The sequence below is a fragment of the Aromatoleum evansii genome (assembly GCF_045689615.1).
GTDB lineage: Bacteria > Pseudomonadota > Gammaproteobacteria > Burkholderiales > Rhodocyclaceae > Aromatoleum > Aromatoleum evansii.
The window spans coordinates 5,224,102-5,281,772 of the sequence record NZ_CP141259.1 but is presented as its reverse complement, the minus strand read 5'-3'; the positions used below and the strand labels follow the sequence as shown (position 1 = coordinate 5,281,772).

48 protein-coding genes and 2 pseudogenes (1 of these 50 running past the window's edge) are annotated in these 57,671 nt (G+C 62.8%); 26 read left to right on the top strand and 24 right to left on the bottom strand.

Going from position 1 to position 57,671, the window contains the following annotated elements; all coding sequences use genetic code 11:
- The first annotated feature begins 185 nt into the window (after nt 1-185).
- Nucleotides 186-1,088: a hypothetical protein gene (locus U5817_RS24710; protein WP_407279188.1), complete on the top strand. Its 903-nt coding sequence runs from the start codon at nt 186-188 to the stop codon at nt 1,086-1,088.
- A gap of 395 nt (nt 1,089-1,483) precedes the next feature.
- Here U5817_RS24710 and U5817_RS24705 read toward each other — a convergent pair whose 3' ends face one another.
- From U5817_RS24705 to U5817_RS24675, 7 genes and pseudogenes are all read right to left on the bottom strand, one after another.
- Entirely contained in the window at nt 1,484-2,128 is a 645-nt protein-coding gene (locus U5817_RS24705) for a serine protease (RefSeq protein ID WP_407279187.1), read from the bottom strand.
- 296 nt (nt 2,129-2,424) lie between these two features.
- Nucleotides 2,425-3,525: pseudogene (locus U5817_RS24700) on the bottom strand (IS1182 family transposase); the annotation flags it as partial.
- A gap of 39 nt (nt 3,526-3,564) precedes the next feature.
- Complete coding sequence (gene istB / locus U5817_RS24695; RefSeq protein WP_407281129.1) at nt 3,565-4,344, bottom strand: IS21-like element helper ATPase IstB; 780 nt, start codon at nt 4,342-4,344, stop codon at nt 3,565-3,567.
- A gap of 50 nt (nt 4,345-4,394) precedes the next feature.
- Nucleotides 4,395-5,813, bottom strand: coding sequence for an IS21 family transposase (gene istA / locus U5817_RS24690; protein ID WP_407279186.1), 1,419 nt, complete (start codon nt 5,811-5,813; stop codon nt 4,395-4,397).
- A 73-nt stretch (nt 5,814-5,886) separates the two neighbouring features.
- Nucleotides 5,887-6,243, bottom strand: a pseudogene (locus tag U5817_RS24685) (transposase); the annotation flags it as partial.
- Between the two features lie 170 nt (nt 6,244-6,413).
- On the bottom strand, nt 6,414-7,058 hold the full coding sequence (locus tag U5817_RS24680) for an HNH endonuclease (protein WP_407279185.1): 645 nt from the start codon (nt 7,056-7,058) through the stop codon (nt 6,414-6,416).
- On the bottom strand, nt 7,055-8,293 hold the full coding sequence (locus U5817_RS24675; protein ID WP_407279184.1) for an AAA family ATPase: 1,239 nt from the start codon (nt 8,291-8,293) through the stop codon (nt 7,055-7,057). The genes U5817_RS24680 and U5817_RS24675 overlap by 4 nt, the downstream gene beginning before the upstream one ends.
- Nucleotides 8,294-9,137: 844 nt before the next feature.
- On the opposite strand from U5817_RS24675, the gene U5817_RS24670 reads away from it, so the two are divergent.
- Entirely contained in the window at nt 9,138-9,602 is a 465-nt protein-coding gene (locus U5817_RS24670) for a helix-turn-helix transcriptional regulator (protein ID WP_407279183.1), read from the top strand.
- A 546-nt stretch (nt 9,603-10,148) separates the two neighbouring features.
- On the opposite strand, the gene U5817_RS24665 is transcribed toward U5817_RS24670, so the two are convergent.
- From U5817_RS24665 to U5817_RS24655, 3 genes are all read right to left on the bottom strand, one after another.
- A complete protein-coding gene (locus U5817_RS24665; RefSeq protein WP_407279182.1) occupies nt 10,149-10,541 on the bottom strand; it encodes an antitoxin Xre/MbcA/ParS toxin-binding domain-containing protein in 393 nt (130 codons plus the stop codon).
- A gap of 102 nt (nt 10,542-10,643) precedes the next feature.
- A complete protein-coding gene (locus U5817_RS24660; protein ID WP_407279181.1) occupies nt 10,644-10,823 on the bottom strand; it encodes a hypothetical protein in 180 nt (59 codons plus the stop codon).
- Between the two features lie 155 nt (nt 10,824-10,978).
- Nucleotides 10,979-11,227 (bottom strand): helix-turn-helix domain-containing protein, encoded by a 249-nt coding sequence (locus U5817_RS24655; RefSeq protein ID WP_407279180.1) that lies wholly within the window; start codon nt 11,225-11,227, stop codon nt 10,979-10,981.
- 106 nt (nt 11,228-11,333) lie between these two features.
- Between U5817_RS24655 and U5817_RS24650 the strand changes: the two genes are divergently transcribed.
- Complete coding sequence (locus U5817_RS24650) at nt 11,334-12,515, top strand: hypothetical protein (protein WP_407279179.1); 1,182 nt, start codon at nt 11,334-11,336, stop codon at nt 12,513-12,515.
- Between the two features lie 298 nt (nt 12,516-12,813).
- Here U5817_RS24650 and istB (U5817_RS24645) read toward each other — a convergent pair whose 3' ends face one another.
- From istB (U5817_RS24645) to U5817_RS24635, 3 genes are all read right to left on the bottom strand, one after another.
- Entirely contained in the window at nt 12,814-13,617 is an 804-nt protein-coding gene (gene istB, locus U5817_RS24645; protein ID WP_407279178.1) for an IS21-like element helper ATPase IstB, read from the bottom strand.
- On the bottom strand, nt 13,610-15,100 hold the full coding sequence (istA, locus tag U5817_RS24640) for an IS21 family transposase (protein WP_407279177.1): 1,491 nt from the start codon (nt 15,098-15,100) through the stop codon (nt 13,610-13,612). Before istA (U5817_RS24640) ends, istB (U5817_RS24645) begins: the two co-directional genes overlap by 8 nt.
- A gap of 84 nt (nt 15,101-15,184) precedes the next feature.
- Nucleotides 15,185-15,877 (bottom strand): hypothetical protein, encoded by a 693-nt coding sequence (locus U5817_RS24635; protein WP_407279176.1) that lies wholly within the window; start codon nt 15,875-15,877, stop codon nt 15,185-15,187.
- A 537-nt stretch (nt 15,878-16,414) separates the two neighbouring features.
- Here U5817_RS24635 and U5817_RS24630 point away from each other — a divergent pair.
- From U5817_RS24630 to U5817_RS24610, 5 genes are read left to right on the top strand one after another with little or no spacing between them, the layout of a single operon-like run.
- A complete protein-coding gene (locus U5817_RS24630; RefSeq protein WP_407279175.1) occupies nt 16,415-17,209 on the top strand; it encodes a hypothetical protein in 795 nt (264 codons plus the stop codon).
- Nucleotides 17,206-19,677 carry an N-6 DNA methylase gene (locus U5817_RS24625; RefSeq protein ID WP_407279174.1) on the top strand — a complete coding sequence of 824 codons (2,472 nt, stop codon included), beginning with the start codon at nt 17,206-17,208 and terminating at the stop codon, nt 19,675-19,677. Before U5817_RS24630 ends, U5817_RS24625 begins: the two co-directional genes overlap by 4 nt.
- Nucleotides 19,677-20,939, top strand: coding sequence for a restriction endonuclease subunit S (locus tag U5817_RS24620; protein ID WP_407279173.1), 1,263 nt, complete (start codon nt 19,677-19,679; stop codon nt 20,937-20,939). The genes U5817_RS24625 and U5817_RS24620 overlap by 1 nt, the downstream gene beginning before the upstream one ends.
- A gap of 8 nt (nt 20,940-20,947) precedes the next feature.
- Nucleotides 20,948-23,899: a type I restriction endonuclease subunit R gene (locus tag U5817_RS24615; protein WP_407279172.1), complete on the top strand. Its 2,952-nt coding sequence runs from the start codon at nt 20,948-20,950 to the stop codon at nt 23,897-23,899.
- Between the two features lie 11 nt (nt 23,900-23,910).
- Nucleotides 23,911-25,239 (top strand): ATP-binding protein, encoded by a 1,329-nt coding sequence (locus U5817_RS24610; RefSeq protein WP_407279171.1) that lies wholly within the window; start codon nt 23,911-23,913, stop codon nt 25,237-25,239.
- Nucleotides 25,240-25,371: 132 nt separating this feature from the next.
- Here the strand turns inward: U5817_RS24610 and U5817_RS24605 are convergent, their stop codons facing one another.
- The gene (locus tag U5817_RS24605) at nt 25,372-27,009 is read right to left on the bottom strand and encodes an ABC-F family ATPase (protein WP_407279170.1); all 1,638 of its coding nucleotides are present in this window, start codon (nt 27,007-27,009) and stop codon (nt 25,372-25,374) included.
- 287 nt (nt 27,010-27,296) lie between these two features.
- Here U5817_RS24605 and U5817_RS24600 point away from each other — a divergent pair, with 287 nt between their 5' ends.
- Nucleotides 27,297-28,973: a diguanylate cyclase domain-containing protein gene (locus tag U5817_RS24600; protein WP_407279169.1), complete on the top strand. Its 1,677-nt coding sequence runs from the start codon at nt 27,297-27,299 to the stop codon at nt 28,971-28,973.
- A gap of 34 nt (nt 28,974-29,007) precedes the next feature.
- Here the strand turns inward: U5817_RS24600 and yegQ are convergent, their stop codons facing one another.
- From yegQ to U5817_RS24555, 9 genes are all read right to left on the bottom strand, one after another.
- On the bottom strand, nt 29,008-30,378 hold the full coding sequence (yegQ, locus tag U5817_RS24595) for a tRNA 5-hydroxyuridine modification protein YegQ (RefSeq protein WP_169125315.1): 1,371 nt from the start codon (nt 30,376-30,378) through the stop codon (nt 29,008-29,010).
- Nucleotides 30,379-30,510: 132 nt separating this feature from the next.
- Nucleotides 30,511-31,080, bottom strand: a complete 570-nt coding sequence (locus tag U5817_RS24590; RefSeq protein WP_169125314.1) for a phasin family protein — start codon at nt 31,078-31,080, stop codon at nt 30,511-30,513.
- A gap of 163 nt (nt 31,081-31,243) precedes the next feature.
- A complete protein-coding gene (locus U5817_RS24585; protein WP_407279168.1) occupies nt 31,244-31,912 on the bottom strand; it encodes an esterase/lipase family protein in 669 nt (222 codons plus the stop codon).
- A gap of 73 nt (nt 31,913-31,985) precedes the next feature.
- Entirely contained in the window at nt 31,986-32,567 is a 582-nt protein-coding gene (locus tag U5817_RS24580; protein ID WP_407279167.1) for a hemerythrin domain-containing protein, read from the bottom strand.
- Nucleotides 32,568-32,743: 176 nt separating this feature from the next.
- Entirely contained in the window at nt 32,744-33,952 is a 1,209-nt protein-coding gene (gene pcaF / locus U5817_RS24575) for a 3-oxoadipyl-CoA thiolase (RefSeq protein ID WP_407279166.1), read from the bottom strand.
- Between the two features lie 164 nt (nt 33,953-34,116).
- Nucleotides 34,117-35,361, bottom strand: a complete 1,245-nt coding sequence (boxA, locus tag U5817_RS24570; RefSeq protein ID WP_169125310.1) for a benzoyl-CoA 2,3-epoxidase subunit BoxA — start codon at nt 35,359-35,361, stop codon at nt 34,117-34,119.
- Between the two features lie 161 nt (nt 35,362-35,522).
- Nucleotides 35,523-36,944: a benzoyl-CoA 2,3-epoxidase subunit BoxB gene (gene boxB / locus U5817_RS24565; RefSeq protein WP_169125309.1), complete on the bottom strand. Its 1,422-nt coding sequence runs from the start codon at nt 36,942-36,944 to the stop codon at nt 35,523-35,525.
- A 158-nt stretch (nt 36,945-37,102) separates the two neighbouring features.
- Nucleotides 37,103-38,770 carry a 2,3-epoxybenzoyl-CoA dihydrolase gene (gene boxC / locus U5817_RS24560; protein ID WP_169125308.1) on the bottom strand — a complete coding sequence of 556 codons (1,668 nt, stop codon included), beginning with the start codon at nt 38,768-38,770 and terminating at the stop codon, nt 37,103-37,105.
- A 31-nt stretch (nt 38,771-38,801) separates the two neighbouring features.
- A complete protein-coding gene (locus U5817_RS24555) occupies nt 38,802-39,704 on the bottom strand; it encodes a helix-turn-helix transcriptional regulator (RefSeq protein ID WP_169125307.1) in 903 nt (300 codons plus the stop codon).
- Nucleotides 39,705-40,030: 326 nt separating this feature from the next.
- Here U5817_RS24555 and U5817_RS24550 point away from each other — a divergent pair, with 326 nt between their 5' ends.
- The 16 genes from U5817_RS24550 to bzdQ all read left to right on the top strand — a co-directional run bounded on the left by U5817_RS24550 (nt 40,031) and on the right by bzdQ (nt 56,444).
- Nucleotides 40,031-41,608 (top strand): 3,4-dehydroadipyl-CoA semialdehyde dehydrogenase, encoded by a 1,578-nt coding sequence (locus tag U5817_RS24550; protein ID WP_407279165.1) that lies wholly within the window; start codon nt 40,031-40,033, stop codon nt 41,606-41,608.
- Between the two features lie 66 nt (nt 41,609-41,674).
- The gene (locus U5817_RS24545; RefSeq protein ID WP_169125305.1) at nt 41,675-42,142 is read left to right on the top strand and encodes a DUF4863 family protein; all 468 of its coding nucleotides are present in this window, start codon (nt 41,675-41,677) and stop codon (nt 42,140-42,142) included.
- Between the two features lie 217 nt (nt 42,143-42,359).
- Nucleotides 42,360-43,949, top strand: coding sequence for a benzoate-CoA ligase family protein (locus tag U5817_RS24540; RefSeq protein ID WP_407279164.1), 1,590 nt, complete (start codon nt 42,360-42,362; stop codon nt 43,947-43,949).
- Between the two features lie 172 nt (nt 43,950-44,121).
- Nucleotides 44,122-45,273 carry an ABC transporter substrate-binding protein gene (locus tag U5817_RS24535; RefSeq protein WP_246262106.1) on the top strand — a complete coding sequence of 384 codons (1,152 nt, stop codon included), beginning with the start codon at nt 44,122-44,124 and terminating at the stop codon, nt 45,271-45,273.
- Between the two features lie 311 nt (nt 45,274-45,584).
- Nucleotides 45,585-46,451: a branched-chain amino acid ABC transporter permease gene (locus tag U5817_RS24530; RefSeq protein WP_407279163.1), complete on the top strand. Its 867-nt coding sequence runs from the start codon at nt 45,585-45,587 to the stop codon at nt 46,449-46,451.
- Nucleotides 46,452-46,457: 6 nt separating this feature from the next.
- Entirely contained in the window at nt 46,458-47,426 is a 969-nt protein-coding gene (locus U5817_RS24525) for a branched-chain amino acid ABC transporter permease (protein WP_407279162.1), read from the top strand.
- A complete protein-coding gene (locus U5817_RS24520; protein ID WP_407279161.1) occupies nt 47,419-48,177 on the top strand; it encodes an ABC transporter ATP-binding protein in 759 nt (252 codons plus the stop codon). The genes U5817_RS24525 and U5817_RS24520 overlap by 8 nt, the downstream gene beginning before the upstream one ends.
- Nucleotides 48,178-48,256: 79 nt before the next feature.
- Nucleotides 48,257-48,961 carry an ABC transporter ATP-binding protein gene (locus tag U5817_RS24515; protein ID WP_169125352.1) on the top strand — a complete coding sequence of 235 codons (705 nt, stop codon included), beginning with the start codon at nt 48,257-48,259 and terminating at the stop codon, nt 48,959-48,961.
- Nucleotides 48,962-49,732 carry an alpha/beta fold hydrolase gene (locus tag U5817_RS24510; RefSeq protein WP_407279160.1) on the top strand — a complete coding sequence of 257 codons (771 nt, stop codon included), beginning with the start codon at nt 48,962-48,964 and terminating at the stop codon, nt 49,730-49,732.
- A 6-nt stretch (nt 49,733-49,738) separates the two neighbouring features.
- Nucleotides 49,739-50,161 (top strand): benzoyl-CoA thioesterase, encoded by a 423-nt coding sequence (locus tag U5817_RS24505; protein WP_407279159.1) that lies wholly within the window; start codon nt 49,739-49,741, stop codon nt 50,159-50,161.
- Nucleotides 50,162-50,289: 128 nt separating this feature from the next.
- Nucleotides 50,290-51,093 carry an enoyl-CoA hydratase/isomerase family protein gene (locus U5817_RS24500; protein WP_407279158.1) on the top strand — a complete coding sequence of 268 codons (804 nt, stop codon included), beginning with the start codon at nt 50,290-50,292 and terminating at the stop codon, nt 51,091-51,093.
- 165 nt (nt 51,094-51,258) lie between these two features.
- Entirely contained in the window at nt 51,259-51,432 is a 174-nt protein-coding gene (locus U5817_RS24495; RefSeq protein WP_407279157.1) for a rubredoxin, read from the top strand.
- Between the two features lie 516 nt (nt 51,433-51,948).
- On the top strand, nt 51,949-53,088 hold the full coding sequence (gene bzdN / locus U5817_RS24490) for a benzoyl-CoA reductase, bzd-type, subunit N (protein ID WP_407279156.1): 1,140 nt from the start codon (nt 51,949-51,951) through the stop codon (nt 53,086-53,088).
- 165 nt (nt 53,089-53,253) lie between these two features.
- The gene (gene bzdO / locus U5817_RS24485; protein WP_407279155.1) at nt 53,254-54,564 is read left to right on the top strand and encodes a benzoyl-CoA reductase, bzd-type, subunit O; all 1,311 of its coding nucleotides are present in this window, start codon (nt 53,254-53,256) and stop codon (nt 54,562-54,564) included.
- 133 nt (nt 54,565-54,697) lie between these two features.
- Entirely contained in the window at nt 54,698-55,501 is an 804-nt protein-coding gene (locus U5817_RS24480) for an acyl-CoA dehydratase activase (protein ID WP_169125293.1), read from the top strand.
- A gap of 31 nt (nt 55,502-55,532) precedes the next feature.
- Entirely contained in the window at nt 55,533-56,444 is a 912-nt protein-coding gene (gene bzdQ / locus U5817_RS24475) for a benzoyl-CoA reductase, bzd-type, subunit Q (RefSeq protein WP_169125292.1), read from the top strand.
- A 37-nt stretch (nt 56,445-56,481) separates the two neighbouring features.
- Here the strand turns inward: bzdQ and U5817_RS24470 are convergent, their stop codons facing one another.
- Complete coding sequence (locus tag U5817_RS24470; protein ID WP_211166900.1) at nt 56,482-57,441, bottom strand: LysR substrate-binding domain-containing protein; 960 nt, start codon at nt 57,439-57,441, stop codon at nt 56,482-56,484.
- 105 nt (nt 57,442-57,546) lie between these two features.
- Between U5817_RS24470 and U5817_RS24465 the strand changes: the two genes are divergently transcribed.
- Nucleotides 57,547-57,671, top strand: the start of a protein-coding gene (locus U5817_RS24465) for a D-serine ammonia-lyase (RefSeq protein ID WP_407279154.1). It continues 1,189 nt past the right edge of the window; the window shows 125 of its 1,314 coding nt (coding positions 1-125); it begins with the start codon at nt 57,547-57,549; its stop codon lies beyond the right edge, outside the window.

Here is a 57,671-nt window from a genome sequence, read left to right as displayed (position 1 = left end):
CACCCCTCCCGATCGAATGCTAAATGACTACCTTCTTCGCTAGGTCGATGCCGACAGTGGTAACGTTAATTTCGACTCCTCCTCACCGTGATTGAGACTGCTGCAAGCCCAATCTGGCACAACGATGCCCCAGGTGCAGGGGGAATCCATTTCATTCGTTAGATACCGCTCAGGAGGATCCCGTTATGACACTAACACCCGGCGTCAATGCTCCGTTAATTCGCGGGGGAACTCCTGTTTGTAGTTATCAATGCGGCGCCTATCGCGCAATGCTTTTCAAGAATCCAGAAAGCTTCGGGGAGATTAAATACCCTCACGTACTTGTGGTATTTGGGGCAATAGATGACGGTCCGCCAATTATGTTCGTGACCGCCGAGCAAAACTTGATGGCAAATGAGCTGACCGCATCATTGCCAGAACATCTTAGGCCGAAAGTAAGCGAAAATCCAAATTCGAAGGTCTTTTTGGGGGTCTTTGACGAGACGGGACATCAAAATTTCGGGCATTCTGATGAGTGCGCCATCCTCGAGAAATTTGAGACCAAGGCACTTTCAATAATGAAAGAGCGCCTAGGATTAACGGCATCCATCGAAATACTAAATGACACACGAAGAGGAGACAGATTCACAAATAGAACGACATCGAGTGCATCCACTGATGCCAGCATTTCGTGGGGCTCCACAATTGGGGCAGCGCTGGTAAGCGTGGTCTTGTTCTTCGCACTTCTCTATATTGTGGCGCCGATTGCCGAATCGCTTCTCAATCTCCACGGCCGTTTGTTCGTTCCTGAGCGCTACGGAGGCGGCAGCGAAGTCGCTAACCCCGGCATCCTCACGCTCGCTTTTCGTGCCATTCTGGCATCAGCCCTCTCCGGTCTTGGCGCACTTATGGCCGCTGAAAAGTTCTTTTCTGCTGCGCACATGCGGACGGTCGCAGCGATCTTCTCCGTTGTCGTCATCGCCTGGGCCGGATCGTTCGCCTATGTGGGTTTGGCATCCGGCGCCGTACTAATGCCGCTCGTCATGGTCGGTCTTGGCGCAATACCGCCTCTTGTTGTTGCGTATTGGGTGTGGCGAGAAAGCCTATGAGTTCTAACGAGCGCTTCCAACTGACCGTCAAAAAGCTGCACTTTTTCCCGTCGGCTGAAGCTTTACGTTGAGCGTCAGCTTTCGTGCGGCGCGATCGTCCGCTCAGGGTCGGCTGCAGTCGATGCCGCAGGGCAGCTTCCGGGAAGCGGAACTTCAGCGGCCGGTTTCCGGCGGCGAACTACGAAAGTTGCTCGTCGCAACCCGACCCAAAGCGGAAGTAGTGAGTTCGAAAAAACGGACGTTCGGGCGCGAGAGGCGCGCCGACGCTGCGCCGCTTCCGTGCGCAGGATCAGGCGACTGCCGAGATAGGTTGGCTAAGATTACCTCTTGTGCTCTCGCGGAGGCAATGTCCGGAAACGCGAAACGCTCTTGAGGTTTGCTTTTTAGATATATTCTCAACCAGCGGTCAAATATGGTTGTATGAAGGATGCCGGAATAGAAAGGCATTGATTCTGGTATCTGAAAACACCCCAATTAAGTCCTACGAGCTCGCCTTTCACATTCACTACCGGACCGCCGGACGATCCCGGAGCACAAAACGCAGCCAAAAGAATGGACTTGCCAGCGTCGGTATCGACGAGCCCCTTGATTGTCCCTTGGCCCACGACAGGCAAACCCGCTGGATAACCAAAAATCCACACATTCTGACCTTCCTGAATATCAGCACTGAGCCGAACGGGGGTCCCAGCGAAGCCGCCAACAAGAACGCATGCGTCATTCTTGCCAAGATTGTAGTGCTTGGTCACGTAGAACTGCTGGCCAGTTTTGCGATGGACTACCCGAGGCCAACCTGGGTGGCTTTTCAAAACATGGCAGTTGGTAAGAATCTTGTCTTGAGCGACAAGAACCCCGGTTCCAAATCCTATCTGTTTGCTCTTTGGGTAGGGAACCTCAACTCTATAAATTGCTGACTCTACGGTGTATGGATTGGAATCGGCCGCCGCCACAGATGCGCTGAACGCCAGAAAGGTTGTTAGGATTTTTTTCATGATGTGAATGTAGTCGCGAACAGTAGGAGAGTTCAACCGCAGCGTAGTCATGCAGATTGCGGCGCTTCGAAAGCGTGGAGGAACATGCGGATGACCGCGTCAGGGAAAGATTCTCCCCGACAGCTTCTAGCGGGAGCGCCTCGCTTGCCTGACTTGAGAGGCGCCCCTTTCCATCTACGACGGTCTTGAACCGACCGAGGCTGTGTGGAAACGCAATCGCAATAAACGCTGGCAGGTAGAGTTCGGTCGATTGAGATGGGCGCGCGGTTTTGCGGCCGAATGGGCGTGATCAGAGCTTACAGGACGTCCAGCAAGGCAATTTAGGCAGGGAATTGGGCAGTTTTACATCAAGCTGCGGCGCACCGCAGAGCATTCATTGCGCCTTTGGGGCCGTATAGGCTGATGATCCGGCGTAGGTTGTACGCCAGCACGTGCAAACTCATCTCCGTCTGCACACGTGGTCGGGTTTTCGTGAGGAAGTGCGTGGCCCCCATCCAGAACTTCAACGTCCCGAACACATGCTCAACCGTGCTGCGCCGCTGTCGCATCTTGCCGGGGCTGGCATCCAGGCGACGCTGCATGGACTCCAATACGGCCTCATGCTCCCAGCGCCGAACTCGGCGCTCCTTTTCTGCGGTCGTGCACCGCGCTTTGATGGGGCATTGCATGCAGGCACTCAGGTTGTAATAGGTGTGGATGACCAACCCCTGCTCGACAGACTGATGATGACGTGGCAATAGCTGACCGCTGGGGCAGCGGTACACATCCTTATCGGGTTGATAGACGAAGTCGCGCTTGTCGAACAGGCCACGCGCCTTGTTGTCGCTCGTCATCGTCATGGGCACGAAGGGCGTAATGCCTGACTGCTCGCAGGCCAGAATTTCCGGCCCCTTGTAGTAGCCACGATCAGCAAGCACCTCCAGGGTTTCTTCATCTACCGCCACCTTGGCCTGCATGGCCATCGAGGCGAGTTGCGTACGATCATGACCGAGATTCACTACATCGTGCGCGACAATCAGGTGATGCTCGGTATCGACGGCGACCTGCACGTTGTAACCGACCATCCCGGTGCCACGACCACTGGTCGCCATGGAGCGGGCGTCCGGATCGGTCAGCGAGACTTGCTCATCGGGTGCTTGGCGCAGGCGCTCGCCCATCTCCTGCAGGTAACGCATCTGCTTTCTGAGCCGGACGAGCTTCTCTTTCAGGTTCTTCGTCTTGGCTTCCGTCTCCCCAGGCTGAGTGCGATCGGCGGTATCCAAGGCGTGCAAGTAGCGCTCGATGCTTTCCTCGATCTGCTTGATGCGCTGCTCCAGTTTGTGCGGCGTGAAGTTCTTATCCCGGTTGTTCACGGCCTTGAACTTGCTGCCATCGATGGCCACCACGGCATGGTTGAACAGGTCCAGCTCGCGGCACAACGCGATGAACTGCTTGCAGGCGTTGCGAATGCCTGTCAAGGGCAACCGAATTTTCCCCAGGGCGGTAATTCAAATTTCCCCACCCGGTTGGGATTGTTCGTCGAATGACCGGACGAGGCCGGCCTTGAGCTTCTCCTTCAGGCGATAGGAATTGCCTCGGATGTTGAGCGTCACGGCGTGATGCAGGAGGCGGTCGAGGATCGCGGTGGCGATCACCCGATCGCCGAACACTTCGCCCCAGGCGCCGAAGCTCTGGTTGCTGGTGAGGATCATTGGGCCGCGTTCATAGCGGCGGCTGATGAGCTGGAAGAAGAGGTTCGCGCCGACGCGATCGATCGGCAGGTAGCCGATCTCGTCGATGATGAGCAGCCGCGGCGTGGTAAAGAGCTTGAGCTTCTCGTCGAGCCGGCCTTCGGCGAGGGCCTTGGTCAGGGTGGCGATGAGTTGTGCGGCCGATGTGAAGAGCACCCGGTAGCCGGCCTCGATCGCCTTGATGCCAAGCGAGACGGCGAGGTGGGTCTTGCCCACCCCGGGCGGGCCCAACACGATCACGTTGTCGCCGTGCTCGATGTAGTGGCAGCTCGCCAGTGTCAGCACCTGCCGCTTGTCGATCGACGGCTGGTAAGTGAAGTCGAAGGTTTCCAAGGGCTTCACGAAGGGGAAGCGCGCCATCGCGGTCCGCATCGAGATGTTCTTGGCGGTCTTGGCGGCGACCTCCTCGCCGAGCACCTGTTCGAGGAAGTCCGCATACGGCAGCTCCTCGGTGGCAGCCTGTTGCAGCAAGGCTTCCAGGCGTTCGGCGCTCTTCTGCAGCCGCAACTTGTGCAGGTGTTCGCCGAGGCGCTCCAGTTGAGCCGGTGTCACCATCGCGCCTGCGGCCGAAGGGGGTGTGGTCTTGCTCATCGTGCCACCTCCTGCACCCCGCGGCCGAGGACGCCGGCCTCGAGCAGGTGCTCGTAGATCGCCAGATCCCGCACCTCTACCGCGAGCGCATCGGCGGCGCGGCCCAAAGGGGCCGCAGGCGTACTTGCTGATGGGGGGCCGGCATGGCGTTGGCGCGCATTGCGCATCGCCGCCCCCGGCCCATGCTGCGGACAGACCGACAGCTGCGCCCGGCCGGCGAGCACCGGGTGCTCGGCGACCAGCCGGCCACGATGACGGATCAACCAGTTGCCACCGGCGCGCACGACCTCGACAGTCTGACCGATCAAGCCGAACGGCACTGAGTAGCGGTTGCCGTCGATCGACACCAGCCAATCGTCGGCGACCACCCGTGAGCGCACCATCGCTTGCAGGAAGCTCGCCTGGCCCGCCGTCGGCACGAGCGCGGATGCCTCGTCAGCAAAGCGCTCGATCGGCCGCTGGTGAGTCGTGCCGTGGATACGCCGATCGGCGACCTCCGCCTGCCAGCACGCCAGCTGCTGGTTGAAATCGTCCAGATCGGCGAAGGTCCGTCCGGGGACGAAGTTGCGCTTGACGTACTTCACCCCGGACTCGACCTTACCCTTGGTCTGCGCCCGATACGGTTGGCACAGCCGTGGGATGAAGCCCCAGTGGTCAGCGAACGCGGCGAAGGTCGCATTGAGGCGAGGACGCCGCTCGCCATCGCCGTCATGTTCGGTGCCGAGCACGACCGTACGCATGCGGTCGTAGAGCAGGCACTCGCAGCGCCCGCCGAAATGGGCGAAGGCGTGTTCGTGCGCGGCGAGCAGATCGCACATGCGCTCGTGCACGAAGCCTTCAGCATAGGCGCGCCGGCTGTAGCCGAGGGTCATCACGAAGACGTGCACCTTCGTGCGCTGATCAGCGAATCCGACGGTGATCTGGCCCCAGTCGACCTGCGCCTGTTCGCCGGGGGCCGTTTCAAAGCGGCACTGCGTCAGCGCGGCGAGGCTGGCCTGTGCCCGCAAGGGGCGCACGGCGAGCTTGACCGTTTCGTAGCTGCCGGCAAAGCCTCGCTCGCCACGCAGCTCCTGGTAGAGGATGCGCGCCGAGTACCGCACCTGCGGCGCCCGCTCGGCGAGCCACGCCCGATGGGCATCGAGCACCGTCGCCGCGCTCTTCTCACGCAGGTACGGGCGCCAGGCGTCCTGTCGCAGACAGCCCCGCACCGTCTTCCGATCGAGATCGAACTCGCCGGCGATGGCCGACACGCTCGCCCCCTCCCTCCGCCGCACATGAATCGCGTTCCATTGTTCGCGTCCGATCACGTCGCCCTCCGTGCCCGGTTTCAACCCGGACACGGTAACGCCGATGCGGTCCAGGGCCCGCGGGCCCTGGACCGCATCCACACCAGACATCACTGCTTCCCTTTCCATCTCGCTCTCCTTCAGGTCGATGGGTGGGGAAAATTCGATTACCGCAGGTGGGGATTATTGGATTACCGCTGACACGAATGCCAGTGCCGTTGTCGCGACGGAAATCGGCAATGGTCTTGAAGTCGGGCGCCAAGTGCCCCGTGAGCCACATGACTTCAACGTTGCGCTGAGCCTCCCGCTCAAGGCGGCGGCTGGACTGAATCCGATTCAGATAGCCGTAGATGTACAGTTTGAGCAGCAAGCCCGGGTGGTAGCCCGGCCGTCCCGTGACGGCAGGCTGCGCAGACGCGAACCCCAGACCCTGCAAATCCAGTTCATCGACAAACAGGTCGATCACCCGCACCGGATTGTCTTCACCAATGAAGTCATCCAGTGATTCGGGCATCAACACCATCTGTGCCCGACTCTTTCCTTCGATGTATCGCTTCATCGCCTACCTCAATCCATGCTTTATGCATAGACTGAGGCCCGGCGGGATGGTTCACGGTGTTTTCACACGCCCTCGACCCAAAGCCGACCTTCGCTCTGAGCGAAAGCAGACGCTTAACGCTCGGGTGTAACCGACCCACACCGAAGCGCCGCGAGGTTGCGCGCCCCGGTTCACGCTATCGTTATCCCCTTGCTTTTCAAGACGCTCAATATCATGGCCGAGTACTCTGATCTTACGGAGCTCATCTCTCTGATTTGCAAGAGTAGAAGCGATTTGAGCGTGTCGTTTCCCTCATTACTCCAGCGCTCTATGACGTTGGCGAGCGCGTCTAACTTCTCTATCTTACGAAAGATAAGCGGCGCTCGGGCCTCACCATTTAACTCCAATTTCCGAATCGAGATCTCCGCGCGAACGTTCCCCGCCTTCCAGTAGACGAGCGGCCCATGATGCTCAAGCCATTGCTCAACGTTGTCGGAGTACGGATCCAGAAACTCCTCGCCTTCCCTGTAGTAGTCGTTCTTTCTGCGATTACACTCTGTGCATGAAATCGTGAGATTATTCCAGTCGAAGTGCTTAGACACGTCCTTTGACGAAGGGATCTTGTGTTCAATATCGCCTGGCGTGTTGTGGCCAATCTTGCTCTCGCAGTAGACACATTTAAGTCCTGTTTCCTCTTTCAGTCTCTGCTTAATGTCTGGGTGCCTATACCGATACCGCTTCGCGTTACTATCCCTATCTGCAAGATATTCGCCCAGCCACGCTTCCTCGTTGTCCCTCAACACCTCAGGCTTCTCAAGCTTTTCCAGCGATCTCATTCATCGCCTCCCCGGCCGTCGCCTAGGAACCCAGAGAGCGAATCACTGACTCCCAGTCTCTGAAACTCCGAGAATATGGCTTTTATCTTTTCTTCGTTATCCGGATGATCTTGGTACTTCTTTAATACATTCTTTATTTCATGTTCTACCCACACAGGAATCGTTGTGGGTACGTCCAAGATCTCTCGCAGCACTCTGTCGGGAGTCGATGCTAGGTCTGCATGCTCCAAATGCTCCGAAATTACTTGTCGCTCTTCATTATGAATCAGTCCGAACACGTTGGCATTTTTGTTAGATGTAACAATGAAAGGACTGTGTGTGGCGATTATGAAGCGATATTTTGGAAATGCTCTCTCTAAATTCGGAAGAAGTGTGCGCTGCATACTAGGATGCAAATGATTCTCTGGCTCGTCAATTATTACCGTGCAGGCTTCCTTGTCAGCTCCGTACATATGAATCTGCCAAGCAATTCCGAACAGTGAACTGACGCCACCTGACATGGCATCAAGGGAGAAATCACCGGAATCAGTCACAAGTACAACATCCGGCATTCTTATTTCGATCTTCCTAAAGCCTATGCTTTTTGGAAGTAAAATAGAAAGAACTCCCTGAAAACCTTCAAATAGCTCCCTGTATTCTTGGTTTTCTTGAACGTAGTCATTTCCTGCGCCAAACAATGCTAACGATATCAATGACTGTTTTAGAATCAGACCTGGATTACGGACATTTGCAGACCCGTACGTTTGAAGCAATAGCTGTTGAAATTCTTGATAGTGCTGCTGATTGCTCTTAGGATTTGTTGGGATCTGATCAATTTGCTGATACGTGATAGCTGGCCGATGAGACGGGATGTGCATTCCCACAACCGCCTGCTTATTTTGGTGGCTAAGTTGATACTGAGGATTGTTTGATCGGCCTTCAGGAGTTAGCAGCTTTGATGTGATGCCGTTGGAGTACCTTAATTCCCCTACCTCAACCGATCCTGCGGGCTCGTTTTGTTCATCCAAAAATAGCCGCCTAATATCCGAGAAAAACTTCTTTTTTCTTTTTCCGCCCATGAATGGCGTAGACACAAAATTAACGTTCCAGCCAAAATGATGACTCAGCACATTCAAGATTGTTGTCTTTCCGCAGCCGTTGGCTCCAGTCAAAACGGTTGTTTGTCTTGATAAATCAAGGTCAATGGAGTGAAACTGTCTCCATTGCTCAAGTCTTAGGGTGACAAATTGGTGCATAAGGGGACTCGTCTATTATTGCTGGATTACGGAGCAGTAGGAGAAATTAGGAACAATTAACTCGGCGGGATCCGCTTATTGATGTAGGACGGAATACGTCTTTCCTTGGCCGAATTAAACCCATGTTACTCGGCCCACATCATGTCAGTCGTTGCCAAAAGATAGCCAAAATGTATGATGCAGTCAAAATATCCTCGTGCGAACCGTGGCGATTCAAGGCGTTGTATTGGAGCGACAGTCGATCAGTCGCGTGCACTGGGATTCTGACTATCCGAAGATTTTCTGAGGAGGAAGGGATTTGGGTTCAACCGAAGACTTGTCATGACGGAGAACAACCTGCGGGGCCGTCACCGCACACGATGATAGGCGGAATACATGAGGGTGCCTCGTCGAGAGAGGTAGAACCTTACGGGATTCGATCATCGACGACGAACGGTTCCGCAGAAGACCCGCGGAAATATGGTTTTGGCCATCGACCGACCGCTTCAGGGGCAGCTATCGGCACGGTCCGCTTCTGGCCGGACAGAGACCTCGCGAAGTCGCTGGCCAACGTCTGGAGAGCCCAGAAAGCTGCCCGTCGTCCGCAAAATGTGGCGTAGCGAGGCGAATGGCGGCTTACCGGTGTGCGGTCCAGCTCAACGTCCGCTTTCGCGTAAAGCCTCCATCGGCCGGTCTGGCCGAGGTGCTGTCGTCGCCCCGTTCGACTGCATCGTTCAGTCACCTGCCGTTGAACAGCTGATGGCTCGGAGGCATCAGGGCAACAGATTCATCGAGTATTTCTTTCCCTCAAGACCGCGTTAATTTGCATCACACGTTCGTTGGAGAATAATGGCAACGAGGCGACATGGCCGGTCGAGGGCAGTTCATGCAACCCATAAGATTTTTCGGCAACGCAGACGGATTCGGTACCTCATCAGGGACTGCTTCTGCGATCCTTGTTTCGAACGAGGTATCTGCCACAGGCAGTGCACCGCCGTTACGGCCAGGTTGGCGGGATGTTCGTGACCGGATACGGGAAATCGAAACCGATCCGGCGAGGCGGAAGCGTTTAATCGATGCCAGGAAGCGCATGGCGCACGTGTTGTCGGAGCGGGGCAGCCTGGCCTCCCTGCGGCTTGAGAGAGGGCTGTCACGACGGGGCTTAGCCGCACTGAGTGCCATTCCTGAAGCGACGCTATCGCGCCTCGAGGCTGGAACTGAGGATCCGCGGCTGTCGGTGTGCTGCCGGCTCGCTCAGGCCTTGGGTCAGTCTCTGGATCAGATCGCGGCGGCGATTGCGGCGAGCGGCCCCAAAAGATCGGGGGCATGATCAACGAACAGAGCGGGGTCCAAGGATGACGAACCACGCGGACGCCAACTGCTAAAGAACTAAGGCACCAACCGGAAGACATCCATGAAACCGAAGCCACTCGTTGCGGACTTGCCGTTTGAGGCGATCATTTGCATTGCCCGCGATGCAACGCAAAAGGCTCCCCGTGACGCGGTAGCAGCGGGACGCAGTGTGGCTGGTTGGAAGGATGGTCACATCGAGCTGTTTGGCCCCGGAGCGCGTCCGTTGTCCTCCCCGCGACCCGATCCGGAGGAGCCCTCCGAACGCTAAGCTATTGTATGGTCCGTTGTGCCAAACCGGCTGCTAGCGACGAACGGGCCTCGCGTGGGGTGTGTTGGAAGCTCGCCGACGTGATCAAGAAAAATCTGTAAACAAAGCACTACGTTAAGCGCCCGCCCAGAGCTCAAGCGTACGCGGCCGTGCAGGACCGGGCTGCGGCACAACGAACCACACAATAGCGGGGTCGCGCCGAGAGCCGGGCACTCAACCTCGGCGGGGGCCGATCCGCGATCATCCGTGACACACCTACGCGTAGGCGCCGGATTGCATTTGCGACAGCAGTCGTTCGAGCACCCGGAATCCCTCGAGCGTGTCGGTGAGGGCTGCAGGATGTCGACCGCCCAAGGCGGGACAGGGGCTGGCGAGCCAGTCGCCGATCCAACGGGGTGCGTCGAAGGCCTTGTCCTGACCAGTGGCCCTCACCATGTCATCCACGGCCTCAACCAATCGAAGAAAGGCCAGGATGCGTTCGCTTTGCTCGGTCGTGAGCCGGTTGCCCTTCATGACCGCGCCGACGGGGGAGTGGCGCCCGAGCTGCAGTAGTTCGATCAGCTCGGACACCGAGTGGCCCATCGCCTTGGCGACCTCGATGAGGACAAGGGATTCGATCCCAGCACGCAAGGCCTCGATCCTGTCCATCGGATCCATCCGGATCAGAGTCTGCAGGTCGGTCGCGTGTCGCTTCCGATTACTCTCCCGGTGCGACGCGTTGGTCGTAGACATAGGAGACTGTAGTCTGGGTTACGGCTCACGGAAGACCGGATACCTACCCTTGTCGTTGCGCCGTTTCGCCGCGGCCTCAAGTTGAGCGCGATCTTCGGCCGTAATTACTGGCACCCGTTTGCACGACAGCGCAAACACCCGCCCTTTCGGCGCGTCAGGGGCTTTCCGTTTGGCGATCTTGGCAATGCTGAGTTTCATTGAGCGGATCCCATTCAAAGTCTAGTCCCACGAAGATGGTAACAGGCTTCTCTGCAGGTGCCGATTCTCATGCGCCTCATTTGGGAGCTTGGGAGCGTAGCACTATCCGCGAGCATGGTGCCGACGAGTACGGGTCCGGCAATGCTCAAGTGGTATTAGCCGCGCTCTGTGCTGAACTTCAGTAGTTCCGACGGCGGACACTCAAGCGCTTCTGCCAATCGCACGATGTTCAACAGGGCAATGTTGCGTTGCCCGCGCTCGACCCCTCCCAAATAGCTCCGGGCCAGTCCGCTTTCGAGCGCAAGCTGTTCCTGTGACAGGCCTCGCGCCTTGCGTAGTGTCGCCACCCTCCGTCCAAACAGGACGCGGGGGTCGCGAGAAAGCGGGGCAACGGTCGAAGGCATCGGCCGATGCTAGAAAGTCGTGCACTATCGGGCCACGCTCTATGAGTGACAATGACGCATTGGTGGCCTATAGTTGCGTTCGCTTTTTCGTCTCCTGCTGCACGACATGAAGTTTGTGATTGACCCTCGGCTCTCCCATCTCGACGAGGCAGAGCTTGCTGCCCTTGCTGAGCGCTACTTCGTCGGCGAACGTGTGGGCGATTTGGTGCGGGAGTATCGGCTTCAGTGCACACCGAATCAGTTATATCGGCTGATTCCACCTAGGATTCTTCTTGATCACAACTGTGAGGCCTGCGGTGCCCCATTAATTCAGGTGCGACGCGCGGCTGGGGCTTTGAGTCTTGGATTGGATGCCACACGCTGTTCCGCGTGTCGTCACCGTGTGAACGGTTCTTGTCGATGCGATGCCTGCGAAGCGAAGAAGCGGCAGCGCGTACAAGCGGAAATCACACGGCAACGCGCGGAGGTCGAAGCGTATTGCAGAGGTCGGTGGGATTACCGCGAGGTCCAGCATAACCCCGAAGATCTTTCGGTCAATACCGCCGTGGCACTGCTTGCGCTGGTGCGAAGCGGTGGCTGGCTGTCCGATACGAGCGTGGGGCGCATCGACGCGTCAGGGATTCCGTTTGCGCCCGAGGGACCCTTGGGAGACAACCTTCTCGCGACGTTGGTGTCATCGGGGCTGGTTGCGCCTGCACTGGATTCGCCCATGGATGCATTTGAGACCACAAGTACTTCGATGCAGGTATTCACGGATAGGGTTCACTGGCGCATCTTGGCAGCGTCGCCCATGTTGCTGGTACGGCAACTTGAGCAGCTTTGCAAATTCGGAGAGTGGCCGGATGCTTGGGACAACGACATAGCAGAGTTGCAGTTGGCCCTTGCTGTTGCCGAGTGCCGTGAGTTTGCGGATTTTTGCCTGACGGAACGCGGATTGCCTGCGGTCGGACACCATGCTGCCGAAGTTTTGTTCAAGAACCTGCTCACCGACTTTGCCGTGTCGCAGTGCTTTCGAATCATCTGGTCGGGGGCGATGGCCAGCGTCGATTTCATCGCCCGCACAGGTTCCAGCCGTCGTCATGCAAGCAACTTCTTTGTAGGGGCTTGCCAGCGTTGGGCTGACAGAGCTCGAACCGATGGATGGATCATCAAACCCGGCTTTCGAAACGGACGGCGCCCGCGCTCACAACTTAGCCATGTCCTGAATGACGTATTCTTCGGAATCGGCGAACGGGGTTTCAACGAGCCCTTGCGCGCATTTTCGATGAATTTGCAACATCTAACCTAATCGGACAAATTCAGAATAGGCGCCCTCGGCTGAAGTTCGTCAAGTCGTGCCTGTGCATCGGCCAGCCGCTCGGTCAATTCAACGATCCGTAGACCGGCTGTCGGCGCGCATCCAATATTACCCAGCCGTGCGCGTTGAATTTTACCCAGGGACTTTAGCCACGCGTCATTGCGCGGACTGCTTTTCAGTGTAGCCCAACGGATCGGTTTTTCGGTTCCGCTGGTCGGTCTGTCGGAATGCGCAGAGGGAACCCGTGCAGGGCGTAGCCCGGAGCGGGTTCCCTCTGCGCGGCGACCGATCAGAAGGGTTCATCCTCCGTCACAGCGATCTTTCCCCGTTTGATCTGCTCGCGCGCCGCGATGCGCGACTTCGCATCGGCCGTGCTTTGGCGGAAGCGATAGGACTCGTTGCCGGTCTCGACGATGTGGCAGTGGTGCGTGATCCGGTCGAGCAGCGCCGTGGTCATCTTCGCGTCACCGAACACGGTCGCCCATTCGCCGAAGGTCAGGTTGGTCGTGATCATCACGCTGGTGTGCTCGTAGAGCTTCGAGAGCAGGTGGAAGAGCAATGCCCCGCCCGACTGGCTGAAGGGCAAATATCCGAGCTCGTCGAGAATCACCAAATCCATGCGCAGCAAGGAGAAGGCGAGTCGGCCCGCCTTGCCGGCGGCCTTCTCCTGTTCGAGCAGATTCACGAGATCGACGGTGGAATAGAAGCGCACCCGCTTGCCGTGACGAGTGATGCCGGAGACCCCGAGCGCCGTCGCCAGGTGCGACTTCCCGGTACCCGTTCCGCCGATGAACACGGCGTTGTGGGCGGCTTCGGTGAAGGACAGCGTGGCCAGTTCGTGGATCAGTTCGCGATCGACTTTGGACTGCTCGAAGTCGAAGCCGGCAAGATCCCGGTGCACCGGGAACTTCGCCGCGTGCAGCTGGTAGGCGATGGAGCGCACGTGCCGGTCGGCATCCTCGGCCTGCAGCAGATGTTCGAGAAGCCAGCGCGAACTCTGCGCGGCCGTCTCCCCTTGAGCAGTCAGGTCAGCCCACGCGTCGGCCATGCCGTACAGGCGCAGGCTCTTGAGTTCGGCGATCAGGTCACGCATGGCTCGCCTCCCCACACAGGCGGTCGTAGCGTTGCGGATCGGCTACCGGCGCCTCGCTCACGGTGAGCGCCGTCGCGACCTGCTCCGGTGGCGGTGTGGACTTGAGTCGGTTGAGTACGTTCTCGACGTGTTCGGGGCTCGGGCGCCCCGATTCGAGCACCACCTCGATGGCCATCAGCACCGTCTCCAAGCCGTGCGCAGGGACGGCGGCAAGCACTTTGGCCATGAGGCGGTCGCCGCCCTCGCGCTTGAGGAGCAAGGCGCGCAGCCGCTGCAGCGGCTCGGGCATGTCGGCGAAGGGGGCGCCGTTGCGCAGCGCCCCGGGCTTGCGCTCGATCAGCGGCAGGTAGTGCTGCCAGTCGTAGCGGGCCTCGTTGCGGCCGAAGCTGCGCACGTGGCTCGCTACCACCGCATCGTGGGCGACGAGGTCGATGCGCTCCGGGTAGACGCGGATGCCCACCACCTGCCCCACCAGTTCGCAGGGCGCCGAGTAGCGACAGCGATCGAAGCTCACGAGGCAGGTGCTCGACACCTTGCCGACGGTTTCCACGTAGCCGTCGAAGGGCACGATCATCGGCATCAGTTGCGGCCGTTCCTGTTCGAGCATCTCGGCCAGCGTGAGGTCGTAGTCGGGATGCTTGAGTTCCTGCCACAGACTGCGGCAGCGCCCCAGCAGCCACAGGTTCAGTTCCGTGAAGGAGCCGAAGCGCACCGCCGCCGCGTCCTGCCAGATGCGGCGCCGGCTGTCCTGCACGTTCTTCTCGACAACGCCCTTCTCCCATCCCGCAGCAACGTTGCAGAAGTCCGGGTCGAAGAGGTAGTGCGAGGCCATCGCCGCGAAGCGCGTATTGACCACGCGTGCCTTGCCCTTCTTCACGCGATCGACGGCGGTCTTCATATTGTCGTAGATGCCGCGCCGGGCAATTCCGCCCAGGGTCGCGAACGCCCGCGCATGCGCGTCGAAGAGCATCTCGTGGCTCTGCGTCGGGTAGGCCTGGACGACAAAGGCGCGGCTGTAGCACAGCTTCAGATGCGCGACGAGGATCTTGCGCCACACCCCGCCGATCACGAGGTGTTCCTCGCTCCAGTCGAACTGGTGGGCCTCGCCCGCTTCGAACTGCAGCGGCACGAAGGCCTTGGTGACCGCGGTGCCACCTTGCGCACGCCAGCGCCGGATGAATTCGGTGACGCGGCTATAGTCGCCGTCAAACCCCTGCGCCTGCAATTCGGTGAAAAGCTTGAGGGCGCTGCGCCGATCCCGCACCGGCCGTCGCCCATCGATCTCGAGCATCTTCACCAGTTGCGCCGCATACGGCGTGATCTTGGTGTCGCCGCCGCAGCGCCGATACTTCGGCTCCAGCCCCTCGGGCGCCTGCAGCCACTTGCGGATCGTCTTGCGCGTGAGCCCCGTGCGCCGCTCGATCTCCGACAGCGACTGCCCCTCGCGGTAGTACAACCGCCTTACCTTACCCAGCATGTTCATGGTCATCATCTCCTCGGTTCCCCGCTTCACAACGGAAGCGGCGGAGGTTAATGACCCTGGGTAATTTTCAGCGTGCACACCCCGCTAAAACTGGGTAGTTTTCATCGCGCGCCAACAAGACACATCTGGATCACGCGCAGCATCCTCCAGTGCTTTAACGCGTAGCGTCCTGATCGTGCCGATCCGCGCTCCAGTGAAGAAGCCGACCATCAGCATCAGGTGTAGCTCTTCGGAGCAATTCTCCTTGGCGAATTGCAGCAGCTCGGACATGTGCTGACGCGAGATCGGCAGCAGTCCGTCTTCCAGTCGTAGGCCGGGACGTGCACGATTTGGGATGGAGAGATCGGTCGTCAAACGATTCATCGTGCGCTCGAACCCAGCGGTATCGAAATAGCGCACGACCACTGCCTTGTCCTGCCACTTGGGCGCGTCCCTACTGATGAATTGGCGACCCGCCGCGTAACGGTAGAAGCGGATTACAGCGCGCATGCGGGCCGTGGTCGTCGAGGGACGTAAGTAGCCATGATCACGGGAATCGACCAACTCACCCCGGTAGCGCACCAGCACCCGCTCCGCCTTCGTTTGCGGAAAGTGCCGCCAGTCAATCTGCTCCCGCTCCAGCCAGTTTGCGTACTTGTGAAGATGCTCCATGAGGCGGGTTAGCGTCTCGATCTTCACCTCCCGATTGCGCGCCACTTCTAGCGAGAACAGATTGGCTTCGGGCCACGGCTGCCCGTCATCCCAAAAGATCTGGGGCAAGCGATCGACCGTGCGCACGGACGGCTCCTTTACCCACTCGATGGATCCAGAGGATATGACAGGCCGCTTCGGGCGGTATCGGATGTACTCAAGTCGCGCCATCAGTTCGAGTCCTCGTCATGTGCGCCGTGATTCTTACTCGGGTCGGCGGAGTTGTCAGGCGGTACCCCACGGCTACCACCAGTGGGATCTCCTTCTTGGCTTTGGCTGCCGGTCTCGCGCAACCGACTTAGCCAGCGTGCGATGTCTACAGCGAACGCAAATCGACCGCGGCGATGAGGAATGTGAATAGTCGGTACAGGCAGGCATCCGCGCTTCGCTGCCTGCCGAAACGCCTCGCTGCTCGCGTAGCCCAAGAGGCGCCGCAGATTGGCTCCCCCGACGAGATGCCCATACCGTGTGATGAGATCGGCCTCGAGTGCCAGTTCAACTCGATTCTTTGCAGTGTCAGTCACGGCCTGTTTGCCCTCGTCACGCATCGGCGGCGAGTATCGGGACAGCCACTGCTGGCGTCCATGTGGCACCATCTCTACTAATGTCGTGACACTAACTGCAATGGCATACAAAGACAGCGTAAGAAGAAAGCCTCCCCGCCACCCCGTCGAGTCGTTCCGGGTCAAGGCGTGGTTCAACGCCGTGGCGGTGCGTTCGGGAAAGACGGCTTATGCGTTGGAGCTGGAGTTCGCCCGGCCCGAAAGCATCGTGCGGTTCGAGGAGGGCACGGTGCAGCGCCCAAGCCTCTGGGATAAGTACGCGCGCGGCGAGGTTACCCCGGGAAGGGACAGGCTCACCCTGGACGACCAGAAGCCGAACCTGGTTGACCGGGTGGAAGACCGCTATCCCGGATCGGCATACTGGCTCAGGCACCCGTTCTGGGCTGCGCTTCAACTGGCGATGGCGCCGATGAAACACTCCACTCCGCTGGAGACGGTGAGCGGGTGGATGGGGAAGTTGCCTGGCGAGGCCGCGGCCGCGCTCTTCGCTGATGCTCCGCCGCAGGCAGGGACGCCGTTCCGGCGCCGTGCGGTCGATTTTCATTGCCTCGACCGACTATCCGATCTTGGGACCTTTGATGGCGCTGCAGCGCTGATGCTGCTGCTGCGCGAGGCGATGTTGTTTCAGGATGCGGAGCGCTACGAGAGGCTTCTCCAGGAAATGCACCATTATGATTCCTGGTTTGCTACGTGGCCGGAAACAGCGCCGTTCCATCGCGAGCTCCTCAACTATCTTGACGCTCGCTTCGGTCGGATGTTGCTCCCGGATGGGCGCGTAGGCTGGAAGCATCTCCGGCGTGACTGGACGCTCCACCAGGAGAACTGGTGGAAGATGCGTCCGCTGCCGCCTGAATGAAACCGCCCGAATGCTCATCCGAACCGGTAACTGGTAAGAAGGCACGACATTCATGCCCGTGGCGTCCGGGCTCCCATTTCATCACGGGCCGCTGCCCAGAGAAGATTTCAAGGCATATGGATCACTCAGTACACAACAAGATCGTCAGCTTCATCTGGTCAATCGCTGACGACTGCCTCAGGGATGTTTTCGTGCGCGGCAAGTACCGCGATGTCATCCTGCCGATGTTCGTCCTGCGCCGTCTGGACTGCCTGCTGGAGCCCAGCAAGGAAGCGGTGCTCGAAGAGGTCCGCTTCCAGCGTGAAGACGCGGAAATGGCCGACCTCGATCCGCATGGACTGCGTGAAGCATCGGGCTACGTGTTCTACAACACCTCCCGCTTCACCCTGAAGTCGCTGCTGGGCAACCCGTCGCAGCTGGAAGCCAACCTCAAGAACTACCTCGATGGCTTCTCGGACAACGTGAAGGAGATCGTCGAGAAGTTCGACCTGCGCAACCAAATTCGCAAGATGGCGCAGTCGGACGTGCTGCATGACGTGATCGAGAAGTTCGTTTCCGAGGAGATCAACCTCAGCCCCAACGACCGTAAGGGCCCGGATGGGCGCACCCAGCCGGGACTGTCCAACTTGGGCATGGGCTACGTCTTCGAGGAACTGATCCGCAAGTTCAACGAAGAAAACAACGAAGAGGCCGGTGAGCACTTCACGCCCCGCGAAGTAATCAAGCTCATGACCAATCTGGTCTTCATTCCGGTCAGGGATCAACTTCCCAACCCGCTGACCATCTACGACCCGGCCTGCGGTAGCGGCGGCATGCTCACCGAGTCGCAGGACTTCATCACCGACCCCGAAGGCGAGATCAAGGCCAAGGTGGGCGTGTTCCTCTACGGCAAGGAGGTGAACCCGGAGACCTACGCCATCTGTAAGTCCGACATGATGATCAAGGGCAACGACCCGGAAAACATCAAGTTCGGCTCCACGCTGGCGACCGACGATTTCTCGGGCACGCGCTTCGACTTCATGCTGACGAACCCGCCCTACGGCAAGAGCTGGAAGAGCGACCAGAAGAGCATCGTCGATGGCAAGGACGTGATCGATCATCGTTTCCAGGTCAATCTGTCCGATTACACCGGCGAGATTCACGACTTCTATCCTGCCATCCCACGTTCGTCTGACGGCCAGCTCCTGTTCATGATGGAGATGGTCAACAAGATGAAGCGGCGCAGCGACAGCCCGATGGGCTCGCGCATCGCTTCCGTCCACAACGGTTCGGCCCTGTTTACCGGGGATGCAGGCAGCGGCGAGAGCAACATCCGCCGCCACATCATCGAGAACGACCACCTCGAAGCCATCATCCAGCTGCCGAACAACCTGTTCTACAACACCGGCATCACCACCTACGTTTGGGTCCTTTCCAACCACAAGGCCGACAAGCGTAAGGGTAAGGTGCAGCTGATCGACGCCAGCAACCTGTACCAGAAGCTGCGCAAGAATCTGGGCGAGAAGAACTGCGAGTTCACCGACGAGCACATCCATCAGATCACCCAGCTGTACCTGGAAATGCCGAACGGCGGCATTTCCAAAGTCTTCAACAACCGCGACTTCGGCTACTACAAGGTCACGGTGGAGCGCCCGCTGCGAGTGGCTGCGCAATTCAGCCCGGAGCGCATTGCCACGCTGCGTTTCACACCGGGCATGCAGGACATCATGGAGTGGGTGTATGGCAAGTACGGCGACGAGGTCTACACCAACCTGAAGGCGCATACGGAAGCAATCGAAGCGCACCTTGAGCGCGAAGAGATCGCCCTCTCGCCCAAGAACCGCAAGGAACTGCTGTCCGAGGCCACATGGCGTGAGCAACGCGACATCATGCAGGCCGCACAGCAACTGGCCGAGAAGATCGGCTGCGGCGAATTCCTCGACTTCAACCGCTTCGAGGGCATCGTCGATGACGCCCTCAAAGCGCTGGGCCTGAAGCTGACGGCACCCGCCCGCAAGCAAATTCTTAACGCCGTCAGCTGGCGCGACGAGCGGGCTGAGAAGGTCGTCAAAAAGGTCCACAAGCTCAATGCTGGCAAGCTGAATGAGTTGCTGAACCAGCTGGGTACAACCCGCGACAAGCTGGGCGACTATGGCTATATGGCGACACCAACCGGCGAGTACATCGAGTACGAGCCGGACAGTGAGTTGCGCGACACTGAGAATGTGCCGCTGGCGCTGGACTCCAGCCTGTCCGCATCCAGCGTGATCCACGACTACTTCATCCGCGAAGTGCGCCCCCATGTGGATGAGGCCTGGATCGCCATCGACAAGACCGTGATCGGCTACGAGATCAGCTTCAACAAGTATTTCTACCAGCACAAGCCGTTGCGCAGCCTGGAAGAAGTCACGGCGGAAATCCTAGCGCTGGAAGCTGAGACCGATGGCCTGCTCAAGCAACTGGTGAGCTTTGTTGAGGGCGCGAAGTAATGCAGGGCTACGAGAGCTACAAGCCTAGTGGCATTCCTTGGGTAGGTGACATTCCGTCTCACTGGGGGATCAAAAAAAATAAATTTCTTTTCAGCGAGCGTAAAGCCGTCGTGGGGAAAGACGCGCCCAAGTTCAAGCTCCTGTCGCTGACGCTGCAAGGTGTGATTCTCCGTGACATGGAAAATCCGAAAGGCAAGTTTCCGGCCGAGTTCGACACCTATAAGCAGGTCTCCCCTGACGATTTGGTCTTCTGTCTTTTTGACGTCGAGGAGACTCCCAGAACAGTTGGCCTTGCAAAACATTACGGAATGATCACAGGGGCATATACCGTTACGCGATGCAATGAAAATGTCTCCAGTGCCTTCTTATACTACTACTACCTCTCGCTGGACCAGGGAAAACGACTGCGTTCGCTGTATACCGGGCTACGGAACGTTATTACTCGGGACATATTCTTCAGCCTTGCAACACCATTTCCTCCTCGCGAGGAGCAAGACCGTATCGTTGCCTTCCTCGATCAGAAAGTTGGAGAGATCGATACAGCGATTGCAAAGAAAGAGCGGTTGATTGAGCTGCTGAAGGAGGAAAAATCCGTACTGATAAAAACAGCGGTTTTTGGCATGAATTCAGCAGAATGTAATCACGTTTCCGCTATTCCGTGGGTAGAAAAACTACCCCGGCACTGGGGGGCAAAAAGAGCGAAATACCTTTTCAGACAAAGCCGGTTGCCGGTAAAGCCATCTCATGAGGTGGTAACTGCATACCGTGATGGGGAAGTGACTTTACGCTCAAATCGGCGCCTAGATGGCTATACATTTGCGGTGCTCGAACAAGGCTATCAGGGCGTCAGACCAGGCCAGTTAGTCATTAATTCAATGGACGCTTTCGCCGGCGCTATTGGCGTTTCTGATTCAGAAGGGAAGTGCTCGCCAGAATACGTTGTCTGCGATGCAATTAACGATAGCGAGATATCGCCTTGTTTTGCTGCGCTTGTTTTAAGGCAAATGGCATTATCTGGTTACATCGAAGTTATTTGTTCTGCAGTCAGGCAGCGAGCCCTACGAATCCGATTTAATGACTTCGCGCCACTGTTGTTACCAGTGCCGCCGATAAACCAACAGCACGCGATCGTGAAGTTGGTGGAAGAAATTCAGGCGCATCATGAAGTATTAGTTCAGCAACTGCGTCGAGAAATCGAAAGCCTGAAGGAATTTCAAAGGGGAGTGGTAGCCAGGGTTGTTACAGGGCAAATCAGGGTCTAAGGAAGAATATGGTCAGCCAAACCAACGAAGCAGCGCTCGAAACGCACATCGAAAACGCCCTCGCCAAGGACGGCTACTGCATTGGCAATCCTGCTGACTTCGACAGAGAGTTTGCCATCGACGGCAAACTCTTCTGGCAGTTTCTTGAAACCACTCAGCCCAAGGAGTTGGCGAAACTGAAGGATCGCCCGAACTGGCAGCGCCTGCTGCTGGAGCGGCTGAACAAGAAGATCAAGAAGGACAGCGTACTGGCTATCCTTAAGAAGGGGCTGGACATCGATGATGCTCATTTCGATCTGCTCTACCGACTGCCCTACAACGACCTGAACCCGGAAGTCGTTGGCAACTTCGAGGCCAATGTCTTCAGTGTTACCCGGCAGGTGCATTACAGCGAATCAGACACCTTCAAGTCGGTGGACATGGTGCTTTTCGTCAACGGCTTGGCGATTGCGACGCTTGAGCTGAAAAACCCCTGGACCGGCCAGAACGTCCACAACGCCATCAAGCAGTACCGCACTGACCGGGACCCGCGTGAGCCATTGTTTGAATTTGGCCGCTGTCTGGTCCACTTTGCGCTGGACCCAGACGAGGCCTACATGTGTGCCCAGTTGGCCGGGATTGACAGCAATTTCTTGCCGTTCAACAAGGGCTTCAACTTCGGTAAGGGTAACCCGGTCAACCCGAAAGGCCACAAGACGGCCTACCTCTGGGAAGACATCCTGCCGCGCCGCAGCCTGACCAACATCATCGAGCAGTTCGCCAAGTTCACCGTCGAGAAGGACAAGAAGACGGGCAAGGAGCGCAAGGCGCTGTTCTTCCCCCGCTATCACCAGCTGGACGTAGTGCGTGGCATTCTGGCCGACGCCAAGCGTTACGGTGTTGGGCAGACCTACCTGATCCAGCATTCGGCGGGCTCGGGCAAGTCCAATTCGATCACATGGCTGGCCTACCAGTTGGTAGAGCTGTACGACACGGCAGGCACCGCCAACGTGTTCGATTCCGTGGTCGTCGTGACCGATCGCCGGGTACTGGACACCCAGCTTAAGGACAACATCAAGCTCTTCTCCGAAACCAAGAACATCGTCGCCCATGCCGAGAGCGCCGCTGAACTGAAGGCGCATCTGGAGCTGGGCAAGAAGATCATCATCACCACGGTGCAGAAATTCCCGTTCATCGTGGACGGCATTGATGATCTGACCGACCGCAACTTCGCCGTCATCATCGACGAGGCCCATTCTTCGCAGTCTGGCAGCGCTTCCGACAAGCTGAACATGACGCTGGGTGCGGAAGATGAGGAAGTGCCGGAAGACCTCCAGGACAAGGTTCTCGCGGCCATGAAGGGCCGCAAGATGAGCCAGAACGCCAGCTACTTTGCCTTCACCGCCACCCCGAAACCGGCCACGCTGGAGAAGTTCGGGCGGCAAGGCCCGGACGGGAAGTTCTACCCCTTCCACCTGTACTCCATGAAGCAGGCCATCGAGGAGAAATTCATCCTCGACGTGCTGGAGAAGTACACGACCTACAAGAGCTACTACGAAGTTCAGAAATCGGTCGAAGAAAACCCGCTGTTCGACACCGCCAAGGCGCAGAAGAAGCTCAAGGCCTTTGTCGAGGCTAGCCCCCGGACCATCGAGGTGAAGGCCAAGATCATGGTTGATCACTTCATGAGCAGTGTCTGGCAGGCGAAGAAGCTGAAGGGTAAGGCGAAAGCGATGGTCGTCACGCGCAACATCGAATGCGCGATCCGCTACTTCTTCGCCATCCGAACCGCCCTGCAGGAGGCCGACGCGCCATTCAAGGCGCTGGTGGCCTTCTCGGGCGAGAAAACCGTCGATGGCATCAAGTACACCGAGGATGGGCTGAATGGCATTTCTGCTCGTGACTTACCCGAGGAATTTGGGAAGGATGACTTCAAGATTCTGGTCGTGGCAAACAAGTACCTGACCGGCTTTGACGAACCCATACTGCACACCATGTACGTGGACAAGAAGCTGCAAGGGGTACTCGCGGTGCAGGCGCTTTCACGCCTGAACCGCTGCAACTGGAAGCTGGGTAAGACCGACACCTTCGTGCTCGACTTCTACAACACGGTGGACGACATCAAGGCCGCATTCGACCCGTTCTACACGGCAACGACCCTGAGCGAACCCACCGACGTCAACGTGCTGCACGACCTCAAGGATGTGCTGGATAACTTCGGCATTTACGACTGGTCGGAGGTGACGAGCTTCAACGAGAAGTTCTTTGCGAGCGCTGAAGCGGAGGAACTGCATCCGATCATCGATAACGTGGTGGCCCGCTTCGAGGCTGACCTCGACGATGAGCAGCGGATCGATTTCAAGATCAAGGCCAAGCAGTTCGTGAAGATTTACGCTCAGGTGGCGGCCATCATCCCGTTCAACAACGTGAATTGGGAAATGCTGCACTGGTTCCTGAAATTCCTGATCCCCAAGCTGAAGGTGAAGGACCCGGATCAGGACAAGCTGGATGAACTCCTGAACAGCATTGACCTTTCCACATACGGGCTCGAAAGGTCACGCCTTGAGGTGAAGATCGGCCTGGACGCTTCGGAAACCGAACTGGAACCCCAGAATCCGAACGTCCGTGGCGCCCATTTCGGCGACGGCGACAAAGACCCGCTCGACGAGATCGTTCGCGCCTTCAACGAGCGCCATTTCGCAGGCTGGGAAGCCACCCCGGAAGAGCAGCGCGTGAAGTTCATCAACATCGCCAAGCATGTGATGAGCCACGCGGACTACAAGGCCCAGGTCGAAGACAACCCGGATAGCCAGAACCGGCAGCTGGCGCTGGAGCGCCTGATCCAACAGGCGATCAGTGTCGAGCGGCGGCGGGAACTGGACCTCTACAAGCGGTATGCGTCGGATCCGGACTTCAAGCGGGCGTTTGATGCGAGCGTGTCGAGGCTTTTATCCGCTAAGTCGACAAGCTTGGTCATTTAAGGAAAATAAAATTGGCGAAGCCCCGAAGAACTGCTGATATTGCACAGTATGCAAGTGAGCCATTCTCCGATCAGAACTTGGCAACTATTTTCAGATTTCATCCTGAGAACCCCCATCGCTTGATAACTCGAGAGAGCGGTTGGATTGAATTCAAGCAGACGTTTTCTTGGGGGAATAGGGCTGAGTACGCAAAAACAATCGCTGCATTCGCAAATAGCCGGGGTGGTTACTTCGTATTTGGGGTAAAAGATCGGCCACGTGATGTAGTGGGTACTGATCTTGCCAAATGGGAGGCGACTGACCCGACAACGATTTCCGAGTTCCTAAACCAGTCACTTGGAGTTGAAATTGAGTGGGAGGGCCATGTCGTTGAAGTGCGGGGGCTAAAGGTCGTCGTATTGTACATACGAGAGGCTCGTCGTAAGCCGGTCATAGCCGCGCAGTCTCACAAGAGCCATTTGGTTGAAGGGGAAATTTACTATCGTTACCGAGGGCGTTCGCAGCGGATACGATATTCCGATCTTCAGAACCTTTTAGACGAGCAAAGAAGGGATGACCAAGCGGCCTGGCTGAGAGTATTCAGGCAAATTGCCAAGACGGGGATAGAAAACACTGCACTCATCGACTTGGCAACAGGCCACGGCCTCGGGCCCGGTTCAAAATTCTACATTGATCAGGAATCTCTTTCGCATCTCAAGTTTATTCGAGAGGGGCACTTTACAGAAAAAGGAGGAGCGCCTGCACTTCGACTAGTAGGAGTCGCAGCAATCGTTCCTGGCGCACTTATCCAGCCAGAGAGGAAGGTTCTGGTTGTTCGTAATATTCACCTTCCAGAAATCATTGAAGGATTTCTGAATCGAACCCAAGTCGAGAACCCTCTCCAGTTCATCAAGCAGGTCTGCTTTGAAACGTCAGCGTATCTGCCCATCTACTACTATGCGAACCTTGCTGGCATAGATACGCTTGAAAAGATCGCGAAAGTTGTTGAGGGTGTAAATACGACGTCCAGCAGTCGCAAGATTCTTTTGCAGAGGCTAGTGGGGCAAGACGATCTCTCAAGCCCTATTCCGGGAGCGAACAGCAGAGAAGCTGGCAAGCGTCGAAGAGAAAAACTTCAGGCCCTACTAAATTTGGAACTGAGCGGCGGCGATGACAGTGAGACTGTGTCATCAGCCCTAGAGGCAATACGTTGCCTTACCCTTGAGCAGATCGATGAGGGCTATTTAAACCCGTTGTTGCTACAGTGGTTTGGAAAATACTATACGCAAGAAGGTTTTCCGGATAGGTTTCGGAGGGCTATCGCCCATCTTGATCGCTTGCGGTATCGCCCTCCCGAATGAGTCACTAGACAAGTGCGGCGACATTGCGACATTTGTATCAACGAAAAAGCCAACCTCCATCGGTTGGCTTTTTCGTTCTGGGCGTGTTGTCGAAATGCTTGTATTGACTGTCCACACCAGTAGTTTATGTACTTATGCGCCCCCAGCCCCGAACACGTACGTAGCGAGGTACTCCTCGTAGGTACCGCGGTAGTCGACGATGGTGCCGTCGAGCTTGATCTCGATGATGCGGGTCGCCAGCGAGGACACGAACTCGCGGTCGTGCGAGATGAACACCAGCGTGCCGGTGAACTTTTCCAGGCCGGTGTTGAGCGACTCGATCGATTCCATGTCGAGGTGGTTGGTCGGCTCGTCCATCAGCAGCACGTTGGGGCGCGACAGCATCAGCTTGCCGAACAGCATGCGGCCTTGCTCGCCGCCCGAGATCACGTTTACGGGCTTGCGCACCTCGTCGCCGGAGAACAGCAGGCGGCCCAGCGTGCCGCGGATCAGCGTCTCGAGGTCCTCGCCGGTCGCGGCCGCGGTGACGCGCGCGTATTCCGAGATCCAGTCGGTGAGCTTCTCGGTGCCGGCGAAGTCGGCCGAGTGGTCCTGCGCGTAGTAGCCCGGCTTGGCCTTCTCGGCCCACTTGATGCTGCCCTTCTGCGGCTGCAGGTCGCCGACCAGCAGCTTCATCAGAGTGGTCTTGCCGACGCCGTTCTCGCCGATGACCGCGACCTTCTCGCCCGCCTCGATGGCGATCGAGAACTTGCCGATGAGCGGCTTCTCCATGCCTTCGTAGGCGAAGGACAGGTTCTCGACCTCGCACGCGAGGCGGTGCAGCTTGTCCTTGTCGTCGTAGTCGAAGCGGATCCAGGGGTACTGGCGGCTGGACGGCTTGACGTCCTCGGGCTTGAGCTTGTCGATGAGCTTGAGGCGGCTGGTGGCCTGCTTGGCCTTGGACTTGTTGGCCGAGAAGCGGCGCACGAATTCCTGCAGGTCCTGGATCTTTTCCTTTGCCCGGGCATTGGCGGCGCTCTGGCGCTCGCGTGCGAGGGTCGACGCCTCCATGTAGTCGTCGTAGTTGCCGGCGTACACGGTGATCGTGCCGTAGTCGAGGTCCGCCATGTGCGTGCACACCTGGTTCAGGAAGTGGCGGTCGTGCGAGATGATCACCATGGTGCTGTTGCGCTCGTTGAGCACGTCCTCGAGCCAGCGGATGGTGTTGATGTCGAGGTTGTTGGTCGGCTCGTCGAGCAGCAGGATGTCGGGGTTCGCGAACAGCGCCTGGCACAGCAGCACGCGCAGCTTCCAGCCCGGCGCGACGTTCTTCATCGGGCCGTTGTGCAGTTCCGTGCCGATGCCCACGCCCAGCAGCAGTTCGCCCGCGCGCGACTCGGCGGTGTAGCCGTCGTACTCGGCGAACTTGCCCTCGAGCTCGGCCGCGTGCATGTAGTCTTCCTCGGTCGCCTCGGGGTTCGCGTAGATCGCGTCCTTCTCCGCCATGCAGGCCCACATCTCCTCGTGGCCCATCATGACGACGTCGAGCACGCGCATGTCCTCGTAGCCGAACTGGTCCTGGCGCAGGTAGGCCATGCGCTCGTGCGGATCCTTCGAGACGTTGCCGGCACTCGATTCGAGCGCGCCGCACAGGATCTTCATGAAGGTCGACTTGCCCGCGCCGTTCGCGCCGATCAGGCCGTAGCGATTGCCTTCGCCGAACTTGACGGAGACATTCTCAAACAGGGGCTTGGCCCCGAACTGCATGGTGATGTTGGCGGCGACGAGCACGGCGGATCCTGATTTTCAGTTAAAACAAAGCTTTGCATTATAGCGCAGATGGGGCTAGGTCGCCGCGACGGATCCTTTTTGGGGCCGGGCACGCCGCTCGCCGCAGCGCCTGCGCCATGCCATGCGGGCGACGATGGCTTTGCGCAAATACTCTGCCAAATCAGTCGGATAGATACGACCTTTGCCATATATACGACATAAGCGGAGAGGAATAGAGTGCACTCACCGGCACTCATCCTGGGCCGGGGGCCGACGAGTCGGCGCGGCCGGTCGGGAGGGGAGGAATCGTGGACGGCGAGCAAGGGTCGCAGCTGCGCAGGGGCGACAATCCGCTTTACGCGGTGCTGCTGCTCGCGTGGGTGCTGTTCAGCGTATCCCTGTTCGCGCTGGTGTTGCGCGGAACATGGGAAGAGATCCGCACCGAGTTCCAGGCGGATGCCGAGGCGGACATCGAGCTGTTGCGCGACCGCCTGCGCACCAACGACGCCCTGCTGTCGGGATTCGCCGCATTTCTCGACGTGTTGGGCGCACCGGCGCGGGAGCAGATCGCCGGCTACGCGAGCCGCCTGCTGGGCGAGCATCCGCACATCTACATGCTCGAAGTGGTCGAGAAGGTGCCGGCGCATGCGCGGAATGATTTCGAGCGGGCGCTCGCCGCGCAAGCCGGCCCCGGTGCGCGGATCGGCACCTTCACCTACCAGGATGGAAGACGGTGGCAGCCCGTCGGGGAGAAGGCCGCCTATTTCCCGATCAGCTTCCGGTGGCCCGAAACGCCCGAGTCGCTGCCGGTGCTCGGGCTCGATCTCGATTCGGTGCCGCACCTGCGCGAGGCACTGCTGCGCGCCGAGGCGGGGCACGGAGCCGTGTCCACGCGCCCGTTCGCGCTCATCGAGGGGCCGCTCGCCTACGTGGTGATGAGGCGCACCGACACGGTGCGCTCCGTCATGCGGGTTCCGGGCGCCGAGCAGCGTTATGCATTGCTGGTGGTGAAGGCCGATTCGATGGTTCCCGGCCGTCGCAATCCGCGGACCGCGCATGTGCTGCGCATGCTGGGTGAGACGGGCCCGCAGGATCCGCCGTTGTACGCCGTCCTCGCCGCGCAGCCGATCGGTGCGCTGGAGCGCCGCCTGTTGCCGAAGTTCACCCTGAACGTCGAGGACGTCAGCACCTCGCAGCCCGTACGCCTGACCGTGACGCGCCAGTTGCGCTTCCGGGACATCCGCAGCGAGCCGCTGCTGCTGGCGATCGGTCTGGCCCTGTCAACGCTCGCCGTGCTGGTGCTGTACCTGCGTCGCCACCGTGCGGCGGTCGCGCGCGAGCGCGAGAGCCTGGATCGCGCGACCCACGGCGCGCTGCACGATCCGCTGACCGGCCTGCCCAATCGGCGCCTGTTCTACGATCGCGTCGGCCACGCGAGCGCCCACTGGCGGCGCACCGGCGAAGGGTTTGCGCTGTTCTTCGTCGATCTGGATCGTTTCAAGGAAGTGAACGACGGCCACGGTCATGACGTCGGCGACGCGGTGCTGGGCACGGTCGCCGGGCGCATGCGCGACAGCGTGCGCGAGACGGATACGGTGGCGCGCATCGCCGGCGACGAGTTCGTCGTGCTTCTGCCTGGCGTGACGGATCTTGCGACCGCCGAACCGATTGCCGCGAAGCTGCTCGGCGCCGTGGCGCAGCCGGTCGAACTGCGCGACGGGATTGTGGTGGAGATCACCGCCAGCCTGGGAGTGAGCGTTTGCCCCGAGCACGGCAGCGAGCCCGAGGTGCTGATTCGTCACGCGGATGCGGCGATGTACGGCGAGAAGCGGGCCGGGCGCACCGCGCCGGAAGGCACCGCGATGGCCGCTGAGGAGCATGCGGACCCGAGGGCGCCGCGCCTGCGCGTGGTCCGCAAGTTCGTGCGCGGGCAGGGAGGCGCCGTCATCGGGGGCGGCAGGAAGAAGGCTTCGCGCGGCGTTTGATCCCCGAGTTGCGGAACGTGGGCCGCCGCAGGCGTCAGAGCAGTCTGGCGATGAAGCACGGCGCGTCGGCCTGCGCGCCTGCGGGCAGGGGCAGGCGCACGCGGCGGCCGGCCCCGGGGATGCGCCCGAGCGCTTCGCCTTCGAGGTTTTCGAGCCGTTCCAGCGGGGCGATGATGTTGCCCTGCGGCTGGACGAATTCGAGCCGGTCGCCGATGCCGAAACCGTTCTTCACTTCGATTTCCGCGAGGCCGCTCGCCGGGTCGACGCCCAGCACCTCGCCGACGAACAGGCTGCGCCCCGATTCGGAGTGGCCGCGCATGTAGTTCTGGTGTTCGGGCGTGTGGTGGCGCTGGTAGAAGCCGTCGGTGTAGCCGCGGTTCGCGAGGCCTTCGAGTTCGCCCAGCAGGCGCAGGTCGAAGGGGCGGCCGGCCACGGCGTCGTCGATCGCGCGGCGGTAGCCCTGGCTCGCGCGTGCGACGTAGTAGGGGCTCTTGGTGCGGCCTTCGATCTTGAGCGAATCGACGCCGATGGCGACGAGCCGTTCGATGTGCTCGATCGCGCGCAGGTCCTTCGAGTTCAGGATGTAGGTGCCGTGCTCGTCTTCCTCTATCGGCATGAGCTGCCCGGGGCGGGTGCCCTCCTCGAGGAGGTAGACGCGCGAGGACGCTTCGTGGCGTGCACCGCCGCCGAGCGCGCTGCCGGCCGCATCCGGCGAGCCTTTGCCGCTGGCGTGCAGGTCGCCGGAGCCGTCCTCGTTCGCCTCGTGCACCTTGTAGTCCCAGCGGCAGGAGTTCGTGCAGGTGCCCTGGTTGGGGTCGCGGTGATTGAAGTAGCCCGACAGCAGGCAGCGGCCGGAATAGGCGACGCACAGCGCGCCATGCACGAAGACTTCCAGCTCCATGTCGGGGCAGGCCTGGCGGATGTCCTCGATCTCGTCGAGCGAGAGTTCGCGCGACAGGATGATGCGCTCGACGCCGACCGAAGCCCAGAAGCGCACCGCGGCGTAGTTGGTGGTGTTGGCCTGCACCGACAGATGCACGGCGACCTCGGGCCAGCGCTCGCGCACCATCATGATGAGGCCGGGGTCGGCCATGATCAGCGCGTCGGGCTTCAGCGCGATCACCGGCTCCATGTCGGCGAGGAAGCTGCGCACCTTGCTGTTGTGCGGGTAGATGTTGCTGACGAGGTAGAAGGCCTTGCCCGCGGCGTGCGCCTCGTCGATGCCGGCGGCGAGCGCGTCGAGCTTGTCGAAGCTGTTGTTGCGCACGCGCAGCGAGTAGCGCGGCTGGCCGGCGTAGACCGCGTCCGCGCCGTAGGCGAAGGCGGTGCGCATCATCTGCAGGGAACCGGCGGGTGCGAGGAGTTCGGGCGAGGTACGTGCGGAGGCGGGGGGGGAGGTCGTCATTGTTGTAATGGCTGCGTGCTGCCGGGGGAAGCGCGCAAGGATAACCGGAAACGACTCCGGCGCCCGCAGGCGCCGGAGGGGGCGGCCCGGTATTAACGGGGCCGCCGTGCGGGGCTCGGGCCCCGCGGCTGATCAGGCCGACTTCTTGGCCTTGGTGGCGGGGGCCGGTGCCGGTGCGCTCACCGCATCGACGGCGGCGCGGGCGGTTGCCGTGACGTTGGCTTCGGTGAACTGGATGACCTTGCGGGTCGCCTTATTCACGGTGTCGTAGGCCTGGTTGGCCGCGGCGATTGCCGACTGCACTGCGGCGACGGCGGCTTCGGAACCGGCCGGGGCGGACTTGGCAGCTTTTTCGAGCGCGACGCCGATGGCCTTGTTCACTTCCGAGTACTGGGTCTCGTACGGTGCGGCGGCTTCCTCGACGCCCTGGGCGAGGATCTCGTAGCTGCTGCGGAACCAGGCCAGCGTCTTCTCGGCCGTCGGGCGGACGAGCGAGGCGGAAACGGCCACCAGCTCGTTCGGGGTCTTGATCGACAGCAGGGCCTGCACTGCGGCGATGCCGTCTTCGAGGGCGCTGCGGCCGGCATTGATGTTCAGCGCGGTGAGGCGCTCGAAGGTGTCGAAGCTGCTGCGGGTGGACGCTTCGACGGTGGCGAAGGCGTTCTTGGCGGCGCTGGCGAAGGTGTCGGTCGTGGCGATCATGGTGTTTTCTCCTGTTGGGGCGGGGTCATCGTCTGCTGGCCCACTGCTGCCGGCAGGTTTGCTGCATTGCACAATTCCATTGTAGCGAGTCGGAACCTCACGTCAAGAAAAATTTTGTGCACCGCAGCAATTTCTCCCTGCAACGGGGCGCCGGAGCTCCGGCTCAGGGCTGGATGTCTTGCCCGGCGTGGTGTTCCGGCTGGGCATGGGTGAAGCGGCCGGCGCGCAGGAAGCTCAGGACCTGGTCGGCGCAGCGTGCCGACAGGAGCATCTCCATGTGGCTCACGTGCAGTGTGACGGCGTCGCGCGCGCCGGCGACGCGGGTTTCATCGACCGTGACGATGCCGTCGTGCGGCCGCGGCAGGCCGACCAGGAGACCGGCGAGCCCGAGCGGCCGGGAGCCCGAGATCACTCCGATGTCGACGCCGGGGAGCGCGGGCCGTGGAGCCGTGAGCCAGTCGTGTAGCGAACGGCCGATGAGGGCGGACATGCCGGGCACGCGCAGCAATCCGGTGGCGCTGCGCGATCCAGTCCAGGGCGGACCCATGAGCACGCAGCGGCGCACGCGCGGGTCGGGATGACGGGCGAGTGCGCTCGCGAGGATGATTCCGCCCAGGCTGTGGCCGACGAGGTGGATGGACCTGCCGGGCAGCGTGGCGAGGAAGCGCGAAAAGGCATCGGCGTTGGCGGCGAGGCCCTGTCGCACCGAGGGGTAGGACCACGCGTGCGTGACGAAACCGCTGCGTTGGAGGCGGCGGCGCAGCAGGCCGAACACGAGCCCGTGCATCCACAGGCCGTGAACGAGCACGACGGTTTCGGCAGCGGGGTTCATGCGGGGCGACTGTAGCGGAATTCGCCCTGCCGCACGATACCCCGGCCGGATCCGCCGGCGAGGGGGCTGCCGCTCAGGCGGCGCCGCCCATGCCCAGCGGCGCGGGCGTGAGGCTGAGGATGCGCTGGTAGAGCGTTTCGGCCTCGTCCTTGGGCTTGATGCCGAAGAGCGGGTTGTCGTTCTCGCGGAAGGCGATGGCGATGCCGGCCCAGTCTTCCGCCGTGAGCACGCGTTCGGCGATGGGGATCAGGGCGTCTTCCTCGGTGCGCAAATGGTCCCACTCGAACTCGGCGTAGCGCTCGGCGGTGTCCCAGAAGGCTTCGCCGGCCTTGGCGTCGCCGCCCTGGAAGGCGATGAGCTGCTTCTTGAGGTCCTCGACCATGGGGTAGCCGAGGTTGTGCTCGCGCTCGAGGCGGGCGATGAGTCCGTCCGCTTCGCGCGTGCGGCGCTGCACGGCGGCGAAGAGGTACTTGTCCTCCTTCGGGTGGTGCCAGCGGTCGGGGTAGGACACGATGTAGTCGAGGATCGCGCGCAGCAGCGCGAAGTTGGGCGCCTCACCCTTGCGCATGCCCTTGACGAGGTAGCGCAGCGAGTAGAGCACGGCGCTGATCGCGAGGTGCTCGTCGCGGATGATCTGGACCGCTTCAGGTTTCACATTTGTCTCCGGTTTTCCTTGTCTTGTGCGGGCCCGTGCCGGGCGTGGACAGGGTTCATGGCAGAGGACGGGTCTGTCGTGGGAGCGGCTTCAGCCGCGAATCGGCGGCTTCGCAGGAGGAAGCATCCGTTCGCGGCTGAAGCCGCTCCCACAAGACCGCGCCTATCGCCCTTTGATTACACGCGCTCGAACGCGAGCGCGATGCCCTGGCCCACGCCGATGCACATGGTCGCGAGGCCGTAGCGGCCGCCGGTGGTCTCGAGCTGGTTCAGCGCCGTCGTGACCAGGCGCGCACCCGAGGCGCCGAGCGGGTGGCCGATGGCGATGGCGCCGCCGTTCGGGTTCACGTGCTCGCCGTCGTCGGGCAGGCCCAGCTGGCGCAGTACGGCGAGGCCTTGGGCGGCGAAAGCCTCGTTCAGCTCGATGGTGTCGAATTCGCCGATGTCCATGCCGAGGCGGGCGATGAGCTTCTGCGTCGCGGGCGCGGGACCGATGCCCATGATGCGCGGGGGCACGCCGGCAGCCGCGGAGCCGAGGATGCGGGCGCGCGGCGTGAGGCCGTGGCGGCGCACGGCGTCCTCCGAGGCCAGCAGCAGCGCGCAGGCGCCATCATTGACGCCGGAGGCGTTGCCGGCGGTGACGCTGCCGTCGGGGCGCACGACGCCTTTCAGCTTGGCGAGGCCTTCCAGCGTGGTGTCGGCGCGCGGGTGCTCGTCGACGCTGAAGATCACCGGGTCGCCCTTCTTGCGCGGAATCTCGACCGGCAGGATCTCACGGCCGAAAAAGCCGCGCTCGTTCGCCGCCGACCAGCGCTGCTGGCTGCGCAGTGCGAAGGCGTCCTGGTCGGCGCGCGAGACGCCGAATTCCTGCGCGACGTTCTCGGCGGTCTCGGGCATCGAGTCGATGCCGTATTGCGCCTTCATCAGCGGGTTCACGAAGCGCCAGCCGATGGTCGTGTCCTCGATCTTGGCGCTGCGCGAGAAGGCGCTGTCGGCCTTGCCCAGCACGAAGGGGGCGCGGCTCATGCTCTCGACGCCGCCGGCGATCATCAGCTCGGTCTCGCCGGAGGCGAGCGCACGCGCGGCCATGCCCAGCGCGTCGAGGCTGGAGCCGCACAGGCGGTTGACGGTGGTGCCGGGCACTTCGACCGGCAGGCCGGCGAGCAGCGCGGCCATGCGCGCGACGTTGCGGTTGTCCTCGCCGGCCTGGTTGGCGCAGCCGTAGATGATGTCATCGACGGCGGCCCAGTCGACCGACGCATTGCGCGCGACGAGGGCCTTGATCGGCAGCGCGGCGAGGTCGTCGGCGCGCATGGAGGAGAGGGTGCCGCCGTAGCGGCCGAAGGGGGTGCGGATCGCGTCGCAGATATAGACGTGGCGGGGCATGTCGGTGGGGTCTCCTCTCTTTATGTCAGGGGCGCGCCGTCTCGTGCGGGCGCGCCGCGTGCCATTGTGGGGCCAAACGGCCCGGTGGCGTCACGTGCCACGCGCTACGCTGTGCGCAGGGTGGGATGCGCCTTTGGCTCCTCCCGCCCTGCGGATCGTGGTCTTCAATACGTTTCGACGTGGAAGCGCGCCTTCGACAGGAGCTGCGGGCGCAGCGCGTCCCAGTCGGCGCCCTTCGCGCGGCAGATGTCGCGGAAGGCTTCCAGCACGCCGGCTTCCATGCCCTTCAGGCCGCAGATGTAGATGTAGCAGTTGTCGTCCTGCAGCATCTGGAACACCTTGTCGGCGCGCTCGCGGATCGCGTCCTGCACGTAGCGCTTGGGCTCGCCGGGCACGCGCGAGAAGGCGAAGTTGATGTCGATGAACTCCTTCGGCAGCTTCTGCAGCGGGCCGAAGTAGGGCAGTTCCTCGGGGGCGCGGGCGCCGAAGAAGAGCACCAGCTCGCCGCCTTCCTTGCGGTCCATGCGGCGGCGGCGGCGCTCGGTCATCGCGCGCATCGGCGCGGAGCCGGTGCCGGTGCAGATCATCATGATCGACGAGCCGGGGTGGTTGGGCATCAGGTAGGTCGAGCCGTAGGGGCCGGTGACCTGCACCTTGTCGCCTTTCTTCAGGTCGCACACGTAGTTCGACGCGACGCCGCGGGTCGGGTTGCCTTCGTGGTCCTCGACGACGCGCTTCACCGTCAGGGACAGGTTGTTGTAGTGCGGCCGCTCGCCGTCGCGCGGGCTGGCGACGGAGTACATGCGCAGCAGATGCGGCTTGCCCTTCTCATCGACGCCCGGCGGGATGATGCCGATCGACTGGCCCTCGAGCACGGGGAAGGGCGTCGTGCCGAAGTCGAGCACGATGTGGTGGATGTCGCTCGAGGCGTCCTCGGCGGTGAGGCGGTAGTTGCCGGTGACGGTCGCGGTGATCGGGTTCGCCGGCGTGTACAGGTTCACGTACGGGTGCGATGCGGACCACGGGGCCATCGCCGGGCCGCCCTGGCCGGCGGTCGCGACTTCGGTGATCTGCTGCACTTCGGCGGGCAGTTCGGCCGCGCCCATGACCGTCGCCTCGAACTGGTCGAGCTCGGTGGTGTCGGGCAGGTAGTCCCACGAATACTGGTCGGCGAGGCTGTGGGGCGTGGCCTTGTCGACATTGCGCCAGGAGTCGATCGCGCCCGTCGGACAGGGCGAGATGCAGGCCAGGCAGCCATTGCAGGTCTCGAACTTGACGACGTAGTTGCGGCTGTCGTGGGTGATCGCATCGACCGGACAGATCTCCTCGCAGGTGTTGCAGCGGATGCAGATCTCGGGATCGATGAGGTGTTGCCTGGCGAGGTTGGCGTGCTCTGCGGGCGCGTTCATGGTTGTCTCTCTCCACGGGGCGGGGGCGGGCGAGACCCGCTTCCCGGCGTATTACTTTATTTGAGCGGGTGATGGCGGGATCCGCTGCGCTCCTCCCGCCCTACGTCCGCGGCATGGCCGTAGGGCGGGTGAAGCCGCAGGCGTAACCCGCCGATCGTCGCTTAATTAAAGCGAACGTACTCGAAATTGACGGGCTGGTTGTTGATGCCACGGGCCGGCGCTGCGATCCAGTTGGCGAACTTGCCCGGCTCGAGGCAGCGGCCCATCAGCGAATGCACGTACAGGCGGTCGCTCTCGGTCGGCAGCCAGTTCTTGTGCTGGTGCGTCCATTCGGCTTCCGAGATCAGGCGGCCGTCGGGGCTGACATGCACGTCGGCGAACATGCCGATCTTGCGGTGGAAGCCCTTGTGCGGCAGCGTGAAGCGGAAGTCGAAGCCGAACTTCGCCGGGATGCGGTTCCAGCGGTCGACGCCGGCCTGCACGTCGGTGATCCAGTCGTCGCGCAGGCGCTCGTTCAGTGCCGACAGCGCGGGGACGTGGCGGGTGAGGATCTTGTCGCCGGCCACATCCATGACCTCGTATTCCGAGTTCTGCAGCTTGTGGTCGTCGCCGATCTTCTCTTCCTCGAAGCGCCCCTTGAGGCCGTTCGTGTAGTAGGTCGCGGCGTTGGACGAGATCTCGGCGCCGTACAGGTCGCTGGTGACGCTGTAGTGGAAGTTGAGGTACTTCTGCAGCGTCGGCAGGTCGATGACGCCGGCGGCGCGCAGCTTGGCGGGGTCGTCGGTGCCGAGTTCCTTCATCACTTCGCAGGTGCGCTGGATCACGCGGGCGATGCCCGATTCGCCGACGAAGAGGTGGTGCGCCTCCTCGGTGAGCATGAACTTGCAGGTGCGCGCCAGCGGGTCGAAGGCCGATTCGGCGAGCGAGGCGAGCTGGAACTTGCCGTCACGGTCGGTGATGAAGGTGAACATGAAGAACGAGAGCCAGTCGGGGGTCTTCTCGTTGAACGCGGTGAGGATGCGCGGGTTGTCCTCGTCGCCCGAGCGGCGCTCGAGCAGGGCCTCGCCTTCCTCGCGGCCGTCGCGGCCGAAGTGCGCGTGCAGCAGGTAGACCATGGCCCACAGGTGGCGGCCTTCCTCGACGTTCACCTGGAACAGGTTGCGCAGGTCATAGAGCGAGGGGGCGGTGAGGCCGAGGTGGCGCTGCTGCTCGACCGATGCCGGCTCGGTGTCACCCTGGGTGACGATGATGCGGCGCAGGGTCGAGCGGTATTCGCCCGGGACTTCCTGCCACACGTCCTGGCCCTTGTGCTCGCCGAAGGTGATCTTCTTCTCGCCTTCCTGCGGTGCGAGGAAGATGCCCCAGCGGTAGTCGTGCATCTTGACGTAGCCGAAATCGGCCCAACCCTTGGGATCGACGCTGACCGCGGTGCGCAGGTACACGTCGTAGTTGCTCGAATTCTCCGGGCCCATGTCGTCCCACCAGTTCAGGAAGGACGGCTGCCACTGTTCGAGGGCGCGCTGCAGGGTCTTGTTCTCGTTGAGGTTGACGTTGTTGGGGATGCGTTCGCTGTAGTTGATCATCTCTGTACTCCTCCGATTTCGGGTGGGGCCGCGCCGTCGGGGGCGTCGTGCCTCGCTTATTGCTGCTCGCTTTTGCCAAGACTCCCCGCCGCGCCAGGGCGCCGGATGCAACGGCAGGGGGACGGCCTGCCGCGCGGCGCGGGAACGATTCGTATGCCTTACACGCGGTTCCAGTCGAACTGCGCCTTCTTGCCCGAGCCGAAGAGCTTCAGCGCGCCGTTCTCGCCGACCGCGTTGGGGCGGTTGAAGATCCAGTTCTGCCAGGCCGACAGGCGGCCGAAGATGCGGGTGTTCATCGTCTCGACGGGACCGAAGCGCAGGTTGGCTTCGAGGCCGGTGAGCGCGTCGGGCGACAGCGCGGCGCGTTCCTCGATGGCGATGCGGACTTCCTCGGCCCAGTCGAGGTCATCGGGGATCGCGGTGACGAGGCCCAGCTCCATCGCCTCGGCGGGCGACAGCAGGCTGCCCTGCTTGGCCTTCACGGCGGCGACCGGGGCTTCCTCCTGGTAGAAGCGGGCGTCGATGCGCGACAGGCCGTTCACCATCGGGAAGGTGCCGAAGTTCATCGCCGACAGGCCGACGACGTTCTTGGCTTCGGCGGCGTCGAGCATGTAGCTGCGGTCGGCGGCGAGCGCGATCTCGAGCAGCGTGCCGGCGAAGCAGGAGCCCGGCTCGATCAGCGCGTACAGGCTGCGCGAGGACACGTCGATGCGGGCGAGCGTGCGGCGCAGCATGCCGATGGTCTCGCGGACGAACCAGTTGTCGCGGTTGGCGTCGATGGTGGCGTCGATGTCGAGCACGACCTGGGCGTCGCCTTCGGTGCGCAGCTGCCACAGGCCGACGTCGAGGTGGTTGGTGCGCAGGTTCAGGATCGCGTCGTCGAGCTCGCGTGCCATCTGCAGCGGCCACCACTTGATGCCCTGCGCCTCGATCTCGGCGGCGGTCTTCGCGGTGACGGCGGCGGGGGCGCGCACGGTCAGGGTCACGGTGCGGCCGTCGGCGTCGATCGTCGCATCGACGAATTCGTAGTGGTAGCCTTTCTCGTCGACCGTGCGCTCGAGCGTCGTGAGCTTCACGCCCTTGGCGCCGGCGGGGCGGTCCGAGGTCTGGGCGAGCGCCTTGGCGCGGGCCTGGATGTGCTCGGCGAACTGTTGCTGCTTGACGACGTCGTCGACCAGGCGCCAGTCCTTGGCACGCTGGCCGCGCACGCCTTCCGAGATCGTGCAGAAGATGTCGGCGTGGTCGCGGCGCACGCGGCGCTTGTCGGTGACGCGGGTCAGGCCGCCGGTGCCGGGCAGCACGCCCAGCAGCGGCACTTCGGGCAGCGAGACCGAGGAGTTGCGGTCATCGACCAGCACGATCTCGTCGCAGGCAAGCGCCAGCTCGTAGCCGCCGCCGGCGGTGGTGCCGTTGCACGCGGCGAGGAACTTGAGGCCCGAGTACTGGCTGGAGTCCTCGATGCCGTTGCGCGTCTCGTTGGTGAACTTGCAGAAGTTCACCTTCCACGCGTGGGTCGACAGGCCCAGCATGTAGATGTTGGCGCCGGAACAGAAGATCTTCGGCTTGCCCGAGGTGACGACCACGGTGCGCACTTCCGGGTGCTCGAAGCGCACGCGCTGCAGCGCGTCGTGCAGCTCGATGTCCACGCCCAGGTCGTAGGAGTTGAGCTTCAGCTTGTAGCCCGGGCGGATGCCGCCGTCCTCGTCGATGTTGAGCGTCAGCGTGGCGATCTCGCCGTCGGTCGCGAGCGACCAGTGGCGGTACTTCGACGGCTCGGTACGGTAATCCACCAGTTCTGCGACCGGCTTGTTCGCGACTGCTTGCATGGTCTGTCTCCTCTCTCTCTGTTGAAGTTGCTCAGCCCATCACGAGCTGGCGCAATTTGATGAAACTCTGATCCACCGTTTCACCCGAGGTGTCGAGCACGGTGTCGGCCTTGGCGTAGAGGGGCAAGCGCGCCTCGAGGATGCGCTTGAGGTCCTCCATCGCCTCGTCGTTGCCCGCCATCGGGCGCAGGTCGCCCTGGGCCATCACGCGGGACATGTGTTCTTCCGGCTGGGCCTTGACCCACACGGTCATGCACTGCGACAGCAGCATCTCGAAGCTTTCCGGCTGCGACACGACGCCGCCGCCGACCGAGATCACGGCGCGCGGGTTGTCGCGCAGCACGCGCTCGAGGGTGCGCTTCTCGATGCGGCGATAACCGGACTGGCCGTACAGCGAGAAGATCTCGCGCCCGGGGATGCCGGTTTCCTTCTCGATCTCGCGGTCGAGCTCGATGAAGGGCATGTTTTCTTCCTGCGCGAGGCGCTTGCCGAGCGTCGACTTTCCGGCGCCGCGCAGGCCGATCAGCGCGACGCGCTTGCGGCGCACGGCTTCCTCGTGGCCGAAGTCGCGCATCAGGCGGAACACCACTTCTTCCAGGCGGTGCTGCGGCAGGCGCTCGAGGAAGCGGCGGATGAGGCGCTTCTCGACGGTGTCTTCGGTTTCCGGCGCGAGCAGCTCGATCAGCGAAACGTTGAGCGCGCGGGCGATGTTGTGCAGCAGGACGATGGACACGTTGCCGTCGCCGCCTTCGAGGTGGGCGAGGTGGCGTTCCGAAACGCCGGCTTCACGCGCCACGAGCTTTCTCGTCATGCCACGGCGGTCGCGGATCTCGCGGACGCGCTTGCCGAGCGTCGGCAGGATATTGCCTTCGGCGGCCTGGTCGGCCGTCTGGAGCTCTTCCTGCTGCTGTTCGGTGGTGGGTTCGAGGCTCATCTGGGTTCCTTGTCTGCAGCGAACTGCATCGGTTGAGTTGAACAATAGTGCATCAGATTCGTTGCGTCAACACCTAAAGTGCAGTTTTGTTTGTGGTGCACTGCGTTAATCTGCAGTTTTCGTCCAGTATAGAAGGTGGTTCGCCGCTTCGCTGTGTCAAAAACTGCATCTATGTTTAAGTGTTGCTGAGAAAAGTGGAAGTAAAGTGCTTGACGGAGAAAATTGCGCGTGTATTCTATCTCCACCGATTGCGCTCCGGCGCGACGCCAGAACATCAGACATCCGGCGCAGACCGCGATGCCTCAACAGAGAGAGGAGACAAACAGGTGAAGCTGGCCAATTACGTATACGGGCAATGGATCGAAGGCGCGGGCGAAGGCGCGGCGCTGACCGACCCCGTCACCGGTGAGACGCTGGTGCGGGTTTCGTCGGACGGCATCGACGTCGCACGTGCCCTGGAGTTCGCCCGCACGGAAGGCGGGGCGGCACTGAAGGCCCTGACGTACGAGGAGCGCGCCGCGAAACTCGCCGCGATCGCCGAGCTGCTGCAGGCGAAACGTGCAGAATATTTCGAGCTCTCGCTGCGCAACTCGGGCGCGACCGAAGGCGATGCGTCCTTCGACGTCGATGGCGCCATCTTCACCGTCAAGAGCTACGCCCGCGCCGGCAAGGCGCTGGGCGCCGGGCGTCACCTGAAGGAAGGCGGTCGTGTCGCACTCGCGAAGACGGACGTGTTCCAGGGCCAGCACTTCCTGATGCCGCTGACCGGCGTCGCGGTGTTCATCAACGCGTTCAACTTCCCCGCCTGGGGGTTGTGGGAGAAGGCCGCGCCGGCGCTGCTCGCGGGCGTGCCCGTGTTCGCCAAGCCGGCGACCCCCACCGCGTGGCTCGCGCAGCGCATGGTCGCCGACGTCGTCGAGGCCGGCATCCTGCCGCCGGGGGCGATCTCCATCGTGTGCGGTGGAGCCCGGGACCTGCTCGATCACGTCACCGAATGCGACGTCGTGTCCTTCACCGGCTCGGCCGACACCGCGGCGCGCATGCGCACGCATCCGAACGTCGTTGCGCGCTCGGTACGGATCAACATCGAGGCCGACAGCGTGAACTCGGCGATCCTCGGCCCGGACGCGCAGCCCGGCACGCCGGAATTCGATCTCGCGGTGAAGGAGATCGTGCGTGAGATGACGGTCAAGACCGGCCAGAAATGCACGGCAATCCGCCGCATCCTCGCGCCCGCAGGTGTTTCGCGCGCGCTCGCCGATGCAGTGTCGGGCAAGCTCGCCGGCTGCAAGGTGGGGAACCCGCGCAGCGAGGGTGTGCGCGTCGGGCCGCTGGTGAGCAAGGCGCAGCAGGCCGCGGCCTTCGAGGGCCTGGCGAAGCTCAGGCAGGAATGCGAGGTCGTGTTCGGTGGCGATCCGGATTTCGAGCCGGTCGATGCCGACGCGGCGGTGTCCGCCTTCGTGCAACCGACCCTGCTGTACTGCGACAAGGGGCTGGCGGCGCGCCACGTGCATGACGTCGAGGTCTTCGGCCCGGTCGCGACCATCGTGCCCTACGTCGACACGCGTGACGCCGTCGCGATCGCGCGTCGCGGCCACGGCTCCCTCGTCGCCTCGGTATATTCGGGCGACGCGGCCTTCCTCGGCGAACTGGTGCCGGGGATCGCCGACCTCCATGGCCGCGTGATGGTCGTCGATGCCGCGGTGGGCGCGAACCACACCGGCCACGGCAACGTGATGCCGACCTGCCTGCACGGCGGTCCCGGGCGCGCCGGCGGCGGCGAGGAGTTGGGCGGTCTGCGCGCGCTGGCGATGTATCACCGCCGCTGCGTCGTGCAGGGCGGCCCCGCGGTGCTGGAAGCCCTGTCGCGTGACGCAGTCGACGCTGCGTTGCTCGGCGCATGAACTATAAAACATACACGCATCCCGCCCCCTGACCCCAACACCCAGTTCCGACGGAGAGACGGAGACATGACCCCAGACCAGTTCCAGGCCCTGATCGCGAAGGTGACCGACGAGATTGCCGGCCGCCCGCTCGACGGCCAGCTCGCCGATTTCCTCAACGAACGCTTTCCGGCGAACGGGCCGGAGTTCCAGGCCATCGCCAAGGCCTGCAGCGATGCGGTTGCCGCCGGCTGGATGTGCGAGCGCGAGCACGGCGGCATCAGGTTCGGGCGCGTGATCAAGCCGACCGACGCGATCCACGGCTTCAGCGTCGACGTCGTCGAGATGCAGGACGTCGTCGGCCCGCAGCACGCGCACCCCAACGGCGAGATCGACATGATCATGCCGCTGGAAGGCGACGCGAAGTTCGACGGTCATGGCGCGGGCTGGTTTGTCTATGAAGCGGGCAGCGTGCACCGGCCGACCGTGATGGGCGGGCGCGCGTATGTGTTGTACCTGCTGCCGCAGGGCGCAATCGAGTTCACGAAATCGTAGGGCTTTACCGCCGGGCTCTAGCTGTGGGAGCGGCTTCAGCCGCGAATCGGCGGTTTCGCAAGCCCCCACGGCCCATTCGCGGCTGAAGCCGCTCCCACAAGGTGCCCACGAGCACCGGTAAGCCAGGCCACGACGGCCACCGAATGAACAACACCGGCACCAAGACCGGCACCGGAATACCCCCGGCACCAGCCGGAAGAACGGAGGAGAGTACGGAATGACCACGCTCAGCGCAGCGGACCACAGCACCAGTCCGCCGACCATCACCCTGCCGCGCCAGTACAACGCCGCGGACGACCTCATCGGCCGCAACCTCGACGCCGGCCGCGGCAGCAAGATTGCCTACATCGACGACAACGGCCGCTACAGCTACGATGAACTGGCGGCGCGCGTGAACCGCTTCGCCAACGCCCTCGGTGCGCTCGGCGTCACCCGCGAGCAGCGCATCCTGATGTGCGTGCATGACACCATCGATTTCCCGACCGTGTTCCTCGGCGCGATCAAGGCCGGTGTCGTGCCGATCGCGGTGAACACGCTGCTCACGCAGTCCGACTACGAATACATGCTCAGCGACAGCCGCGCGCGCATCGCCGTCGTGTCGGCGCCGCTGTACGACACCTTTGCGCCGCTGCTGGGCAAGGTCGAATCGCTCGAGCGCATCGTCGTCGCCGGCGGCGAGGGGCCGGACTCGGTCGCCGCCCTGATGGCGAACGCCTCCGACAAGTTCGAGGCGGTCGCGACGACCTGCGACGACCCCTGTTTCTGGCTCTACTCTTCCGGTTCGACCGGCGCGCCCAAGGGCACCGTGCATATCCAGTCCAGCCTGATCCACACGGCCGAGCTGTACGCGAAGCCCATCCTCGGCATCAAGGAAAGCGACGTCGTGTATTCCGCGGCCAAGCTCTTCTTCGCCTACGGCCTCGGCAACGGCCTGACCTTCCCGCTGTCGGTCGGCGCGACTGCCGTGCTGATGGCCGAGCGCCCCACGCCCGCCGCCGCCTTCAAGCGCCTGCGCGAGCAGCAGCCGACGATCTTCTACGGCGTGCCGACCCTGTACGCGTCGATGCTGGCGGATGCCGACTGTCCGACGCGCGAGGAGCTCGCGATCCGCATGTGCACCTCGGCCGGCGAGGCGCTGCCGGAAGACATCGGTCGGCGCTGGACCGAGCGCTTCGGCGTCGAGATCCTCGACGGCATCGGCTCGACCGAGATGCTGCACATCTTCCTCTCCAACCGCCCCGGCGACGTGCATTACGGCACCACCGGCAAGCCGGTGCCGGGCTACCAGGTGCGCCTGGTCGACGACGAGGGCAATGTCGTCGAGGGCGCGGACGAGCCGGGCGAGCTGCAGATCTCCGGGCCGACCAGTGCGGTCATGTACTGGAACAACCGCGAGAAGACCCGCGCGACCTTCCAGGGGCCGTGGACGAGGAGCGGCGACAAATACTCGCGCAATGCCGAGGGCTACTACGTGTATGCCGGGCGCAACGACGACATGCTCAAGGTGAGCGGTATCTACGTGTCGCCGATCGAGGTCGAATCCTGCCTGATCCAGCATCCGGCGATCCTCGAGGCGGCGGTCGTCGGTCACGAGGACGAGGAGCGCCTGATCAAGCCCAAGGCCTTCATCGTGCTCAAGCCCGGCTTCCAGCGTTCTGAGCAGCTCGCGGCCGAGATCAAGGCGCACGTGAAGGCGCACCTCGCGCCGTACAAGTATCCGCGCTGGATGGAGTTCGTCGATGAGCTGCCGAAGACGGCGACGGGCAAGATCCAGAGATTCAAGCTGCGTGCAATGGCTGGAAAGTAGGACGTAGGGCGGGAGAAGCCGAAGGCGCATCCCGCCACCCCAAGCGTCGGAATGGCGGGATGCGCTTCGCTCCTCCCGCCCTACACGACCGAGGAATTACAAGGGCAAAGCCCCACCCATCCCCCGTGGAGGAGACACCATGAAAAATGCACGAATGATCCGCCGTACCCTGATGCAGGCCATGCTCGGCGTGATTGCCGGCGCACTCGTACCGCTGGGCGCCGCGCAGGCCGCCGAGAAGATCAAGGTCGGCCTGATGCTGCCCTACACCGGCACCTACGCCGCGCTGGGCACCGCGATCACCAACGGCTTCAAGCAGTACGTGCAGGAGCAGGGCGGCAAGCTCGGCGGCTACGAGGTCGAATATTCCGTCGTCGATGACGAGTCCGATCCGTCCAAGGCGACCGAGAACGCGTCCAAGCTCGTGAAACGCGACAACGTCGACGTGCTGGTCGGCACCGTGCATTCGGGCGTCGCGCTGGCGATGGCCAAGGTCGCGCGCGACACCAAGACGCTGCTGATCATCCCCAACGCGGGCGCGGACGAACTGACCGGCCCGCTGTGCGCGCCCAACGTGTTCCGCAGCTCCTTCTCCGCATGGCAGCCGGCCTACGCGATGGGCAAGATCGTCGCCGAGCGCGGTCACAAGAACGTCGTCACGGTGACGTGGAAGTACTCCTTCGGCGAGCAGTCGGTCGCGGGTTTCAAGGAAGCCTTCGAGAAGGCTGGCGGCAAGGTCGCGAAGGAACTGTATCTCCCCTTCCCGAACGTCGAGTTCCAGCCCTTCCTGACCGAGATCGCCTCGCTGAAGCCCGACGCGGTGTTCGTGTTCTTCGCCGGCGGCGGTGCGGTCAAGTTCGTCAAGGACTACGACGCGGCGGGCCTGAAGAAGTCCATCCCGCTGTACGGCTCGGGCTTCCTCACCGACGGCACGATCGACGCGATGGGTGGCTCGGGAGAAGGCCTGCTGACCACCTTGCACTACGCCGACAACCTGACCAACCCGAAGGACCAGGCCTTCCGCAAGGCCTACGCGATGAACTACAAGATCCAGCCCGACGTGTATGCGGTGCAGGGCTACGACGCCGCGCAGATGCTGAAGACCGGCCTCGATTCGCTGAAGGGCGGCAAGTTCGACAAGGACGCGGTGATCAAGGCGATGGAAACGGCGAAGATCGACAGCCCGCGCGGCGCCTTCACGCTGTCCAAGGCGCACAACCCGGTGCAGGACATCTACCTGCGCAAGGTCGAGGGGCGCGACAACAAGCTCGTCGGCGTGGCCGAGAAGGCGCTGGCGGATCCGGCGCGTGGGTGTCGGATGTAAGGCCAATTCGCCCTGGCAATCGGTTCGGACAAGGTCCCTTCCCCTTCAAGGGGAAGGACAGGATGGGGATGGGTTTTCTTCGCGCGCTTCGGAGTCCACCCATCCCCACCCCAACCCGGGAGTCTCGGCTGCGCCTCGCCGCTTCGCAGGCGGCGAGCAGTGCTCACCGAAACCCCTGCTCCGCCCCCTTGAAGGGGAGGGAGTGACCGTGCCGCAGTCAGGCCGACAACCGGGCCGATAACAGTCCGTCCCATTCGCATCACTCCATACATTTCCAGGCGCCCCGAAACGGCGTCCGGAGGGGAAGACTCATGGATTTCGTATCCTTCCTGATCCAGGTGCTGAACTCGCTGCAGTACGGCCTGCTGCTGTTCCTCGTGGCCAGCGGGCTGACGCTGGTGTTCGGCATCATGGGCATCATCAACCTCGCGCACGGCAGCTTCTACATGGTCGGCGCCTACCTCGCGTTCGCGCTCACGAGCCTGACCGGCAACCTGATGCTCGCGATCGCGCTGGGGTTGCCGCTGGCCTTCGTGTTCGGCGCGATCCTCGAATGGGCGCTGTTCTCGCACCTGTACAAGCGCGACCACCTCGAGCAGGTGCTGCTGACCTACGGCCTGATCCTGATCTTCGAGGAGCTGCGCAGCCTCGCCGTCGGCGACGACGTGCATGGCGTGACGATCCCGGAGCTGTTCTCGGCCTCGATCCCGCTCTCCGACAACCTCAGCTATCCCGTCTATCGGCTGGTGATCTCGGTCGTCTGCCTCGCGCTCGCGGGCGGGCTGTACTGGCTGATCCAGAAGACGCGCCTGGGCATGATGATCCGCGCCGGCAGCCACGACCGCGACATGGTCAAGGCTCTCGGCATCGACATCAACCTGCTGTACCGCACCGTGTTCGCGCTCGGGGTCGCGCTCGCGGCGCTGGCCGGCATGCTCGCGGCGCCGATCTCGTCGGTGTATCCGGGCATGGGCAGCAGCGTGCTGATCATCTCCTTCGTCATCGTCGTGATCGGCGGCGTCGGCTCGGTGTGGGGCGCGCTCGTCGCGGCGCTCGTGATCGGCTTCGCGGACACCTTCGGCAAGGTGCTGCTGCCCGATCTCGCCGGACTGATGGTCTATCTGGTGATGGCCGTGGTGCTGCTGTGGCGCCCCGAAGGCATCTTCAAGAAGGGGTAAGCAGCCATGAATTCGCGTATCTCCACCATTTTCAAGCTCGCGGTGCTGGCCGGCGTGCTCGCCTTCCCGGCCTTCGGCTCGGACTTCTACGCCGAGATGGTCGCCAAGGTGCTGATCCTCGCGATCTTCGCGATGAGCCTCGATCTGCTGGTCGGCTTCACCGGCCTCGTGAGCTTCGGCCACGCCGCCTACTTCGGCATCGCCGCCTATGCAGTCGCGCTGATGACGCCGAAGTACGACCCGGCGAACCTGTGGCTGGCGCTGCCGGCGTCCATCCTCGCGGCGGCCGCGGCGGCCTTCGTCATCGGGCTGTTCGTGCTGCGCACCAAGGGCATCTACTTCATCATGGTGACGCTCGCCTTCGCGCAGATGGCCTACTACGTGTTCCACGACACGCCGCTGGGCGGCGGCTCGGACGGCATCTACCTCAACTTCAAGCCGGATGCGACGATCGCGGGCTGGGTGCCGTTCGACCTCAACGAGCCGCATCACCTGTACTACTTCGTCGTCGCCGCGATGCTCGCCGTGTATGGTCTGCTGAAGCTCGTGCTGCGCTCGCCCTTCGGCCGCGTGCTGGTCGGCATCCGCAGCAACGAGCACCGCATGCTCTCGCTCGGCTACGCGACCTTCCGCTACAAGCTCGCGGCCTTCACGCTGGCGGGCGGGCTCGCCGGCTTCGCGGGCTTCCTGTACGCGGTGCTGTTCGGCTTCGTGACGCCGGAATACCTGTCGTGGCACAAGTCCGGCGACGTGCTGCTGATGGTGATCCTGGGCGGCATGGGCAACCTCGCCGGCGCGATCGCCGGGGCCGCGGCGCTGGTCGGACTGCAGGAGATCTTCACCGGCATGACCAAGCACTGGCAGCTGCTGATGGGCCTCACCATCGTCGCCGCGGTGCTCTTCATGCCGGGCGGCATGGCCGCGACTCCCGCCCGCATCATGGCGCGCATCAATGGGGGAAAGACCAATGAGTGAAGTCCTGCTTGCCGCCGAGGGCATGACCCGCCGCTTCGGCGGGCTGCTCGCCAACCGCGATGTCAAAATCCAGCTCGAGCGTGGCGTGCTGCATGCGCTGCTCGGCCCCAACGGTGCGGGGAAATCGACCTGCATCAACATGCTGTCGGGCGACCTGCCGCCGTCCGAAGGCACGATCCGCTACAAGGGGGAGGACATCACCGCGCTGACGTCCTACCAGCGCTCGCGTATCGGCATCGGTCGCAGCTACCAGCGCACCAACATCTTCCCCAAGTTCACGGTGCTGGAGAACTGCCGGCTCGCGGCACAGTCGCGCAAGCCGCGTCCCTGGAGCCTGCTGACCAATGCACTGCGCATGCCCGAAGCGGTCGAACGGGCACGTGCGGCGATCGCCGAGGCCGGCCTGTCGGGCCGCGAGGACCGCGTCGCCGGCACGATGTCGCACGGCGAGCAAAGGCAGCTGGAGATCGCGATGGTGCTCGCGACCGACGCCGAGGTGCTGCTGCTCGACGAGCCGCTCGCCGGCATGGGCTCGGAGGAGTCGGCGCAGATGGTCACGCTGCTCAACCGCCTGAAGGCGACGCGTGCGATCCTGCTCGTCGAGCACGACATGGACGCGGTGTTCGCGGTCGCCGACCGCATCACCGTGATGGTCAACGGCCAAGTGCTGGAATCGGGCTCGCCGGAGCAGATCCGCAACAGCCCCGACGTGCAGGCGGCCTATCTGGGACACGAGGCGGAGCATGAATGACATGTCCATGATCAGAGTGAACGCAGCGGCCGACCCTGCCGCCAATCCTGCCGGGCAGGCGGTGCCCGACGAGCGCGAGATGCTGCTGGAGGCGATCGGCCTGCACACCTACTACGGCTCCAGCCACATCCTGCACGGCGTGAACTTCCACATCCGCAAGGGCGAGGCGCTCGGCCTGATGGGCCGCAACGGCATGGGCAAGACGACGCTGATCCGCACCATGATGGGTTTCCTGACGCCCAAGGCGGGCGGCGTGCTGGTGCGCGGCCAGCGCATGACGGGCGGGCCGACGCACAGGATCGCGAAGCTCGGCATCGCCTATGTGCCCGAAGGCCGCGGCATCTTCCCCAACCTCACGGTCCGGGAGAACCTGATCATGGCCGCGCGCGCCGGCGTCGACGGCCAGCGCGACTGGACCTTCGACCGCGTCATGGCGACCTTCCCGCGCCTTGCCGAGCGCATCGAGAACGGCGGCGGCAACCTGTCCGGCGGCGAGCAGCAGATGCTCACGATCGGCCGCGCGCTGATGACGAACCCGGATCTCCTGATCCTCGACGAGGCCACCGAAGGTCTCGCGCCGCTGATCGTGCGCGAGATCTGGCGCGTGATCCGCGAGATCCGCGACAGCGGCATCGCGACCGTGATCGTGGACAAGAACCACTCCGCGGTGACCGCGCTTACCGACCGCTCGATGATCCTCGTGAAGGGCCAGGTCGTGTTCGATGGTCCGAGCACGGAGGTGCGCAATAATCCCGAGCTCATCAAGAAACACCTGGGGGTCTGAATGAAGCAAGTGCTGGTCTGCGGCAAGCATCTCGAATACGTCCGGCTGCCTTCCGCGCACCCGCGCGACGGTGCGCCCGCGATCGTGTTCCTGCACGAAGGACTGGGCTCGGTGTCGATGTGGCGCGACTTCCCGCAGAAGGTCGCGGATGCGACCGGCTGCGAGGCCATCGTCTATTCGCGCGCGGGCTACGGGCGTTCCGATGCGGCCGAACTGCCGCGCACCACGCGCTACATGCACGACGAGGGCCTCAAGGTGCTGCCGGCGCTGCTCGACGCCTTGCAGCTCGACCGGCCCATTCTCCTCGGCCACTCCGACGGTGGCTCCATCGCGCTGATCTGCGCGGGCGGCACCGCGACGCCGCTCTCCGGCGTGATCCTGATGGCGCCGCACGTGCTCGTCGAGGACATCTCGGTGAAAAGCATCGCGCAGGCCAAGCTCGCGTGGCAGAGCACGGATCTCCCGGCGCGCCTGGGCAAGTACCACCACGACGTCGAGGCCGCCTTCTGGGGCTGGAACGACATCTGGCTGCACCCGGATTTCCGCGCTTGGAACATCGAGGAATACCTCCCGAAGGTCGCCTGCCCGGTGCTCGCGATCCAGGGCGAGGATGACGAATATGGCACCATGGACCAGATCGACCGTATCGCCGCGCAGGCGCGCGACGTGGATCTCGTCAAGCTCGCCGACTGCCGCCATTCCCCGCACAAGGACCAGCCCGCGGCCGTGATCGAGGCCGTCGGCGAATTCGTGAACCGAATCCTGGACTGAACGACCATGATCTTCGAATGCAAGAAATCCATCCGTTTCCACCACTGCGACCCGGCCGGCATCGTCTTCTACCCGCAGTGCCTGGTGCTGTGCAATGAGGTGGTGGAGGACTGGTTCGACCGCGGCATCGGCGTGGACTTCTACAAGCTGCACGCGGAGATCCGCCGCGGTGTGCCGATGCGCCACCTCGAGGTCGACTTTTTCGCGCCGAGCATGCACGGCGATGAGCTCACGTTCACGCTCTACGTCGCGCGCATCGGTGGCAGCTCGATGGACATCGTCACGACCGCGTCGATGGGCGAGCAGGTGCGCTTCCGCGCCAAGCAGACGGTGGTGTGGGCCGACCTCGGCGGCGCCCCGCGCGCGACCGTGATCGACGACGAATGGCGCGAGCGTTTCGGCCGCTATCTGGAGTCGCCGAAGGACTGACGTGGGGCGCGCTTGTGGGAGCGGCTTCAGCCGCGAATCTGCGCTCGGAGATGCCGGATCGGCCCATTCGCGGCTGAAGCCGCTCCCACAGTGATGTTCACCGAACCCGTCGCAACGAAGGAAACACGATGGACTACAGCCGCTACACCAACCTGAAGGTCGAACTCCACGAGCACGGCATCGCCGAAGTGATCCTCGGCGAACCCGGCAAGCTCCCCGCCGCGGACGCCACCGGCCACGGCGAGCTCGCCGACATCTGGCGCGACCTCGACCGCGACCCGGCCGTCTCGGTGATCGTCGTGCGCGGCCAGGACAAGGGCTTCTCCGCCGGCGGCACGCTGGACCTCGTCGCCGCGATGGTCGACGAGTTCGAGCACCGCGCCCGCGTGTGGAAGGAAGCGCGCGACATCGTCTACAACATGATCAACTGCTCGAAGGTGATCGTCTCCGCGATCAACGGCCCCGCGGTCGGCGGCGGGCTGGCGGTCGCGTTGCTGGCGGACATCTCGATCGCGGCGAAGAACGCGCGCCTCATTGACGGCCACACCCGCCTGGGCGTCGCCGCCGGCGACCACGCGGCGATCATTTGGCCGCTGCTGTGCGGCATGGCCAAGGCCAAGCTGCATCTCCTGCTGTCGAACGAGGTGAGCGGCGAGGAAGCCGAACGCATCGGCCTCGTGTCGATGGCGGTCGAGGTCGACGTGTTGCGCGACACCGCCTTCGACATCGCCAGGAAACTCGCCGCCGGCCCGCAGACCGCCTTGCGCTGGACCAAGCACAGCCTCAACAACTGGCTGCGCCAGGCCGGCCCGATTTTCGACAACTCGGTGGCGCTGGAGATGCTCGGCTTCACCGGCCCCGAAGTGCGCGAAGGCCTCGCCGCGGTGCGCGAGCGCCGGACGCCGAATTTCCCGGCCGGTTCCCCGATATGACATGAAACCTGTAGGGCGGGAGGAGCCGAAGGCGCATCCCGCCACGCGGCGGTGCCGACCCGACCCCCTTGGCGGGATGACTCCCGCCCTGCGAAACCCCAACGGCGCCGCAGAGCGCCTGGCAACACCCCACCCCCAACGAAAGACAGAGAGAGGACCACCATCATGACCACCTACCAGTGCAGCGCCTGCTACTTCCCCTACAACGAGGCCGACGGCCTGCCCGACGACGGTATCGCGGCCGGCACCAAGTGGGAAGACGTGCCCGAGGGCTGGGTCTGTCCCGACTGCGGCAACGGCAAGGAACACTTCAACCCGGCACCCGAGCAGGAAGGCTGAGGCAACGTAATCAGCGTCCTGCCTGAAGGCGTGCTTGGTCGCACGCCTTGTCGCGGTGCTTATCACCGCGCCGGGATGGACGGGCGCTTCGACACCTGATCCCCTGCGGGGCAGGGCAGCGATGCCTAGCCCCGAACTCCTGTAAACCGTCTTCCCTCGACGCATCACGCACCAGTGGGAGCGGCTTTAGCCGCGAATCGGCGCCCATTCGCGGCTGAAGCCGCTCCCACAGGGCCGCGTCCGTCACGCACGGTTCTTCCTCCGGCAATCGTTCCCGCTGACCCCTCGCGGGCCTCCTGAACTGCACTTCGCTGCATGCGAATGAATAATTGTTCATTCATCGCTTGATTTCGTGAAAATCCGGATGTAGAGTGAACGAACATTCAGTCAGTTGATGGACATCAAACAGACTGGAGCGAAGGCAGGATCGGATGGGGATTGGAAGGATTTGGCCGGAAAGGCTCCCCGACAGGGCGGGTGGCCCGGAGCGCGGGGCAATCACAAGGAGACGGATTCATGAACGACGGATTGTTTGACCAGTTCAAGGAGTGGTACGAGAAGCGCCATGACTACGCCCGCGCGTGGAAGGCGCGCACTGGCGGCCAGGTCGTCGCGACGATGTGCACCTACACGCCGGAAGAGCTGCTGATCGCGGCCGGCATGCTGCCGGTGCGCGTGCTCGGTGCGCACGAGCCGCAGAACGTGACGGAGCCGCACATCTTCGGCATGTTCTGCCCGTTCTGCCGCGACTCGCTGGCGCAGGGCCTGCTGGGCCGTTTCGACTACGCGGAAGGCGTCACGCTGACTCAGTCCTGCATCCAGTACCGCCAGGCCTACAGCTCCTGGCGCCAGAACGTGCCGACGGTGAAGTGGGACTACTACGTCGCGATGCCCAACGACGTGCAGTCGCCGCATTCACGCAAGGCGCACCGCGCCGAAGTGCAGGCGTTCCGCGTGTTCCTGCAGACACTTACGGGCAGGACGATCACCGACGACATGCTGCGCGACGCGCTCGCGGTGATGGACGAGAACCGCCGCCTGCTGCGCCAGCTGTTCGACTACCGCAAGGCCGACGAGCCCAAGGTCACCGGCGTCGAGGCGTTGTACGCGTCGATCACCGCGCAGTTCATCGACAAGCGCGAACACAACGAGATGCTGAAGAAGGTGCTCGCCGCGCTGCCGGAGCGCAAGGTGACGCGGCCGACGGGCGCCCGCTTCATGACGATCGGATCGGAAAACGACGACGTCGCCTTCATGGCGATGGTCGAGTCGGTCGGCGCCACCATCGTCATCGACGACCAGTGCTCGGGCACGCGCTATTTCTGGAATGCGTCGAAGAACGACGACGACGTGATCAAGGCGATCGCCGACCGCTACTGCGACCGCCCGGCCTGCCCGACCAAGGACTACCCGGCCCACACGCGCTTCGACCACGTCCTGAACCTCGCGAAGGAATACAAGGTGCAGGCGGCCGTCTTCCTGCAGCAGAAGTTCTGCGACCCGCACGAAGGCGACTACCCGGACCTCAAGCGTCACCTCGAGGCCAACGGCATCCCGACGCTGTTCCTCGAATTCGACATCACCAACCCGATCGGCCCGTTCCGTATCCGCATCGAGGCGATGCTCGAGACGCTGAGCGAAGAAGAACTGTTCTGAGAGCTTGTGAAGAAATCGTCGCGAGCAGGGTCGAGTGCAAGGCGCGAGCGAGCGAACGACGAGACATATCAGATGGATAGGCGAGGAGTGAGCGAGTGAGCAACGCAGCAATCGACCCGCGCAGCAGATTTATTCGCAAGCCCTGAGCCCGACAGGAGACATGAGATGGACACCAAGGCAATCTACCCGACCGAGCAGCTCAAGCTGTGGGGCAAGGCCAAGCAGCTGCGCGAGCAGTACTACCACAACTACGCCCGCGCCAAGGACAACGGCGGCATCCGTTGGTCCGCGGCGGGCTGGTCCTTCGACGCGATCCCGACCTCGCTCGGCGATGACGTCTATCCGCTGACCGGCGAGCCCTACTCGGCCGGCGTGTCGCTCGACAAGAAGTTCACCCAGCGCTGCCTCGACGCCGCCGAGTCCTACGGCTTCGCCCGCGACATGTGCTCCTACATGCGCATCTACTGGGGCAGCATGCACTTGGATGAATACTTCTACGGCGGCAAGTGGCCGACCTCGGACTTCATCTTCCAGACGCAGATCTGCTGCTCGCACGCGAAGTGGTACCAGCACGTCGCGCACGTGAAGAAGATCCCCGACTTCTATGTCGACGTCTCGGTCGGCGCGTACAAGGACCTCACGCCCGACCGCCTCGACTACGTCACCAGCCAGCTGCACGACTCGATCGAGTTCGTCGAGAAGGCGACCGGGCGCAAGTGCGACGACGAGCTGCTGATCCGCGCGATCAGGAACGAGATGCGCTCGACCAGCCGCTGGGCGCAGATCTGCGAGCTGCAGAAGGCGCGGCCCGCGCCGCTCGACGAGAAGACGATGTACTCGCTGTATGTGCTGTGCATCCTGCATAAATCCTCGCAGTGGTGCGCGGACTTCATGGACGAGCTGTACGACGAGGTGAAGGACCGCGTCGCGCGCGGCATCGCCGCGGTGGCCAACGAGCGCTGCCGCCTGATGTCCGACACGCAGCCGCCTTGGCCCTTCCTCAAGATCTTCCGCTATCTCGAGAGCTACGGCGCGGTGTCGATCGGCTCGCTCTACACCTTCGGCCTCGAAGGCACGTGGGAGTACAAGGAAGACGGCTCCTGGGGCGCGCGCACCGTGCCGTGGGAGAAGGGCATCGAGATGAACGACCGCGACACGGCGCTGCGCCTGTATGCCGACTGGAACCTCTCGAAACCGCTGTGGCAGCAGTTCTTCGACCCGTCGGTGAAGTCCCGGATGATGCTCGACATCGCGCGCGACTGGGGTGTCAACGGCTGCATGATGCACCTCAACCGCGGCTGCGAAGGCCTCTCGGTGGGCATCATGGAAAACCGCCAGGCGATGGCCAAGGCCGGCATTCCGATCATGACCTACGAGGGCAACATGGGCGACGAGCGCGAGTTCGACGAAGTGCGCACGCAGGCGCGTGTGGATGCCTTCATGGAGCAGCTGGGCTTGCGTCGCCTGGCGGCCTGATCCCCTACACCAGCAGAGAGCGGCGCCGTGCCGCGTTATCCGGGTGTCGCGCCCCGCCCGGGGCCCTGCATCCGGCGGCGGCGTGCGCCCCTACAACACGCACAAGCAGTGCCAACGAGATGAGGACAGAAACATGATCACCGCAGGAATCGACATGGGTTCGCGCAGCGTCAAGGTCGTGCTGCTCGAGGAACTCGACATGGAAGGCAAGCCGCAGCTGGTCGTGAAGAAGGCGCACCTGATGCTGCCGGGCGACCTCGACGCGGACCAGGCGGCCGAGCAGGCCTACGACGCCGCGCTGCAGGCGGCGGGTGTGGCGCGCGGCGACGTGAAGTCGGTGTTCGCCACCGGCGCGGGCCGCAACCAGGTCGCCTTCGCCACCGAAGGCGTCACCGAGATGACCGCGGGCGCGCGCGGTGCGGTGTACATGTACCCGCAGGCGCGCACCGTGGTCGACGTCGGTGCCGAGGAAGGGCGCGGCATCAAGACCGACTCGGACGGCAAGGCGATCGACTTCGCCGGCAACGAGAAGTGCGCCGCCGGCGCCGGCTCCTTCGCCGAGGCGATGAGCCGCGCGCTGCAGCTCTCGCTCAAGGAGTTCGGCGAGGCGAGCCTGCGCTCCGACAAGAGCATCCCGATGAACGCGCAATGCACGGTGTTCGCGGAGTCCGAGGTGGTGTCGCTGATCCACTCCTCGACGCCCAAGGAAGACATCGCCAAGGCGGTGCTCGATGCAGTCGCCAGCCGCGTGTGCGCGATGGTGCGTCGCGTCGGCATCGAGGGCAACGTCGTGCTGATCGGCGGCATGGGCCACAACCCCGGCTTCGTCGCTTCGCTCAAGAACGCGATGGAGGTCGACGAGGTGCTGCTGCCCGAGCTGCCCGAATTCGCCAGCGCGCTGGGCTGCGCGCTGATCGCGGCCGAGCGCCTGCACTGAACCGACCGGACATGAATCGAGGAGACATGAAATGAATGCAGGAATCGACAAGGTGAGCCTGGCCACCCCGGAGAAGAAGGAATTCTGGCGCTGGCAGGAAAACACCTGGTACGACGAGACCAGGAACTGGCAGGACGCCAAGATCATCACCTGCGGCATCGACGTCGGCTCGGTGTCCTCGCAGGCGGTGCTGGTGTGTGACGGCGAGCTGTACGGCTACAACAGCATGCGCACCGGCAACAACTCGCCGGACTCGGCCAAGAACGCCCTGCAGGGCATCATGGACAAGATCGGGATGCAGCTCGAGGACATCAACTATGTCGTCGGTACCGGCTACGGCCGTGTGAACGTGCCCTTCGCCCACAAGGCGATCACCGAGATCGCGTGCCATGCCCGCGGCGCGAACTACATGGGCGGCAACAAGGTGCGCACCATCCTCGACATGGGCGGCCAGGACTGCAAGGCCATCCACTGCGACGATAAGGGCAAGGTCACGAACTTCCTGATGAACGACAAGTGCGCAGCCGGTACCGGCCGCGGCATGGAAGTCATCTCCGACCTGATGCAGATCCCCATTGCCGAACTGGGCCCGCGCTCCTTCGAAGTCGATGAGGAGCCGGAAGCGGTGTCGTCGATCTGCGTCGTGTTCGCGAAGTCCGAGGCGCTGGCGCTGCTCAAGGCCGGCTACACCAAGAACAAGGTGATCGCCGCCTACTGCCAGGCGATGGCAGAGCGCGTGGTGAGCCTGCTCGAGCGGATCGGCGTGGAGGAGGGGTTCTTCATCACCGGCGGCATCGCCAAGAACCCGGGCGTGGTGAAGCGCATCGAGAAGCTGCTGGGCATCAAGGCCGTCGATACCAGGATCGACAGCCAGATCGCCGGTGCGCTGGGCGCGGCGCTGTTCGGCTACACGCTGATGCAGAAGCAGGCCGGCAAGGCCTGAGCTCGCGGCGACGCGCGCGCCTTGCCGCGGCGGCCGCTCATGCGCGCGAATGTCCTGCCCCGCCGGGGGAGAGCCAGGCCATTCGCGCGGCATCGAAGCGCGCGCACTCCGCCTTCAGCCAGGTCGAGAAGATCGCGACGCGCCGATCGTCGGGGCGGCGGGATAGCAGCACGTAGCGCGCCGGCGCACGCACGTGCCGGCCGAACACGTTCATCAGGCGTCCGCTCCGGATCTCGTCCTGGACCAGCGCCGAGCGGGCCATCACCACGCCCTGGTGGCTCAAGGCCGCGCCGATCGCCAGGCTCGACAGGTTGAACTGCGGCCCTTCGAGATGCGCGATCCAGGCGGGGTGAAACGCCTCGAGCCAGGTGCGCCATTCCACGAATTCGGCCGCACCGACCCACGGCGATGCGTCATGCAGCAGCACGACGCCGTCGGGCGACTCCCCGGCCGCAAACCCGGGATGCCGCGCCAGATACTCCGGCGTGGCCGCGGCGAAGAGATACTCGTCCAGCAAAACGTCGGCCTGCAGCCGGCTGTAGCGGACCGGGTCGTAACGCACCGCCACGTCGATGTCCTGGGCGTCCATCGCTTGTCGGTCGAGCGTCTCGAACTCGGCCTTCAGCCGCACGGACACGTCGGGCCGCTCGCGCTGGAACTCCGTCAGGCGCGGCATCAGCCATTGCAGCGCGAACGAGGGCAGGCAATTGACCTGCAGGGGCGCGTTCGGCTCGCCGAGGCGCCGGATCGTGTCCTGGATCTCGTTCAGCGCGCGCGCCGTGGTCTCGAACAGCGCTTCACCCTTCGCCGTCAGTTTCAGGCCGCGCGGCTGGCGCAGGAACAGCCCGTAGCCGAGGCGGTCTTCGAGATGGCGAACCTGCTGGCTCACCGCGCTTTGCGTGAGGTGCAGCGATTCGGCCGCCTTCGTGAAGCTCAGCAGGCGCCCCGCCGCTTCGAAGCAGCGCAGCGCCCCGAGGATGGATGAATCCAGCTTCATAGGTATTAGAAGGGCTAATGCACGGTCCAGAAAGTATCGCTATTTTCACACGCGGGACAGGCATAGGATGCAGTCTATTCTAGAACCCCTGCGAGGATCCGCGACATGACCGCTCTCCCCCCGGCGCTATTAGCGCAGCTTCAATCACGCCGGCCGCTGCTGTGGTTGAATCCACGGCTGGGCCAGCCCCTGCCGGCCTCCGCCCCGGCGACGCCGCTGATCGCCGCGGC

What these genes read in the sequence shown, in the direction of transcription:
- U5817_RS24505 (WP_407279159.1), top strand. Translation starts at nt 49,739, where the DNA reads ATGATCTTCGAATGCAAGAAATCCATCCGTTTCCACCACTGCGACCCG.
- U5817_RS24590 (WP_169125314.1), bottom strand. Translation starts at nt 31,080, where the DNA reads ATGATCGCCACGACCGACACCTTCGCCAGCGCCGCCAAGAACGCCTTC.
- yegQ (WP_169125315.1), bottom strand. Translation starts at nt 30,378, where the DNA reads ATGACGACCTCCCCCCCCGCCTCCGCACGTACCTCGCCCGAACTCCTC.
- U5817_RS24660 (WP_407279181.1), bottom strand. Translation starts at nt 10,823, where the DNA reads ATGAAACTCAGCATTGCCAAGATCGCCAAACGGAAAGCCCCTGACGCG.
- U5817_RS24500 (WP_407279158.1), top strand. Translation starts at nt 50,290, where the DNA reads ATGGACTACAGCCGCTACACCAACCTGAAGGTCGAACTCCACGAGCAC.
- U5817_RS24480 (WP_169125293.1), top strand. Translation starts at nt 54,698, where the DNA reads ATGATCACCGCAGGAATCGACATGGGTTCGCGCAGCGTCAAGGTCGTG.
- U5817_RS24555 (WP_169125307.1), bottom strand. Translation starts at nt 39,704, where the DNA reads ATGAGCCTCGAACCCACCACCGAACAGCAGCAGGAAGAGCTCCAGACG.
- bzdO (WP_407279155.1), top strand. Translation starts at nt 53,254, where the DNA reads ATGGACACCAAGGCAATCTACCCGACCGAGCAGCTCAAGCTGTGGGGC.
- U5817_RS24525 (WP_407279162.1), top strand. Translation starts at nt 46,458, where the DNA reads ATGAATTCGCGTATCTCCACCATTTTCAAGCTCGCGGTGCTGGCCGGC.
- pcaF (WP_407279166.1), bottom strand. Translation starts at nt 33,952, where the DNA reads ATGCCCCGCCACGTCTATATCTGCGACGCGATCCGCACCCCCTTCGGC.
- U5817_RS24520 (WP_407279161.1), top strand. Translation starts at nt 47,419, where the DNA reads ATGAGTGAAGTCCTGCTTGCCGCCGAGGGCATGACCCGCCGCTTCGGC.
- U5817_RS24675 (WP_407279184.1), bottom strand. Translation starts at nt 8,293, where the DNA reads ATGCACCAATTTGTCACCCTAAGACTTGAGCAATGGAGACAGTTTCAC.
- istA (WP_407279186.1), bottom strand. Translation starts at nt 5,813, where the DNA reads ATGGAAAGGGAAGCAGTGATGTCTGGTGTGGATGCGGTCCAGGGCCCG.
- bzdN (WP_407279156.1), top strand. Translation starts at nt 51,949, where the DNA reads ATGAACGACGGATTGTTTGACCAGTTCAAGGAGTGGTACGAGAAGCGC.
- U5817_RS24705 (WP_407279187.1), bottom strand. Translation starts at nt 2,128, where the DNA reads ATGACTACGCTGCGGTTGAACTCTCCTACTGTTCGCGACTACATTCAC.
- istB (WP_407279178.1), bottom strand. Translation starts at nt 13,617, where the DNA reads ATGCGTGACCTGATCGCCGAACTCAAGAGCCTGCGCCTGTACGGCATG.
- U5817_RS24545 (WP_169125305.1), top strand. Translation starts at nt 41,675, where the DNA reads ATGACCCCAGACCAGTTCCAGGCCCTGATCGCGAAGGTGACCGACGAG.
- U5817_RS24710 (WP_407279188.1), top strand. Translation starts at nt 186, where the DNA reads ATGACACTAACACCCGGCGTCAATGCTCCGTTAATTCGCGGGGGAACT.
- bzdQ (WP_169125292.1), top strand. Translation starts at nt 55,533, where the DNA reads ATGAATGCAGGAATCGACAAGGTGAGCCTGGCCACCCCGGAGAAGAAG.
- U5817_RS24625 (WP_407279174.1), top strand. Translation starts at nt 17,206, where the DNA reads ATGAAACCGCCCGAATGCTCATCCGAACCGGTAACTGGTAAGAAGGCA.
- U5817_RS24655 (WP_407279180.1), bottom strand. Translation starts at nt 11,227, where the DNA reads ATGCCTTCGACCGTTGCCCCGCTTTCTCGCGACCCCCGCGTCCTGTTT.
- U5817_RS24650 (WP_407279179.1), top strand. Translation starts at nt 11,334, where the DNA reads ATGAAGTTTGTGATTGACCCTCGGCTCTCCCATCTCGACGAGGCAGAG.
- U5817_RS24670 (WP_407279183.1), top strand. Translation starts at nt 9,138, where the DNA reads ATGGCCGGTCGAGGGCAGTTCATGCAACCCATAAGATTTTTCGGCAAC.
- boxB (WP_169125309.1), bottom strand. Translation starts at nt 36,944, where the DNA reads ATGATCAACTACAGCGAACGCATCCCCAACAACGTCAACCTCAACGAG.
- U5817_RS24615 (WP_407279172.1), top strand. Translation starts at nt 20,948, where the DNA reads ATGGTCAGCCAAACCAACGAAGCAGCGCTCGAAACGCACATCGAAAAC.
- boxC (WP_169125308.1), bottom strand. Translation starts at nt 38,770, where the DNA reads ATGCAAGCAGTCGCGAACAAGCCGGTCGCAGAACTGGTGGATTACCGT.
- U5817_RS24530 (WP_407279163.1), top strand. Translation starts at nt 45,585, where the DNA reads ATGGATTTCGTATCCTTCCTGATCCAGGTGCTGAACTCGCTGCAGTAC.
- istA (WP_407279177.1), bottom strand. Translation starts at nt 15,100, where the DNA reads ATGAACATGCTGGGTAAGGTAAGGCGGTTGTACTACCGCGAGGGGCAG.
- boxA (WP_169125310.1), bottom strand. Translation starts at nt 35,361, where the DNA reads ATGAACGCGCCCGCAGAGCACGCCAACCTCGCCAGGCAACACCTCATC.
- U5817_RS24535 (WP_246262106.1), top strand. Translation starts at nt 44,122, where the DNA reads ATGCAGGCCATGCTCGGCGTGATTGCCGGCGCACTCGTACCGCTGGGC.
- U5817_RS24630 (WP_407279175.1), top strand. Translation starts at nt 16,415, where the DNA reads ATGGCATACAAAGACAGCGTAAGAAGAAAGCCTCCCCGCCACCCCGTC.
- U5817_RS24515 (WP_169125352.1), top strand. Translation starts at nt 48,257, where the DNA reads ATGCTGCTGGAGGCGATCGGCCTGCACACCTACTACGGCTCCAGCCAC.
- U5817_RS24620 (WP_407279173.1), top strand. Translation starts at nt 19,677, where the DNA reads ATGCAGGGCTACGAGAGCTACAAGCCTAGTGGCATTCCTTGGGTAGGT.
- U5817_RS24470 (WP_211166900.1), bottom strand. Translation starts at nt 57,441, where the DNA reads ATGAAGCTGGATTCATCCATCCTCGGGGCGCTGCGCTGCTTCGAAGCG.
- U5817_RS24680 (WP_407279185.1), bottom strand. Translation starts at nt 7,058, where the DNA reads ATGAGATCGCTGGAAAAGCTTGAGAAGCCTGAGGTGTTGAGGGACAAC.
- U5817_RS24585 (WP_407279168.1), bottom strand. Translation starts at nt 31,912, where the DNA reads ATGAACCCCGCTGCCGAAACCGTCGTGCTCGTTCACGGCCTGTGGATG.
- U5817_RS24665 (WP_407279182.1), bottom strand. Translation starts at nt 10,541, where the DNA reads ATGGACAGGATCGAGGCCTTGCGTGCTGGGATCGAATCCCTTGTCCTC.
- U5817_RS24510 (WP_407279160.1), top strand. Translation starts at nt 48,962, where the DNA reads ATGAAGCAAGTGCTGGTCTGCGGCAAGCATCTCGAATACGTCCGGCTG.
- U5817_RS24540 (WP_407279164.1), top strand. Translation starts at nt 42,360, where the DNA reads ATGACCACGCTCAGCGCAGCGGACCACAGCACCAGTCCGCCGACCATC.
- U5817_RS24495 (WP_407279157.1), top strand. Translation starts at nt 51,259, where the DNA reads ATGACCACCTACCAGTGCAGCGCCTGCTACTTCCCCTACAACGAGGCC.